55 protein-coding genes, 9 tRNA genes, 1 rRNA gene, 3 pseudogenes and 3 riboswitches (1 of these 71 running past the window's edge) are annotated in these 57,671 nt (G+C 35.6%); of the genes and pseudogenes, 24 read left to right on the top strand and 44 right to left on the bottom strand.

Translation table 11 applies throughout. The features are described from left to right. Together abc-f and ACFVQC_RS25295 are read right to left on the bottom strand one after the other, a co-directional pair. On the bottom strand, window positions 1–601 hold the 5' end (the start) of the coding sequence (gene abc-f, locus ACFVQC_RS25300; protein WP_377899555.1) for a ribosomal protection-like ABC-F family protein. The gene continues 1,286 nt to the left of window position 1, outside the view; only the first 601 of its 1,887 coding nucleotides appear in the window; the start codon lies at window positions 599–601; the stop codon falls past the left edge of the window. A gap of 124 nt (window positions 602–725) precedes the next feature. After that, entirely contained in the window at window positions 726–860 is a 135-nt protein-coding gene (locus tag ACFVQC_RS25295) for an RAxF-45 family protein (protein WP_002139888.1), read from the bottom strand. A gap of 420 nt (window positions 861–1,280) precedes the next feature. Here ACFVQC_RS25295 and ACFVQC_RS25290 point away from each other — a divergent pair, with 420 nt between their 5' ends. Further along, window positions 1,281–1,409 (top strand): hypothetical protein, encoded by a 129-nt coding sequence (locus tag ACFVQC_RS25290; protein ID WP_002029408.1) that lies wholly within the window; start codon window positions 1,281–1,283, stop codon window positions 1,407–1,409. 133 nt (window positions 1,410–1,542) lie between these two features. Then, window positions 1,543–2,337, top strand: a complete 795-nt coding sequence (locus ACFVQC_RS25285; RefSeq protein ID WP_002063487.1) for a DUF4931 domain-containing protein — start codon at window positions 1,543–1,545, stop codon at window positions 2,335–2,337. Window positions 2,338–2,348: 11 nt separating this feature from the next. On the opposite strand, the gene ACFVQC_RS25280 is transcribed toward ACFVQC_RS25285, so the two are convergent. Beyond that, window positions 2,349–2,882 carry a transglycosylase SLT domain-containing protein gene (locus tag ACFVQC_RS25280; protein WP_000713256.1) on the bottom strand — a complete coding sequence of 178 codons (534 nt, stop codon included), beginning with the start codon at window positions 2,880–2,882 and terminating at the stop codon, window positions 2,349–2,351. 279 nt (window positions 2,883–3,161) lie between these two features. Between ACFVQC_RS25280 and ACFVQC_RS25275 the strand changes: the two genes are divergently transcribed. Further along, on the top strand, window positions 3,162–4,811 hold the full coding sequence (locus ACFVQC_RS25275) for a DUF2334 domain-containing protein (protein WP_377899554.1): 1,650 nt from the start codon (window positions 3,162–3,164) through the stop codon (window positions 4,809–4,811). A 727-nt stretch (window positions 4,812–5,538) separates the two neighbouring features. On the opposite strand, the gene ACFVQC_RS25270 is transcribed toward ACFVQC_RS25275, so the two are convergent. The 4 genes from ACFVQC_RS25270 to ACFVQC_RS25255 form a co-directional block, all read right to left on the bottom strand. Next, entirely contained in the window at window positions 5,539–5,895 is a 357-nt protein-coding gene (locus tag ACFVQC_RS25270) for a YxeA family protein (RefSeq protein ID WP_377891789.1), read from the bottom strand. A 144-nt stretch (window positions 5,896–6,039) separates the two neighbouring features. Next, window positions 6,040–6,876, bottom strand: coding sequence for a YitT family protein (locus tag ACFVQC_RS25265; protein WP_377899553.1), 837 nt, complete (start codon window positions 6,874–6,876; stop codon window positions 6,040–6,042). Between the two features lie 117 nt (window positions 6,877–6,993). Further along, on the bottom strand, window positions 6,994–7,323 hold the full coding sequence (locus ACFVQC_RS25260; protein ID WP_377891785.1) for a PH domain-containing protein: 330 nt from the start codon (window positions 7,321–7,323) through the stop codon (window positions 6,994–6,996). Window positions 7,324–7,484: 161 nt separating this feature from the next. Then, complete coding sequence (locus tag ACFVQC_RS25255) at window positions 7,485–8,462, bottom strand: LacI family DNA-binding transcriptional regulator (RefSeq protein ID WP_377891782.1); 978 nt, start codon at window positions 8,460–8,462, stop codon at window positions 7,485–7,487. A 305-nt stretch (window positions 8,463–8,767) separates the two neighbouring features. Here ACFVQC_RS25255 and ACFVQC_RS25250 point away from each other — a divergent pair, with 305 nt between their 5' ends. Further along, window positions 8,768–8,860 carry a DUF3948 family protein gene (locus ACFVQC_RS25250; protein WP_012260201.1) on the top strand — a complete coding sequence of 31 codons (93 nt, stop codon included), beginning with the start codon at window positions 8,768–8,770 and terminating at the stop codon, window positions 8,858–8,860. A 71-nt stretch (window positions 8,861–8,931) separates the two neighbouring features. On the opposite strand, the gene ACFVQC_RS25245 is transcribed toward ACFVQC_RS25250, so the two are convergent. Beyond that, window positions 8,932–9,537, bottom strand: a complete 606-nt coding sequence (locus ACFVQC_RS25245) for a lysophospholipid acyltransferase family protein (RefSeq protein ID WP_377891779.1) — start codon at window positions 9,535–9,537, stop codon at window positions 8,932–8,934. A 336-nt stretch (window positions 9,538–9,873) separates the two neighbouring features. Here ACFVQC_RS25245 and ACFVQC_RS25240 point away from each other — a divergent pair, with 336 nt between their 5' ends. Further along, window positions 9,874–9,969: a DUF3948 family protein gene (locus ACFVQC_RS25240; protein WP_070127837.1), complete on the top strand. Its 96-nt coding sequence runs from the start codon at window positions 9,874–9,876 to the stop codon at window positions 9,967–9,969. A 61-nt stretch (window positions 9,970–10,030) separates the two neighbouring features. On the opposite strand, the gene ACFVQC_RS25235 is transcribed toward ACFVQC_RS25240, so the two are convergent. Beyond that, window positions 10,031–10,171 carry a YrzO family protein gene (locus ACFVQC_RS25235; protein WP_377899552.1) on the bottom strand — a complete coding sequence of 47 codons (141 nt, stop codon included), beginning with the start codon at window positions 10,169–10,171 and terminating at the stop codon, window positions 10,031–10,033. Between the two features lie 22 nt (window positions 10,172–10,193). Further along, complete coding sequence (locus tag ACFVQC_RS25230; RefSeq protein WP_377891774.1) at window positions 10,194–11,162, bottom strand: DMT family transporter; 969 nt, start codon at window positions 11,160–11,162, stop codon at window positions 10,194–10,196. A gap of 127 nt (window positions 11,163–11,289) precedes the next feature. Here ACFVQC_RS25230 and ACFVQC_RS25225 point away from each other — a divergent pair, with 127 nt between their 5' ends. Continuing rightward, on the top strand, window positions 11,290–12,156 hold the full coding sequence (locus ACFVQC_RS25225) for a LysR family transcriptional regulator (protein WP_377891771.1): 867 nt from the start codon (window positions 11,290–11,292) through the stop codon (window positions 12,154–12,156). Window positions 12,157–12,411: 255 nt separating this feature from the next. Continuing rightward, on the top strand, window positions 12,412–12,513 hold the full coding sequence (locus tag ACFVQC_RS25220; RefSeq protein ID WP_001060020.1) for a DUF3948 family protein: 102 nt from the start codon (window positions 12,412–12,414) through the stop codon (window positions 12,511–12,513). A 65-nt stretch (window positions 12,514–12,578) separates the two neighbouring features. Here ACFVQC_RS25220 and ACFVQC_RS25215 read toward each other — a convergent pair whose 3' ends face one another. Further along, window positions 12,579–13,526 (bottom strand): substrate-binding domain-containing protein, encoded by a 948-nt coding sequence (locus ACFVQC_RS25215; RefSeq protein ID WP_377899574.1) that lies wholly within the window; start codon window positions 13,524–13,526, stop codon window positions 12,579–12,581. Window positions 13,527–13,660: 134 nt separating this feature from the next. On the opposite strand from ACFVQC_RS25215, the gene modA reads away from it, so the two are divergent. From modA to ACFVQC_RS25200, 3 genes are all read left to right on the top strand, one after another. Next, window positions 13,661–14,467, top strand: coding sequence for a molybdate ABC transporter substrate-binding protein (gene modA / locus ACFVQC_RS25210; protein WP_377899551.1), 807 nt, complete (start codon window positions 13,661–13,663; stop codon window positions 14,465–14,467). Between the two features lie 5 nt (window positions 14,468–14,472). Next, window positions 14,473–15,147: a molybdate ABC transporter permease subunit gene (gene modB, locus ACFVQC_RS25205; protein ID WP_377899550.1), complete on the top strand. Its 675-nt coding sequence runs from the start codon at window positions 14,473–14,475 to the stop codon at window positions 15,145–15,147. A gap of 297 nt (window positions 15,148–15,444) precedes the next feature. Next, on the top strand, window positions 15,445–16,296 hold the full coding sequence (locus ACFVQC_RS25200) for a GRP family sugar transporter (protein WP_377899549.1): 852 nt from the start codon (window positions 15,445–15,447) through the stop codon (window positions 16,294–16,296). A 67-nt stretch (window positions 16,297–16,363) separates the two neighbouring features. Here ACFVQC_RS25200 and pnuC read toward each other — a convergent pair whose 3' ends face one another. Continuing rightward, on the bottom strand, window positions 16,364–17,014 hold the full coding sequence (gene pnuC / locus ACFVQC_RS25195) for a nicotinamide riboside transporter PnuC (protein ID WP_377899548.1): 651 nt from the start codon (window positions 17,012–17,014) through the stop codon (window positions 16,364–16,366). A gap of 188 nt (window positions 17,015–17,202) precedes the next feature. Here pnuC and proC point away from each other — a divergent pair, with 188 nt between their 5' ends. The 4 genes and pseudogenes from proC to ACFVQC_RS25175 form a co-directional block, all read left to right on the top strand. Further along, window positions 17,203–18,006 carry a pyrroline-5-carboxylate reductase gene (gene proC / locus ACFVQC_RS25190; protein ID WP_377899547.1) on the top strand — a complete coding sequence of 268 codons (804 nt, stop codon included), beginning with the start codon at window positions 17,203–17,205 and terminating at the stop codon, window positions 18,004–18,006. 1 nt (window position 18,007) lies between these two features. Continuing rightward, window positions 18,008–18,841: an aldo/keto reductase gene (locus ACFVQC_RS25185; protein ID WP_377899545.1), complete on the top strand. Its 834-nt coding sequence runs from the start codon at window positions 18,008–18,010 to the stop codon at window positions 18,839–18,841. Between the two features lie 153 nt (window positions 18,842–18,994). Further along, a riboswitch (SAM riboswitch) is annotated at window positions 18,995–19,099 on the top strand. Between the two features lie 135 nt (window positions 19,100–19,234). Further along, window positions 19,235–20,875 (top strand): peptide ABC transporter substrate-binding protein, encoded by a 1,641-nt coding sequence (locus tag ACFVQC_RS25180; RefSeq protein ID WP_377899544.1) that lies wholly within the window; start codon window positions 19,235–19,237, stop codon window positions 20,873–20,875. Between the two features lie 383 nt (window positions 20,876–21,258). Continuing rightward, window positions 21,259–22,896 (top strand): annotated as a pseudogene (locus ACFVQC_RS25175) (peptide ABC transporter substrate-binding protein); the annotation flags it as partial. Window positions 22,897–22,942: 46 nt separating this feature from the next. On the opposite strand, the gene ACFVQC_RS25170 reads toward ACFVQC_RS25175, so the two are convergent. After that, window positions 22,943–24,082: a YhgE/Pip domain-containing protein gene (locus ACFVQC_RS25170; protein ID WP_377899543.1), complete on the bottom strand. Its 1,140-nt coding sequence runs from the start codon at window positions 24,080–24,082 to the stop codon at window positions 22,943–22,945. Between the two features lie 58 nt (window positions 24,083–24,140). Then, entirely contained in the window at window positions 24,141–24,722 is a 582-nt protein-coding gene (locus tag ACFVQC_RS25165; RefSeq protein ID WP_377899542.1) for a TetR/AcrR family transcriptional regulator, read from the bottom strand. 267 nt (window positions 24,723–24,989) lie between these two features. On the opposite strand from ACFVQC_RS25165, the gene ACFVQC_RS25160 reads away from it, so the two are divergent. Then, window positions 24,990–25,457 (top strand): YusW family protein, encoded by a 468-nt coding sequence (locus ACFVQC_RS25160; protein ID WP_377899541.1) that lies wholly within the window; start codon window positions 24,990–24,992, stop codon window positions 25,455–25,457. A 24-nt stretch (window positions 25,458–25,481) separates the two neighbouring features. Here the strand turns inward: ACFVQC_RS25160 and ACFVQC_RS25155 are convergent, their stop codons facing one another. Genes ACFVQC_RS25155 through ACFVQC_RS25135 form a run of 5 tightly spaced genes read right to left on the bottom strand, consistent with a single transcriptional unit; the run spans window position 25,482 to window position 30,781 of the window. After that, complete coding sequence (locus ACFVQC_RS25155) at window positions 25,482–27,092, bottom strand: peptide ABC transporter substrate-binding protein (protein WP_377899540.1); 1,611 nt, start codon at window positions 27,090–27,092, stop codon at window positions 25,482–25,484. Window positions 27,093–27,105: 13 nt separating this feature from the next. Next, window positions 27,106–27,879: an ABC transporter ATP-binding protein gene (locus ACFVQC_RS25150; protein WP_002159574.1), complete on the bottom strand. Its 774-nt coding sequence runs from the start codon at window positions 27,877–27,879 to the stop codon at window positions 27,106–27,108. Further along, complete coding sequence (locus tag ACFVQC_RS25145) at window positions 27,876–28,886, bottom strand: ABC transporter ATP-binding protein (RefSeq protein WP_002151284.1); 1,011 nt, start codon at window positions 28,884–28,886, stop codon at window positions 27,876–27,878. The genes ACFVQC_RS25150 and ACFVQC_RS25145 overlap by 4 nt, the downstream gene beginning before the upstream one ends. Beyond that, window positions 28,843–29,847, bottom strand: coding sequence for an ABC transporter permease (locus ACFVQC_RS25140; protein WP_377891748.1), 1,005 nt, complete (start codon window positions 29,845–29,847; stop codon window positions 28,843–28,845). Before ACFVQC_RS25140 ends, ACFVQC_RS25145 begins: the two co-directional genes overlap by 44 nt. Window positions 29,848–29,863: 16 nt before the next feature. Next, window positions 29,864–30,781 (bottom strand): ABC transporter permease, encoded by a 918-nt coding sequence (locus tag ACFVQC_RS25135; protein WP_016095104.1) that lies wholly within the window; start codon window positions 30,779–30,781, stop codon window positions 29,864–29,866. Between the two features lie 137 nt (window positions 30,782–30,918). After that, window positions 30,919–31,023, bottom strand: a riboswitch (SAM riboswitch). A gap of 187 nt (window positions 31,024–31,210) precedes the next feature. Here ACFVQC_RS25135 and ACFVQC_RS25130 point away from each other — a divergent pair. Next, window positions 31,211–31,410, top strand: a pseudogene (locus tag ACFVQC_RS25130) (DUF3951 domain-containing protein). A 16-nt stretch (window positions 31,411–31,426) separates the two neighbouring features. Here ACFVQC_RS25130 and ACFVQC_RS25125 read toward each other — a convergent pair. Then, window positions 31,427–31,930 carry a hypothetical protein gene (locus ACFVQC_RS25125; RefSeq protein WP_377891744.1) on the bottom strand — a complete coding sequence of 168 codons (504 nt, stop codon included), beginning with the start codon at window positions 31,928–31,930 and terminating at the stop codon, window positions 31,427–31,429. Window positions 31,931–32,195: 265 nt separating this feature from the next. Here ACFVQC_RS25125 and ACFVQC_RS25120 point away from each other — a divergent pair, with 265 nt between their 5' ends. Then, on the top strand, window positions 32,196–32,642 hold the full coding sequence (locus ACFVQC_RS25120; protein ID WP_002151280.1) for a hypothetical protein: 447 nt from the start codon (window positions 32,196–32,198) through the stop codon (window positions 32,640–32,642). A gap of 32 nt (window positions 32,643–32,674) precedes the next feature. Here ACFVQC_RS25120 and ACFVQC_RS25115 read toward each other — a convergent pair whose 3' ends face one another. The 4 genes from ACFVQC_RS25115 to ACFVQC_RS25100 form a co-directional block, all read right to left on the bottom strand. Then, entirely contained in the window at window positions 32,675–33,934 is a 1,260-nt protein-coding gene (locus ACFVQC_RS25115; protein WP_377891740.1) for a multidrug effflux MFS transporter, read from the bottom strand. A gap of 118 nt (window positions 33,935–34,052) precedes the next feature. Further along, window positions 34,053–35,771 (bottom strand): DUF3981 domain-containing protein, encoded by a 1,719-nt coding sequence (locus ACFVQC_RS25110; RefSeq protein ID WP_002159579.1) that lies wholly within the window; start codon window positions 35,769–35,771, stop codon window positions 34,053–34,055. A gap of 78 nt (window positions 35,772–35,849) precedes the next feature. Continuing rightward, window positions 35,850–36,383 (bottom strand): MFS transporter, encoded by a 534-nt coding sequence (locus tag ACFVQC_RS25105; protein ID WP_377899539.1) that lies wholly within the window; start codon window positions 36,381–36,383, stop codon window positions 35,850–35,852. After that, window positions 36,380–37,816: an FAD-binding protein gene (locus ACFVQC_RS25100; RefSeq protein WP_377899538.1), complete on the bottom strand. Its 1,437-nt coding sequence runs from the start codon at window positions 37,814–37,816 to the stop codon at window positions 36,380–36,382. Before ACFVQC_RS25100 ends, ACFVQC_RS25105 begins: the two co-directional genes overlap by 4 nt. A 200-nt stretch (window positions 37,817–38,016) precedes the next feature. Between ACFVQC_RS25100 and ACFVQC_RS25095 the strand changes: the two genes are divergently transcribed. The 4 genes from ACFVQC_RS25095 to ACFVQC_RS25080 all read left to right on the top strand — a co-directional run bounded on the left by ACFVQC_RS25095 (window position 38,017) and on the right by ACFVQC_RS25080 (window position 41,713). Then, a complete protein-coding gene (locus ACFVQC_RS25095) occupies window positions 38,017–38,925 on the top strand; it encodes an NAD(P)-dependent alcohol dehydrogenase (protein ID WP_377899537.1) in 909 nt (302 codons plus the stop codon). Window positions 38,926–39,005: 80 nt separating this feature from the next. After that, window positions 39,006–39,119, top strand: a riboswitch (SAM riboswitch). 85 nt (window positions 39,120–39,204) lie between these two features. Next, on the top strand, window positions 39,205–40,017 hold the full coding sequence (locus ACFVQC_RS25090; RefSeq protein WP_377891731.1) for a MetQ/NlpA family ABC transporter substrate-binding protein: 813 nt from the start codon (window positions 39,205–39,207) through the stop codon (window positions 40,015–40,017). A 12-nt stretch (window positions 40,018–40,029) separates the two neighbouring features. Further along, the gene (locus ACFVQC_RS25085; protein WP_377899536.1) at window positions 40,030–41,070 is read left to right on the top strand and encodes a methionine ABC transporter ATP-binding protein; all 1,041 of its coding nucleotides are present in this window, start codon (window positions 40,030–40,032) and stop codon (window positions 41,068–41,070) included. Beyond that, window positions 41,045–41,713, top strand: a complete 669-nt coding sequence (locus tag ACFVQC_RS25080; protein WP_377891726.1) for a methionine ABC transporter permease — start codon at window positions 41,045–41,047, stop codon at window positions 41,711–41,713. Before ACFVQC_RS25085 ends, ACFVQC_RS25080 begins: the two co-directional genes overlap by 26 nt. A 36-nt stretch (window positions 41,714–41,749) precedes the next feature. On the opposite strand, the gene ACFVQC_RS25075 is transcribed toward ACFVQC_RS25080, so the two are convergent. Continuing rightward, window positions 41,750–42,553: an SDR family oxidoreductase gene (locus tag ACFVQC_RS25075; protein WP_377899535.1), complete on the bottom strand. Its 804-nt coding sequence runs from the start codon at window positions 42,551–42,553 to the stop codon at window positions 41,750–41,752. 385 nt (window positions 42,554–42,938) lie between these two features. On the opposite strand from ACFVQC_RS25075, the gene ACFVQC_RS25070 reads away from it, so the two are divergent. The 3 genes from ACFVQC_RS25070 to ACFVQC_RS25060 all read left to right on the top strand — a co-directional run bounded on the left by ACFVQC_RS25070 (window position 42,939) and on the right by ACFVQC_RS25060 (window position 45,090). Beyond that, entirely contained in the window at window positions 42,939–43,430 is a 492-nt protein-coding gene (locus ACFVQC_RS25070; protein ID WP_377899534.1) for an RNA polymerase sigma factor, read from the top strand. Then, a complete protein-coding gene (locus ACFVQC_RS25065) occupies window positions 43,430–44,341 on the top strand; it encodes a sigma factor regulator N-terminal domain-containing protein (protein WP_377899532.1) in 912 nt (303 codons plus the stop codon). The genes ACFVQC_RS25070 and ACFVQC_RS25065 overlap by 1 nt, the downstream gene beginning before the upstream one ends. A gap of 242 nt (window positions 44,342–44,583) precedes the next feature. Next, window positions 44,584–45,090, top strand: a complete 507-nt coding sequence (locus ACFVQC_RS25060) for a DoxX family membrane protein (RefSeq protein WP_002202045.1) — start codon at window positions 44,584–44,586, stop codon at window positions 45,088–45,090. 72 nt (window positions 45,091–45,162) lie between these two features. Here ACFVQC_RS25060 and ACFVQC_RS25055 read toward each other — a convergent pair whose 3' ends face one another. The 19 genes and pseudogenes from ACFVQC_RS25055 to rrf form a co-directional block, all read right to left on the bottom strand. Next, window positions 45,163–45,729 carry a DUF4256 domain-containing protein gene (locus ACFVQC_RS25055; protein ID WP_377899531.1) on the bottom strand — a complete coding sequence of 189 codons (567 nt, stop codon included), beginning with the start codon at window positions 45,727–45,729 and terminating at the stop codon, window positions 45,163–45,165. 151 nt (window positions 45,730–45,880) lie between these two features. After that, window positions 45,881–47,839, bottom strand: a complete 1,959-nt coding sequence (locus tag ACFVQC_RS25050) for a S9 family peptidase (protein WP_377899530.1) — start codon at window positions 47,837–47,839, stop codon at window positions 45,881–45,883. Window positions 47,840–48,145: 306 nt separating this feature from the next. After that, entirely contained in the window at window positions 48,146–49,948 is a 1,803-nt protein-coding gene (gene glmS, locus ACFVQC_RS25045) for a glutamine--fructose-6-phosphate transaminase (isomerizing) (RefSeq protein WP_377899529.1), read from the bottom strand. Window positions 49,949–49,960: 12 nt separating this feature from the next. Continuing rightward, window positions 49,961–50,146: pseudogene (locus ACFVQC_RS25040) on the bottom strand (hypothetical protein). Window positions 50,147–50,432: 286 nt separating this feature from the next. Beyond that, window positions 50,433–51,779, bottom strand: a complete 1,347-nt coding sequence (gene glmM / locus ACFVQC_RS25035; RefSeq protein WP_002151225.1) for a phosphoglucosamine mutase — start codon at window positions 51,777–51,779, stop codon at window positions 50,433–50,435. Continuing rightward, a complete protein-coding gene (locus ACFVQC_RS25030) occupies window positions 51,772–53,253 on the bottom strand; it encodes a CdaR family protein (RefSeq protein WP_377899527.1) in 1,482 nt (493 codons plus the stop codon). The genes glmM and ACFVQC_RS25030 overlap by 8 nt, the downstream gene beginning before the upstream one ends. Further along, window positions 53,246–54,067, bottom strand: coding sequence for a diadenylate cyclase CdaA (cdaA, locus tag ACFVQC_RS25025; protein WP_377891706.1), 822 nt, complete (start codon window positions 54,065–54,067; stop codon window positions 53,246–53,248). The genes ACFVQC_RS25030 and cdaA overlap by 8 nt, the downstream gene beginning before the upstream one ends. A gap of 253 nt (window positions 54,068–54,320) precedes the next feature. Further along, complete coding sequence (rocF, locus tag ACFVQC_RS25020; protein WP_002151217.1) at window positions 54,321–55,214, bottom strand: arginase; 894 nt, start codon at window positions 55,212–55,214, stop codon at window positions 54,321–54,323. Between the two features lie 269 nt (window positions 55,215–55,483). Further along, window positions 55,484–56,629, bottom strand: a complete 1,146-nt coding sequence (locus tag ACFVQC_RS25015; RefSeq protein ID WP_002151211.1) for a glycerate kinase — start codon at window positions 56,627–56,629, stop codon at window positions 55,484–55,486. Between the two features lie 126 nt (window positions 56,630–56,755). Further along, window positions 56,756–56,828 (bottom strand) — tRNA-Ala (locus ACFVQC_RS25010). Window positions 56,829–56,838: 10 nt separating this feature from the next. After that, window positions 56,839–56,910 (bottom strand) — tRNA-Gly (locus ACFVQC_RS25005). Between the two features lie 5 nt (window positions 56,911–56,915). After that, a tRNA-Lys gene (locus ACFVQC_RS25000) sits at window positions 56,916–56,991 on the bottom strand. Window positions 56,992–56,996: 5 nt separating this feature from the next. Then, a tRNA-Gln gene (locus ACFVQC_RS24995) sits at window positions 56,997–57,071 on the bottom strand. Between the two features lie 65 nt (window positions 57,072–57,136). Continuing rightward, a tRNA-Tyr gene (locus ACFVQC_RS24990) sits at window positions 57,137–57,220 on the bottom strand. A 16-nt stretch (window positions 57,221–57,236) separates the two neighbouring features. Beyond that, window positions 57,237–57,312, bottom strand: a tRNA-Val gene (locus tag ACFVQC_RS24985). 8 nt (window positions 57,313–57,320) lie between these two features. After that, window positions 57,321–57,392: transfer RNA gene (locus tag ACFVQC_RS24980), tRNA-Glu, on the bottom strand. Window positions 57,393–57,415: 23 nt separating this feature from the next. After that, window positions 57,416–57,488: transfer RNA gene (locus ACFVQC_RS24975), tRNA-Thr, on the bottom strand. A 4-nt stretch (window positions 57,489–57,492) separates the two neighbouring features. Then, window positions 57,493–57,567, bottom strand: a tRNA-Asn gene (locus ACFVQC_RS24970). Window positions 57,568–57,576: 9 nt separating this feature from the next. After that, window positions 57,577–57,671, bottom strand: a 5S ribosomal RNA gene (rrf, locus tag ACFVQC_RS24965); the annotation flags it as partial.

Here is a 57,671-nt window from a genome sequence, read left to right as displayed (position 1 = left end):
ACCACTCGACTGCAAATAAGTCCAGATGATTTGTTGGTTCATCTAATAAAAGTAAATCTGGTTTCTGCAATAGCATATACGCAAGGCTTACTTTTGTTTGTTCTCCACCACTTAACTCCATAAATGATCTTGGAAATAGTTCCGTCACCTGTAGACCATTTGCTACCTTCATAATATTCGCTTCTATTTCATAACCACCGAGAAACGCGTACCTTTCTTGAATTACTCCGTATCTCTCCATCAATTTTTGTAAAGCAGATGATTCCTGTTCTTCCGCCATATTTTTTTCTAAAGCATGCATTTCTATCTCCAACTCTTTTTCCTTTTTAAAAGCGGAGCTTAATACATCATATACATTCATTTCATTATTGAATTTTGGAATTTGTGCTACATGACCGATGCATGTACCTTTCTTCATATGAATGGCTCCTGCATCCAAACTCTCCATTCCTGTTAGAAGCTGAAAGATAGTTGTCTTCCCACTACCGTTACGACCAACTAATCCAATACGTTCTCCATTCTTTATTTCAAGCGATATATTTTCAAATATGATGTTTCCACCAAAAGATTTCTTTACATTATTTACACTACAAATTGTCATTTTCCGTACTCCTTTCAATATAAAAAACCATGGGAAAGAAACATTCCCCATGGTTTTTGTCATAGAAAAAGGAAGCCAAATAGCTCCCTTTTCACACGTTTATCAAAAATGGGTGAAGAGACTTCTATCGTTCAATAGCTACTATGCAATTGTTAAAAAAGGGCATACGTATCCCGTTAACAACTACATCATGAAAAATCGCACGACAAATATAGATATAATCTAAAAATTTTGCGCGCGTAGCTAAAGAACATTTCATCTCATTCACTCCTTTCGTACGGAATTTAATACTTACTTCTTTATTATACTTCCCCGATTTATGTTTGAATAGTCATTTTTCTGAAAATAATGAAGATAGACTAAACATTTCAATAAGTGACATCAAATCTTACAAAACTGTTATGTTCACGTAATGGAAAGCGATAGTACGAAAAGATACCTCCCTATACAATAAAGATGTAAACAAGAGAGACAAAAACAAGGAGGAAACAATCATGATGAAAGAAATCGTAAAAGCAATCTTTGAGGTATTAGTGAACGGACAAGCAGTTGTAAAAGAACTAAACGAACTATAAAAGGGAGGAAAGAACTATGATGAACATGGTAAAAATGATCTTACATGCTTTAGTTGATGCGAAAGCAGTTAGCCATGAATTAAACCAACAATAAAAAGGGGTATATGAATATGAAGAAAGCCATTATTGTAATCGCAAGTACAGCAATTGCCTTATACACAATAAAAAATAGAAAAAAGAAACAAAATGAAAATGCTCTATATTATCCATACACACTATTAAAGAAAAAATAAAAGACAAGGTACCCTATTGCAATGAGGATATCTTGTCTTTTATTTTTCCCTATTCCCTTTAAAGGATTTCCTTCTCCTTTTCCCGAATGTATTAAGCGGGATTTTTACATATATTTTAAAGGGGCATATACAAATGGATACACAACAACTATATTTTTTAAACGATATCGGTAAACAAAAACCAGAAAGCATTCGGAACAGAAGCGCTGCATGTCCTTTTTGTGACAGAGAAAATTTAACGGATATTTTAGCAACTGAGGGCTCTATTATTTGGTTAAAAAATAAATTTCCTACATTAAAGGATACCTTTCAAACCGTGCTAATCGAAACAGATAATTGCGAAGACCATATCGCAACATATACAGAAGAACATATGAGAAAACTAATTCGCTTCTCTATTCTCCATTGGTTAAACTTACAGGAAAATGAAGAATTCACTTCTGTGATTTTATACAAAAATCATGGTCCATTTTCAGGCGGAAGTTTGCATCATGCACATATGCAAATTATCGGAATGAAACATGTAGACTATCTTGAAAATATTGAGGAAGCAAATTTCCAAGGGGTAATTGTTCAAAAAAATGAACGCATTGAACTCAATATTTCAGAGCGTCCTATTATCGGCTTTACTGAATTTAATATCATCATTGAAGATATTGCATTTATAGATGAAATGGCCAATTATATTCAGCAAACTGTACGTTACATACTGACAGATTTCCATAAAGGATGTAGTAGTTATAACTTATTCTTCTATCACTTAAACAGGAAAATCATTTGTAAAGTTGTTCCTAGGTTTGTCGTTTCACCGTTGTATGTAGGATATAAAATACCGCAAGTTTCTACAAAACTAGAAGATGTGAAAATACAACTAGCGCAGTATTTCACGAAAGAAAAGGATGAAATTATTCATAAAAAAACAGAGTAGGTATAGAAAACCTACTCTTTGATTACACCTTTATTTCGATAGTATACATCCTCTAATCCGATGTTATACTTCATATTGTTATCCGTCCACTCTGGTCCTAAATTCCCTGGCCATCCAGATGTATTCGCTATATATTTCAGTAATGCAAAATCAGTCAAACCTTTTTGCACCCCGCGCTTATAGCCTTTCATTAAATGTGGCATTGCAATTTGCGCATTTGTACGTGGATCTTTCAGCTCTTCATCAGTTAAATGATCTGGCGCAAGCCCACCACCGCGGTGTAATTGAAACAATCCGAATGAAGTTCCGTTATCTCCAACACTTCTTGGATTTAACCTACTTTCATGTTCGGCAATTGTAAGAGGTATCCATTCCGGAAGGTTTACTTTCTTTGCTTCCTCTATAATGATTTGTTTCATCTGTTTTGCTTCTTCTGAATCAACATAGCTTGTTTCATTCATTAGCTTACCCATTCCTTCAGACTTTCCTTGGAAATATAAATACACTCCAAGAACAACTAAAAATCCTACAAAGAATTTCTTCACTACCTCTACCTCTTTCTCCGCTGAAATTTGTCCCCTTTCAGCCTTCCCTTTACAATTACCACACTCTATCACTCTCTTACTCTCTTACTCTCTTACTCTCTTACTCTCTTACTCTTTAATCATAGCAAATAACTATACATATTATCATCATGCTTTAGACCGATTTTGTGAAAAAACATATGGTAAATACGTGCAAAAATGTAACTTACATAGACTATAACTTATTTTTTGTATATAATTGTAAATTGAATTCCATATATAGAATAGGAGAATACATAAATGAAAAGAACTCTACTAATCTTTTTCGGCATTTTACTACTCATTCCTATACATACCTCTGCGCAAACATCATCAAAACCAAAAGTACTCGTTTTGTATAGTACAGAAGACGATAAAATTACAAACAATGTACAAATCCTTAATACTCAGTTAGGACACTTTACAAATAATATAACAGTAAAAAATTTGAAAGAAATAAGTAAAATTACTGATTCAACTTCTTATACACATATTGTTTATATCGGAGAGAAAAAAGAAGATCTTTCTACTAAAGCAAAACAATTTCTAGAAAACTTCTCGGGTCCAGTATTAGTTTTAGGACAAAATGTTGAACAATTATCTAATCGTTTTTCTTTCATTACCTCGAAAGAAACCGATATACGAATTCACACTATAGAATATCCGACTAACCAGTTAAAAAATGAATTACATGAAGAACGCTTAATGAAGAAAGTTGAAACAAAAGGAACAACTCTTGCTTACGCCTTGAGTGCTGATGGAACTCATCCGTTAATCGTTCAGCAAGGACCATCCTATTATGTCGCGACTCCAAACCTTTTTGATTGGATGTCTCATTACGTCGGTGAAATGCTATTTTCTTACTTTGAACAAAAGCCTATGACAAATAAAACTTTAGCTTATTTACGTCTTGAAGACGTTCACCCAGCTGTAGATGTAATGCAATTAAAAGAAATCGCTGAATTACTAAAAGAGAAAAAGCTCCCTTATATGATTACCGTTATCCCTGTTTACAAAGATCCAGACACAGGAAAAACAGTACATCTAAAGGATAATTCTGAATTAATCGATGTTTTACGCTTTATGCAAGATAATGGTGGCTCTATCGTTATGCATGGTTACACCCATCAATTTTATGATAGTGAAACTGGCGAAGGTTTTGAATTTTGGGATGTAAAAACTGATCAACCAATTCGTCAACCGAACCATGAAAAGCCAAAAACAAAAGACGATTTCCAATCTACAGAGGACTATAATAAATACGTTGAAAACGGAAAAGCCTTTGAAGAAAAGTATATTAAAGAGCATATTGAAAAAGGGATTACAGAGCTTGTAGAAGCTAAATTATATCCAGTTGCTTTTGAAGCTCCGCACTATACAATGTCTCAAAAAGGATATGAAATACTATCACAATATTTTTCAACTTATGTAGGACAAATACAACTAAACGATACAACTTGGAAATCGATGCACTCACCGGCTTATATAAGTACACCTTCATTTTTACATGGGATGAAATTAATTCCTGAAACGGTTGGCTTTATTGAAGAAGATAAGCCACAAGCTATAGCAAAAATGAAAGAACGTGCTTTATCTGTCGAAAAATTATCCGATGGAATTATCGGTGCATTTTATCATCCTTACTTGGGCGCTAAACCATTAAAAGAAGTATTAAAAGAACTAGAAAGTATTCCAAACATAGAGTGGGTTGATTTACAAAAAGAGACGAATGAAGTAAAAATGAAAGATATTCATATTACTACTAATAAAGACGGCATTCATGCTGAACAGCCAACAAGTGCGAAGGACATAATTGATTATATAAAACAATATGGGTTCTTCCTTATAATTGGGTTCATTATAATTGTCTTTCTTTTATTATTAAGACGCGCGAAAAAATTAGAGTCATAATAAAAACACCAAGCGAGATGCTTGGTGTTTTTTCATCTATATTATTTAACAATTAAGTTTGTTATTATATCAAATAATCCAATACACACTACGGCAACAGTAAAGTAGCTACAGAAATCTTTAATTGGAAACTTCACTACTTCTTCTTTACGCATCCCAGTTTTCTCCCTTCTTAATATATCCCTAATTATTTTTTATCTATTTGTATCTATTATGCAAAAAATATGACAAATTTACTATCGAATTAACTTACTTAAACCTTACAATGTTGTAAGGTTTAAAAAAGAACCCCATCTAAATAAAGATGAGGTCTATTAAAAATCAGTTGGTTTTTCATTCTTCATTAACATTACAAACAGAAAGTAATACAGTGAGACTTTCTAGTTACACTATATGAAATTCACTATATTTTAACCATCGAATTACATTACAGAAGGCTTACAGATTTGTAAGCTATGTGTAATGTAATTCGATAGTTTCCCTTACCTATATTTCGTACAATAAGGTTAGAAAGTAAGCCAAATAAGAAGAACACTCACATAACCAAATTACATTGATAGTGACCCAATCTTCTTATACTTTCATTTTTGTTACTACAATGTGTCCCCTTCCCCTTTATATAAAAAATGCCCTAGTTTATATGAACTAGGGCATTTTTATGCACCAAACAAATACCCCTATCTAGTATTTTTCCTTTCGACAAAAAATAGATGGGGGTATATTTTTGCTATCTCATCGCCAAAAGTTTACTCTTCGCATTTATAGGAATACTTGTAGTCTCAATCTCTTCAATTGACTCACCGTAACGCCCTTTTGCGAACACCTTTAACGCTTCGTCTCTCTTTAACATATGTTTAACAGTTTTCTTTATTTTTTGTTCTCTTCCACGTTCATCAAATGCAATAAATTCATATTCATACCATTCATCACCGACATGCTGACCAATCGTATCCACGATTGTATAGTATTCTTTCGTCGTATAAAGTGGATTATATTTATCAATAACTGGTCCAAGTTTCGTAGGTAATAACACTACTACTATCGCTATCATCGCTATTACAGTAGCAATCATTTTTTTCTTCATAATACGTAATCGCCCTCCTCTATTGGATACTTATTCATCCATTCTAAATAGAACGAATGAAATCTACCATTCAATCCCATTACATTCCCCTTACATTTTTGTAAGAATAACAAAAAAAGATGAACGAATTTTCTCGTTCATCTTTTAGCTTGCTTTAAAACCACCGCCAAGTACATCACGTACATCGTGAATGACAACGAAGGCATCTTCATCAACTTGGCTAATAACTTGCTTTAACTTAACAAGCTCTTGTTTATTAATAACAACATATAATACTTCTTTATTTTTACCAGTATATCCGCCGCGACCTTCTAGTACAGTAACACCGCGTGTCATGTTTTTCGTAATGGTCTCACGAATTAAGTCTGGCTGATTTGAAATAATCGTAACAGCCTTTTTTGTATCCATTCCTTCTACAATGAAATCAATCACTTTCGCTCCGATGAATACAGCAACAAGCGTATACATTGCCTTTTCTTGTCCTATTATAAATACAGAACCAGCAATTACAATAATATCAATAATAAGTACGCCTTTTCCAACACTCCACCCTAAATATTGATTTGCTAACTGTGCTAAAATGGCTGATCCTCCTGATGTACCTCCAGCTTTGAACATACACCCTAATCCGATACCTACAAATACACCCGCGAATAAAGCGGCTAATAGCGTATCGCTGTTTACTTGATACTGAATATGTTCTGTAACATATAAAAACAAAGATGTTTCTACAATCCCTAAAATTGTATAAACCATCGTTTTCTTATCAAAAAATTTATAACCAATAGCTAATAAAATTGCATTCAAAACAAGATTCGTAATTCCTGGTGACCATCCAAATAAATAATAAGTAACAACCGTTAGACCGATGATTCCACCTTCTGATAAACGGTTTGGAATTGCGAAGTAATTAATACCAATTGCAAATAGTAATGAACCGATTGTAATTAATGCGATTTCCTTCATACGTTGATTAACCATAGTTCATCCCTCCCCCCATTTGACATTGTATCACTATCTCCTAGAGGTTTAGAAGTGGTTTTTATTACGCATTTTTTCTCATAATGACTGAGACATTATGTTTAAACAAAGGGGTGATTAATTATTCATATTTTCTCTAACTGTACGAACAAATCGCTCCACATTCCCTTTCTGAATATACTTAGCTCTAACCATTTCATGATTACAAGTAAATTCAAAATACGGATGAAAATCTATGCTATCTATATGTAAATATGAATACTCTCTAAATGTTGAAGGATAGTACGGAAATTCCCCGTAAAACAGGAGACGTCTAGTAGTGGCAACAAAAATTCCATGTTGATAACATAGCGTAAAATTATCCTTCTCAAATATTCCTACCACAAAGGCTAAAATCTTTTCGTCATCCTCTACATATTTTTTTATACTCGATAAAAGTTCATTCATGTATATCCCTCCAAATTCTATTCATCGCTTTAACACTTGAAAAGACTCCATGGATTGTTATAAACCGGTGTAACTCCTTTATAAAGTATGAAACGCGTTTCCTGTCAAAGATATTTCAAAAAAATAATCCGTTATGTGATTATACACATAACGGATTCCAGCTAAACTGTAGAGCGTTCCACAAGTTTATAAGGCATTTCCACCTTTTCTTGTTTAGAACTCTCATCATTTACTTGCCTGTAAAACATTTCAAAAGCCGTCTTACCTATTCCCTTTAAATTTTGGTCAATGGTTGTAAGTTGTAAAACTTGAGAAATCGGTTGATTATCAAAACCAATAATCGCTAAATCCTCAGGAACTTTAATACCTAATTTTTCAACTTCTGTCATGATTCCAATCGCAACTTCATCTCCTGCTACTATTAAAGCTTCCGGGAGATTCTGCATCTCCTTTAACTTATGAGCCACTCTCACACCATCTTCTAATGTAAAACATTCTGTAAAAATCCATTCTTCATTCACTTCTTCATCTATAGATTGCAGTTGCTGTTTATAAGCATCAAAACGTTTTTGACTACTCGGCCCTAATCTTCTTCCCGTACAATAACCGATTTTTTTATAATTTTTTTCAATCAAATAATTCATCCCTAATTGAAAAGCAGCTGAATGATTTGTATATACACTCGAGATATTTGAAATATCGTTATCCTCACAAGCAATTATTGTGCCGTAAGAAGCATACGGTTCTATCACTTCCCAATCATTTGCACGTGAACAAATAATAAGCCCATCCAACTGTTTTGTCTTTAACATATGTAAACTCTTCATTTCTTCCTTCTTATTGTAATTCGTTTGGCAAAGTAGCACTCTGTAATTATGAGCTAACGCTCCCTCCATCATTCCTCCTACCATTGCATCGAAGCTCGGATGATTAATATAAGGCAGAATTACACCAACAATATTCGTCTTTCCTTTCGATAAATGAACCGCATTTGCATTTTGTGAGTAATTCAATTTCTCAACTATTTCTAAAACAACTTTCCTTTTTTCTTCACTTACATACGGATGATCATTTAATACCCTCGAAACAGTCGTAACTGAAACCCCAGCCATCTTTGCAATATCTTTAATATTAGCCATACACTCACCTCTACTTTTAACTTAATGAATCACATGAACATATGTCAAATCTTCTCATCATGACACTTTCATTCGTTTTTCTTACAAAAGTGTAATTTTCCTGTAAGCTAATTCGATAGTGACTCTCCGCAACATTTCATATAATTAAGTCAGAAACAGGGCAACAACCATTTGAAAAGGAGCGGATCTATATGATGAACAAAATGAAAACGAACAATTCCTTAAATACAATGAGCTTGGTATTTTCCGCTCTTATCGATGCAAAAGCTGTTGCTTCTACATTAAACAAGTAAGGAAAATGCATTATGAACAACATCACTTTTAATAAATTAGATTTTTTAGGACTAGCTAGCGGCACGGTTCTTCTTACTGCTTTCATTTACGCTGCTACACTATAACTTTGTGTCCCCTTTCCCCTTTATATAAATAGTAATAGAAAAGACGACCGTCTATGCTCGGTCGTCTTTTCTTATTTTTGATTTGGCTGCAAAACTTCCTTTAGTTCGTCAAACTTTGCATTTAATTCATCTGTCATCATTTTCATAGCCGTTTTTCGATCTATTTGTTCTTCAGCATCGATTTGAATTGGGTCTCCAAAAACTAATCGCGCTTTTTTTCCTTTTATCAATTCTTTTACGCTTGATGGACCAACATAAGCTGCCGGTATTAACGGAACATTAGAACGCATTGCAATTGTAACAGCCCCAGCTTTTAGTGAAACGTCTTCTGATGATCTCGTCCCACTTGGGAAAATCCCTACTACTTTCCCTTCTTTTAATAAACGCGATGGAATTTTCAATGTGCTTGGCCCTGGATTCGCACGATCTACAGGGAATGCATTTACATTTTTAAAAAACCAGTTTTTAAATTTCCCTTCAAACAATTCTTTTTTTGCCATGTAATGAATTTGGGTTGGGTACATTCCTGCTGCTAACATTAAAACGTCCATAAAGCTTGTATGTGTGCAAGCAACAACGTAAGGGCCACCTTCTGGTAATTTCTCTCTCCCTTGTACTTCTACTTTCCCGGCCATTTTAAATATATATTTCAACGAAAATGTAATTGGTTTATACATTCATTTCGTTCCTTTCTAAACATCCGAATTGGAATCATATTCTTACAACGATTATAACACTAAGTTTTAGGAGTTGGTAATAAAAATAAGTATTTATTGTTAAATTTCAATTCTTACAAAAGTGTAATTTCCTTGTAAGCTAATTCGATAGTGACTTCCCCCAATCTCTTATACAATTAAGTCAGAAAGTAACAACAACCATTTGAAAAGGAGCGGATATATATGATGAACAAATTTAAAACGAACAATTTCTTAAATACAATGGGCATGGTATTATCCGCTCTTGTCGATGCAAAAAATGTTACTACTACATTAAACAAGTAAGGAGAATTTATAATGAATAACATCACTTTTAACAAATTAGATTTTTTAGGATTAGCTAGCGGCTCGGTTCTTCTTACTGCTTTTATTTACGCTGCTACGCTTATATGAACTTTGCGTCCCCTTTCCCCTTTATATAGAAGAAGACGACCGTCTATGCCCGGTCGTCTTCTTAAATTTTTCTTTCCTGTAACTCTTTTAAAAGCTCTATCAGCTCAGCCTGCTGTTCTATCTTCTTACGACCATTCCGATTAATTGCTGCAAGTTCGCAGGCAACTCCAGCAGCAAAGAAAAACAATAAACTTTCTAACATGTAAAAATCCTCCAGTTACCTATTAAACAGCTTGACGCAATTGATCTTCTTGTAAAACTTGTTTATTTATATTTTCTTCTTTTCTCTGACAAACATTATTACGAATAAGCGCTGCAATAACGAGTAATGTTCCTACAATATCAAACATTGTTATTTTATATCCTTGCATCATCATAATAACTAAAGTAGTAATTGGTACAAAGTTAATAAATAAAATGCCATTAATTGATGATAAGATTTTCACACCATAGTTCCAAGCAAGTAGTGCTACGATACCTGGTAATGTCATCATAAATAACAAGTCATATTTCACAATAGAGATCGTTTCCATACTTGGAATTGATACATATCCAAACGCCGTAATGATTACAGTTATAATCCCTGTGACAGTCGTACCAAATACACACGTCAACGTAGAATAACGTAATGTTGACCAATCGCTACACGTTTGACCACCCATCGTATAAATAACCCAGCCTACAACACCAACAAATATAAATGCTAGTGAAAACATATTATCTTTCAATGTTAAAAAGAAACTCATATCACCTTTCGTGATAACAAATACAGCCCCTACAAACGCGATAATCATGCTCGTTATCATATACTTCTTCGGCTTTATATTTTTATATCCCCATAAAATACAAATTGAAATCATAGGCATAAGCGCCTCCATAACAGAAGCTACCATTACACCTGATCTTCCCATTAACATTTGTCCTAGAAAAATTAATACATTGTATACGGTAAACGCCATTGTTCCAAAAAAGACGAGTAACTTTCCTCTTCCTTCTAAGCGAAATGCTTTCTTTCCTTCTTTCATTAGCAATAATACAATCAGTACAATTGCTACCGCCCCATAACGAATTAACGAAAAATAAAACGGATCTATGTATTCTAGCGCATGATCAGCAACCGGAAACATCGCTCCCCATGACATACTTGCAATTAAACACGCTAAAGCACCTATTATCATTTGACCTTTTCTCACCACAATCCCCCACTTCTTTCTATTTGCACAAGGAGAATTGTAAAAGAAAAAATATATCACGTAAAATGATTCAAAATGATGCTAACTATCATTTATAATGATAGTTAACATCAAGGGGGAGCATAAAATGGAATTACGAGACTTACAAATCTTCCAGAGCGTTGCTGACCGAGGTAGTGTAAGTAGCGCAGCAAAAGAGTTAAATTACGTACAATCAAATGTAACCGCGCGTATTAAGCAATTAGAAAACGAGCTAAAAACACCTCTCTTTTATCGTCATAAACGAGGCATGACTTTAACAGCTGAAGGCAGAAAAATGCTCGTTTATGTTAATAAAATTTTGCAAGATGTTGAAGAGCTAAAACAAGTGTTTTTAGATAGTGAAACACCATCTGGTATATTAAAAATTGGTACAGTCGAAACAGTCAGTACATTACCTACCATCTTGTCTTCTTACTATAAAAGCTATCCAAATGTCGATTTATCATTACAAGCCGGTCTAACGGAAGAACTTATTAGAGAAGTACTCGATCATCAATTAGATGGTGCTTTTATATCAGGTCCTATTAAACATCCACTAATTGAACAATACGATGTTAGTACTGAGAAATTAATGCTTGTTACACAAAGTAAAGCTTTTCATATAGAAGAATTTACTACGACGCCCCTACTCGTTTTTAATCAAGGATGTGGATACCGTTCCAAGCTAGAACGATGGCTTAAAGATGAAGGTTTGCTACCAAAAAGAATTATGGAATTTAACATATTAGAAACAATATTAAACAGTGTTGCACTTGGCCTTGGAATTACACTCGTACCACAGTCTGCCGTCCAGCATCTTTCCAAGGCAGGTAAAGTACATTGTCATGCCATCCCTGAAAAATATGGTAGTATTTCAACAGTTTTCATACGTCGCAAAGATAGCTACATGACTAATTCAATGCGTAGCTTTTTAAAAACAATTGAAGAGCATCATCATATCAATATGCTCTAAAAGACATTCTTACACGAATGTCTTTTTTTCTTACAAAAGTGTAAGTCTTACGTAAGCTAATTCGATAGTTGCAGGCGGCTATATTTCATATAATTAAGACATAAAGCAGGGCAACAACAATTCGAAAAGGAGCGGATACGCATGATGAACAAAATGAAATCAAACAACTTTTTTAACACAATGGGCATGGTGCTATCCGCACTTGTCGATGCAAAAGCAGTTGCAACTACATTAAACAAATAAGGAGAGATTATAATGAACAACATTACTTTCAACAAATCAGACTTTATCGGGCTTGCAAGTGGAGCGACTCTTCTTACAGCTTTCATTTACACACTCGCTCAAAGTCTTGTTTAACAATTCGTTTCCCCAAACCCCTTTATATATAGAAAAAGCTGCTCGTCTTATAGACAAGCAGCTTTTTAGTTTGTTTCATATATAATTTGGCCTGTTTTCTTAATATCGTATCCGCCAATCGCTTTTAACTCATTATGAAATTCTTCCGATTGCAGAATGTCTTTCATAACTTCAATAAGCTCTTCGTTTTCTTTATTCTTCAAAATTACTAAATCATACTGTTCTTTCATTATTGGAATAAAGTCTACGTTCACAATTTGGGAAAACTTTTCTGATCCTACCCCAACATCAGCTTTTCCATTCGCGACTTGCGAGGCAACACCAAGGTGATTCGATTCTTCCCATTCATACCCGTTAATATCTTCTTTACTTAATTTTTGAATTCGCAATTGCTCATCCACTAACACCCTAATACCAGAACCTTTTTCTCGATTTACAAATCGTATAGATGACTGAGATAAATTAGCCCATGTTTTTATATTTTGTGGATTCCCTTTTTGCACATAAAACCCAACATTTCTTGCTAATAAATTAATCATAATATATGGTTGTCCAACTAAAATACGCTTTACGTACGGAACATTATATGTACCTGTTTCGCCATCAAACAAATGCAAACTAACGACGCTTCCTTCTCCTTGGTACATCTTCACTAAACTCGTTAAACTGCCCTGATATGCTCTTAATATATTAGAGTTTGGCAGACGATTTTCTATATGCTTTGCCAACATATCTAACGTTAGTTCTTGACCACTAATGATGCGTGTATTCGAACTACTAATTTCGTCCTTCTTTACAGGAGTAAATTGTACCTTCCCTGTTTTCATTTGCTTTATATATTGTTCTAAATCCACTGCATCAATGCGCATCTGTCTACCAACTCTATAAGAAGGCAGTTCTCCTTTTTTAATTAAGTCGTATACAGTTAGTTTTGATACTTTTAATCGCTTTGCTACTTCTTCCGTTGTGTAGGAATGATGATCCATAGACGATTCCTCACTTTCTTCCTTCATTGTAACAAAGAAAAGAATATTTCTCCTAGTTTTAAAAAACAACTATACCGTTCAAATTATATTCAATTATAACTAGTTATAATTAGTTATAATTAGTTATAATTGAATATATCAAAACAAAAGGGGATTTTTTTATGAATAAGTTTACATTACGATCCATTGGGGCACTTATACTTTCTTTTCTTCTTATATTTAGTGCTGCATGTACAAGCGGAGAAAAGAAAGAGAAATCAACTGCTAAAGAAGGAAAAACAGTAGAACTTACTATATCCGCTGCTGCAAGCTTACAAGATGCACTAAAAGAAATTGAAACAAAATATAAAGAAAAAGAACCTAATATTAAACTTTCTTTTAACTTCGGTGCTTCTGGTGCACTTCAACAACAAATTGAACAAGGTGCGCCCGCTGATTTATTCTTCTCAGCAGCAGAAGATAAATTCCAAACTCTTGTTAAAAAAGGATTCATTGATGAAAAAGAAGGGAAAAATCTTCTTGGAAATGAACTAGTTCTAGTTGTCCCAAAAGATAGTTCTCTTACAAAATTCCAAGATTTAAAAGATGAAAAAATCAAGAAAATTGCACTTGGTACACCTGAATCCGTACCTGCGGGAAAATATGCAAAGGCTTCTCTCACACATGAAAATCTTTGGAATGACATTCAAAATAAAGTCGTATTTACAAAAGACGTTCGCCAAGTGTTAACATATGTAGAAACAGGCAATGTCGATGCTGGTATCGTATACAAAACAGATGCTCTTATTTCAGACAAAGTAAAGATTGGTGAGCCAGCAGCAGCTACTTCTCATGAGCCAATCCACTATCCTTTAGGTGTTATAAAAGAATCTAAGCACAAGAAAGAGGCGACTTCATTTTATGAGTATTTGCAGTCAAAAGATGCACAATCTATCTTTAAAAAATATGGATTTACAGTCCTATCATAATTGCCATGAGCTTTGATGCTATTTTGTCACCTGTCTTTCTATCCTTGCGAGTAGCTGCGTGCGCCACAATAATCGTTACGATCTTAGGAACGATTATTGGACGAGCATTAGCGCGCTCCTCGTGGCGATATAAAGTACTACTAGAAACTATTTTCTTATTACCAATGGTGCTTCCACCAACTGTTATCGGCTTTTTTCTAATTATCATTTTCGGAAATAACAGTCCCATTGGAAAGTGGATTGAATCATTATTTCAGCAGTCCATTATGTTTACATCTACTGCTGCTATCATTGCTTCTACAGTCGTTGCATTTCCGCTCATGTACCAATCAGCAAAAACAGGATTTTCTATCGCAAATGTACAAATTGAAGATGGCGCGCGCGATCTTGGTGCAAGTGAATATCAAGTTTTTTTACATGTCACACTCCCGCTTGCATTTCCTGCGTTACTAAGTGGTATGATTTTAAGCTTTGTTCGCGCACTTGGTGAATTTGGTGCAACTTTAATGTTTGCAGGAAATATACCTGGCAAAACTCAGACGATTCCAACGGCGATTTATATGGCTATTGATGCAAGTAATATGCAACTAGCTTGGACACTTGTAATCATAACGATTAGTATGTCCCTTCTATTCTTACTATGTATTCAACTCATTAATAGCAGAATTACTACTTCTTAAAGCAACTTTCGACAAAAGTTGCTTTTTATTTCCCGAAAAATAAAATGATTTGATTATTGACTGAATTTTACCTCTTATTTAAATATACATTTTATTCAAATTCACTTTCTAAAATAGGTAATTTCCTGTTATTATATGAAAGTGTTTCAAAAAATGAAGAAATGAAAACGCATTTATATCGTGAATTCTTCATCCTGTTTTAGCGATCGGTAATCTTCTACTCTATTAGTGGGACATTACCGATCGTTAGAACGATATGTAATTATATTGGTATAGAAAACCGAAGGGAGTCTTGTAATGGACATTTTATTAGCGCTTCTTCCTGCAATCGCATGGGGAAACATCTTATTAGTAAGCGTAAAAATGGGCGGTGGTGCATATAGCCAAACGGTAGGTATGACAATCGGTGCTCTATTCTTCGCAACAATTATGTATGTATTTACTCAACCAACTTTAACAATGACAGTCTTGATTGTTGGCTTTATTTCAGGTTTATTCTGGGCTTTAGGACAAGTAAACCAATTAAAAACAGTTGAAAAACTAGGTGTTTCAACTACTGTAACTATTTCTACTGGTATGCAACTTGTTGCAACTTCTATCTTTGGAGTTATCGCTTTCCGCGAGTGGACTACTACAACAACGATCGTTATGGGAACGATTGCAATCCTATTAATCGTAGTTGGTGTAGTATTCACATCATTAGATGATAAAGAAAATGCACAGCCACCAGGACAATTGAAAAAGGGACTTCTTACTTTAATTGTTTCTACTTTCGGCTATCTTGTATATGTAATTATTATTCGTTGGTTTAACATCGATGGTTGGTCTGCTATTTTACCACAGGCAGTTGGTATGTTCGTTGGTGCGGTTGTACTGACGTCTAAACATAAACCATTTAACAAATATGCCATCCGTAATGCTGTATCTGGTTTACTTTGGGGAACAGGAAACTTATTCTTACTTCTTTCATTACCACGTGTCGGAGTAGCGACAAGCTTCCCATTATCTCAAACTGGAATCGTTATCTCAACATTCGGTGCGATTGTCTTCTTAGGTGAAAAGAAAACAAAACGTCAATTGATCTTTATTGCACTAGGTAGTGTTTTAATTATCGGCGGCGCTGTATTGCTTGGTTTAACAAAAGCATAAACTTATATTCTATTAATAAACCCCTGAGGCGTATATGCTCCAGGGGTTTTTCGATTCCAATTGTTTTCTAAATATAATTATTTGTATGTTCTTGTCCCTTATAATTGTTCTTCCACTCTAGCAAACCAGCTACACATATAAAGAGATTAATAACAGCTAATATTAGCATAACGTATAAACCAGTGGAAATATAAATCACAATGCTAACTACGTTATATAAAATCCATAAATGCCAGTTTTCTAATATTTTTCGACTGAGCATAAATTGAGCTACTAATCCTAATACAGCATTTAAAGCGTCTAAATATGGACTTGTTGATTCTAAATAACGGACTTGATAATAACCCCAACCAATCCAAGCAACTAAAATAAAAATTATATAAAAAGCCCACTCTTTCAAATCTAAACGAACTGTTGCTTTTACCTCTCCCTCCCCACTACGTGCAATCCAATAATACCAACCATATACATTAAAGATAAATTGAAAAGCTGCCAATACCGCCATTGCATATAAACCTTGTGCAATAAAAATATACAGAAATACCGCAACAGTAATCATGCCAAATAAAAAGTTGGATACTTTTTCTCTTGCTAATAACCAAACATTAATAATCCCCATAATCGATGCAAAAATTTCAATATAACTCGATTGAATATACAATCCAACCAATACGCAAATTATACTAGAACTGAGTAAAAAAAGTGGACTTCTAACCATGATTATCTCTCCCCAGATGTGTAATAAATTCCCTATCACCAGTATAAGGAATAGCTCTCCCCTTTACCATGAATTTCCTGACCCTCGTTATCCATTCCACCTACGGTAAGTCTTTTCTTTTTACAAAATTCTCTTAAAGATGATATCGTTTTTTTATAACATATCTCTACTAGAAAGGAATAAAGGATATGCCTAATAAACATCGAATTTTATTTATTGGTGCCGGTCGTATGGCAGAAGCTATATTTGCTGGACTACTTACAACAAGTAAAGAATATATCGAAGAAATTATTGTTTCCAACCGAAGCAACATAGAAAAACTAACGCAATTACAAGCTCAATATGATCTATCGATTACAACTGATTGGAAGCAGCATATTAAATCTGTAGATACAATCGTTTTAGCAATGCCACCTGTCGCACATGAACAGCTATTAGCTGATCTATCCCCTCTTCTAACTGATCAATTTGTCGTGACAGTTGCTGCCGGAATCGGACCATCTTATCTAGAAGAAAGACTTCCCCAAGGGACACCCGTTGCTTGGATTATGCCAAATACAGCTGCTGGAATTGGAAAGTCTATCTCCTTATATACGACGGGACATTCTGTAGATGAAACACATCAAGAAACGTTACAACTTCTTTTAAAAGGTATCGGTACCTCACAGTTTTGTACCGAAGAAGAAGTTCACCAACTTACCGCAGTTACTGGTAGTGCACCTGCTTTTCTCTATCACTTTGCTGAAGGTTTAATTGAAGCAACGAAAAGCTATGGTATTGATGAGGAAACAGCAAAATACCTTGTCATTCAAATGATTGCTGGCTCTGCCGCTATGCTCCAGCAAAATCAGGATCCAGCTATGCTCCGCGAACAAGTAACAACACCAGGAGGTTCAACGGCTGAAGGCTTAAAAGTTTTATATGAAAATAATTTTTCAGAAGTCATTCAACAAGCAGTTGAAGCGACCAATAAAAAAGCTAGGGGGAATTAATATGACTTTAACAAGTTTAAACGACTATACAACATTACATAACGGCGTGAAAATGCCTTGGTTCGGCTTGGGTGTTTTTAAAGTTGAAGATGGTACAGAAGTAATTGATTCTGTAAAAGCAGCTATAAAAAATGGATACCGTAGTATCGATACTGCTGCGATATATAAAAACGAAGAAGGCGTTGGACAGGCAATTCAAGAATCTGGTATTCCTCGTGAAGAGTTATTCATCACTTCAAAAGTGTGGAATAGTGATCAAGGTTACGAGTCAACATTACAAGCATTTGAAACTACATTAGAAAAATTAGGTCTAGAATATTTAGATCTATACTTAGTACATTGGCCTGTAAAAGGAAAATACACTGAATCATGGAAAGCTTTAGAGAAACTTTATAAAGACGGTCGTGTGCGCGCTATTGGTGTGAGTAATTTCAACATTCACCACTTGCAAGACGTATTTGAAATTGCTGAAATCAAGCCAATGGTCAACCAAGTGGAATACCACCCTCGCTTAGCACAAGAAGAATTACATGCTTTCTGTAGAGAACATAACATCCAGCTTGAAGCTTGGTCACCATTAATGCAAGGGCAACTACTGGATAATCCAACATTACAAGAAATCGCTACAAAATATAATAAATCGACTGCACAAGTTATTTTACGCTGGGATTTACAAAACGAAGTTGTAACGATTCCTAAATCAATTAAAGAACACCGCATTATTGAAAATGCGAACATCTTCGACTTTGAATTAAGCTCGGATGATATGAAAGCAATTCAAGCTTTAAATGAAAATCATCGTGTCGGTCCAGATCCAGATAACTTTAACTTCTAGTAGGAAAACCACTGCTATATGCAGTGGTTTTTTCATTTTTAAAAAACTGAAAATTTAAACTATATTTCATTTGATTGACACTTCATTATCTAAGGTGTAAGATTTTGAATTATCAAAGAAACATAAAAATTAATAAAATTTATTCGTTTACTCATTGTATCAAGAGAGGTGGAGGGACTGGCCCTTTGAAACCTCGGCAGCAGGTTCATTTTGAATACTGTGCCACTTCCTGCAAGCTTTATGCTTGAAAGATAGAATGAGGGACTTCGTTTATATACGGGTGCATAACTTGTACGTAAAAATCCCTCTTTCTCAATCCGAAAAGAGGGATTTTTTATTTTTCATTTCCCTCATCATCATCCAATCTTATTAATTATCTAGGAGGAAAATCAAATGAAAAAGAAGTTTGTACCCGGTATTGCATCAGTTGTAGGAGTAAGTATTTTATTAACTGGTTGTGGTAGTTATAAAAACGAAGCGAGTGGAGCAAATGCAAAAGATGAGGCACCTAGTAAGCAAGTTTTAAACTTATCTTCACCTACTGAGATTCGAACAATGGATACAGCTCGTGCTACAGATACTGATTCTGGTCAAGTAATGAGAAACGTATTTGAAGGTTTGTATAATCTTGGTGAAGGTAATAAACCTGTTCCTGGTGTTGCAAAATCTCATGAAGTAAGTGGTGATAAAACGAAATACACATTCCATTTACGAGATTCAAAATGGTCAAACGGTACTCCTGTTACAGCGAAAGATTTTGTCTTCGCTTGGCAAAGAGCTGTCGACCCAGCAACAGCCTCTGAATATGCTTTTTTATTCTTTGATATTAAAAACGCTAAAAAAATTAATAGTAAAGAGCTTCCAGCCGATCAACTTGGTGTAAAAGCAGTTGATGACCATACGTTTGAAGTAGAATTAGAGCGTCCTGTTCCGTATTTTATTAGCTTAACGGCGTTCCCAACATTTCTACCAATCAACGAGGAATTCTTTAAAGCACAAGGTGATAAGTACGCTTTAGAAGATAACAAAATCTTGTACAACGGAGCTTTTACACTAAGCGATTGGAAGCATGAACAAAGCTTTAAATTTAAGAAAAACCCTACATATTGGGATAAAGATAATGTCAAACTCGAAGAAATCAATTTCAACGTTGTGAAAGAAAAATCAACAGAAGTAAATTTATTCGAATCCAAACAATTAGACCGTATAAAACTAACATCTGACTTCGTTGATAAATATAAAAAGGATGCTAACTTTAAAGAACGTCCGAACGTAGGCGTACAATTTTTACGTATGAATCAACAAAATAAAATACTTCAAAACGTTTCTGCGCGCCAAGCGATTGATCAAACTATTGATCGAAAATCCTTTGTAAATACGTTATTAAATGATGGCTCTACACCAACCTTTAGTCTCGTTCCAAAAAACTTTGCAAAAGGGCCTGATGGAAAAGACTTCCGTACTGCAAACGGCGATTTAACAAACGTTGATACAGCATCTGCACAAGAATTATGGAAGAAAGCAAAAAAAGAGCTTAGTTCTGAAAAGATAACATTAGAATTATTAACAAGTGATGGTGACCTTGAGAAGAAAACTGGTGAGTTCCTAAAAGGACAACTAGAAAAGAATTTAGATGGCTTAACGGTAAATATAAAACCGCAACCACGTAAACAACAAGTTTCACTCTTATTAAAAGGTGACTACGAGATTGGAATTGACGGTTGGAGCCCTGACTTTGCTGATCCAATTACATTCCTTGAACTATTTACGACGAATAACCCTTATAACTTAGATCATTACTCTAATAAAGAGTTTGATGACACAATTGAAAAAGTTAAAACTACCTTGGCTGGTGATGAAAAAGCTCGCTGGGAAGCGTTACTAGCATCAGAAAAAATATTATTTAAGGACTCTGTTATCGCTCCTCTTTACCAAAAAGGAGAATCTTATCTAGAGCGTTCTTATGTAAAAGGAATTGTACAAGTTGACTTTGCAGGCCAGTTAAACTTCAAGTGGGCAAAAATCGAAAATTAAATTGTAACTTTGATCAACGTTATCCCACCATACTAATTATTTTTTCATAAAATACATTAAAAGTAGATTCCTTAATACACGGGAATCTACTTTTTTAATATATTATTTCAAGAAATTAACATTCTATTTTTATTATTGACATATAGTTCTTTCCAGTGTTAATATTCTAAATAATCAAAGAGACGAAATATTTAACCATCAAAATGTAATGTCTACAAAGTTGAAACATATAACGTCAGATTATAGTTCAACATGTATATACATATAGAACACCTGATTACCTATATACACATATTTATAATAGGTTTTCTCTTCTGTAGCTACACTTCAAGACATGGACATTATGGCGTTACGAACAACACATTTAGGGAGGAAAGAACAATGAAAAAAAAGTTGTACCTGTTGTTGCATCTGTTTTAGGGGCAAGTCTATTACTAACTGCTTGCGGGGGAAATAAAGATAATGTAAGCGGAGCGAAAGCAAATGATAAAGCACCTGATAAACAGGCAATTAACTTATCATTCGCTTCAGAAATTCCAACAATGGATGTTGCAAAAGCAACGGATGGGGAATCCATGAACGTAATGCGAAATGTTTTTGAAGGTTTATATGCAGTGGGAGAAGATAATAAACCAATTCCTGGTGTTGCTGAGTCGGTTGACGTTAGTCCCGATAAAACAAAATATACATTCCACCTGCGTGATTCGAAATGGTCAAACGGTACTCCTGTTACAGCAAAGGACTTCGTCTTCGCTTGGCAACGTGCCGTAAATCCTGATACAGCAGCTGAATATGCATTCTTATTCTTCGATATACAGAATGCGAAACAAATAAATCAAAAACAATTGCCAATTGATCAACTAGGGGTCAAAGCTCTTGATGATAAAACTTTAGAAGTACAACTAGACCGTCCTGTTCCCTACTTCTTAAGCTTGACGACATTCTCAACATTCTTACCAATTAATGAAGATTACTTAAAATCCCAAGGTGATAAATATGGTTTAGAAACAAATCATTTAATTTACAACGGTGCCTTCACATTAGATAACTGGAAACATGAACAGAGCTTCCAATTGAAGAAGAACCCTAACTATTGGGATGCTAAAACTGTAAAATTAGAAGAAATCAACTTCAATGTCGTGAAAGATAAGTCTACAGAAGTTAACTTATATGATTCAGGACAAATTGATCGTGTTGCTTTAACTGCGGAGTTTGTTGATAAATATAAGGGCGATCCAAACTTCAAGGACCGCGCTGAAGTTGGTATTCAATTCTTACGACTCAATCAAAAAAATGAAACATTAAAAAATCAACATGCACGCCTTGCTATTAACGGCGCAATGAATAAAAAAGCATACGTAGAAACAATTTTAAATAACGGTGCTGTTCCAGCAGAAGGAATGGTTCCTGCGAAATTCGCAAAAAGTCCAGACGGTAATGACTTCCGTAAAGAGAATGGAAATCTAGTCAAAGATGATATGAAATCCGCAAAAGAAAACTGGAAAAAAGCGAAACAAGAACTTGGTACTGACAAAGTAACAATTGAACTATTAACAAGTGATAATGCTTTAGCTAAGAAAACTGGTGAATATTTAAAAGGTGAATTAGAAAAGAATCTAGATGGATTAACAGTGAATTTAAAACCTCAACCACGTAAACAACAGTTAAAACTACTATTAAGTGGTGATTACGAAATCGGAATCGATGGCTGGGGCCCTGACTTCGCGGATCCTATTACATTCTTAGATCTATTCACAACAGATAGTGCTTATAACTTCGATAAATACTCTAACAAAGAGTACGACGAGCTTATTCGTAAAGTAAAAACTGATTTAGCTGGTGATGAAAAAGGTCGCTGGGAAGCAATGAAGCAAGCTGAAAAAATCTTATTACAAGATGGTGCTGTTGCTCCTTTATACCAACAAGGGCGCTCTTACTTACAACGCGGATTTATTAAAGGACTTGTAACAACTGACTTCGGCGGTGAATTTAACTACAAGTGGACAGAAGTTGCAAAATAATAAGTACTAATAAAAAAGGTATCCTTCGTGGGATACCTTTTTTACTTTATACTTCTTTAACTACAGAGCTTCTTCTCTTTACCATTCCTTTTATAACTAGAGTAATTCCCGCTATCAATTGTGTAACTAGTATAATGAGTAATAATGAAATAACATTTACCTTTAAATTAACTCCACCAAATATTATTGTATAATAACCATTCGCTGCGTATGTTGCGGGAAATAACTCACCGATTATTTGATATGTTTTAGAAAGCATCTCGTGTGGTACTATTACACCCGAACTTACAAGTTGTAACGATAGAGAGATAATATTAAAAATCATACCTGCATTTCCGAAAACAGTTATAAACATTTGTGTTAATGAAAGAAATGCGAAGAAGACTATCGCTTGAAACACCCATATACCCCATACTGTTTCGTGCATTTCAATTTGGAATCCTTTCATTAAACCAATTGTAATACATGCAAGTAAAATTGATACTGTACCGTTAATGATTTGTCTTGATACGAAATTACTCCAACCGTTCTTTACTTCCTTTGCAACTTTTGATAGTTCCATACTCATGATCATTGCTCCTACAAATGAAGCTAATACCATCATTAATGGTACCATGTTAGCCGAAAATCCTTTGACATCATTTACTTTATGAACTGTAAAACCAATTGAATCTTCGGTTAACCCTTTTATCACTTCTACATTCTCAGGTCCTACAGCTTGTAATTTCCCAACAATCGCTTGTTCTTTATGACTTGCTATCTCTTTATTCACATTATCTCGAATTTGCTTTGCTGCTCCTTCCATCATTTGCTTTGCCATCATGGCATTCGCTTGATTAATGTGAAAGTTTAAATTTGCTTTTCCTGTTTCATTTATATCTTTTGAAAAAGAAGCTGGAATTTCAATAATCATATCGTACACATGATCATTCATTTCTTCGTTTGCTTTTTCCATAGACCGTTCTTTCTTCACTTGAAATGGTAAATTTCTCTGTAAGCCTTCTGCTATTTTACTCCCTATATTCCCATCCTCATTCACAATAGCAATACGCATTTGATCTGCTCTTTCGTTCACTCCATCATACGCCGTTAACCACACACAAAAGAAAATAAGTTGGAACGATAGAGCTACTACCATTCCCACATACGTACCTGGTCGTTTTAAAAACTGTTTTAATGTATCCATCTTCGCGCTCTCCTGTTCAGCAAGCAAGCACTTGCTTGCATTTTATTTTAAATAAATACTAGGGTCTTAAAGCCCTAGTATATAAAACTATATTATTCTCAATAAATTTCTCATCATCAATTTCCATAAGTCGGTTTTCAAAACGCAATTTAGATAGAAAGTAACCAAAATTAATCCATATAAAATTCATTACTTGCGCTTCAATATTTGTATGAATAATCTTTCCCTGTTCCTGCATCTTGGCAAAATAAATTATTAATTCCTCTTTTAATCCTTTTGGAATTTTCGAGATTTCCTCATCTAATTCAGGAAATTCTCTCGCCTCACGTATACCGATAGAAATAATATCTTTTATGCTATTTAAAAATTTATGATAATGCCTTGCTAAGTTCTTTAAATCAGTTTCTAATTCCCACACAATTTCTGTTTGCAAAAATTGTTTTAAATGCGGTATATATGAAAATTCAGCAACCGCCGCTTCAATAACGCCCTTCTTACTTTTAAAATTGCGGAATATCGTTACTTCATTAACACCAGCACGCATTGCAATTTCTTTCGTCGTTGCTGCCGTATATCCTTTTTCTTTCACTAATTCAATTGCCGCTTGAATGATTTTTTCTGCTGTCTTTGAGCGCGCCATAAAACCCTCTCTTCCTTATGCAAGTGATCACTTACATTTTGATTATATTACTTTTCTAATAATTGTCAATAATTCTCTTTCGCTTCTTTTTGCATTTCAGTACCTCCTCACAACTTAAATTTACCATATACATACAAATCCTTTTTGATTTAAATTGCGGACTAATCCTTGAAGCTATGAGAAAATAATTTATTTTCATCACATACATAATTACATGAAATTAGGAAAAACTTGTATAGAAAGAAGTTACATAAGGAGGAATTTATAATGAGAATTTTACTATCAATTTTATTAGCTCTTATGCTAGTACCTGCATTAACAGGATGTAAAGCTCCTGCAAAAGAAGACACAACTTCTAATAAAAAGACTACAGAAGAGGCAAAGAATGAAGCGCCTGCTGATTTAAAACTAAACTTTAATGAATTTGATTTAAAGGCAGACTATCAAGATACAAAGAAAGACTACGAAGCTGATTATAAAAATGTAGCAGCCGATAAAAAAATGGAAGCAAAAGTTGAAGACCATAAAGCAGATGTAAAATTAACAGGCGACGAGGCTATTACAAAATTAAGCCCACTTCTACAAGAGTTGAAATTTGATAAAGATACTCCTGACCAAGAAGTAATTGATCAAGTAGTAAATGTATTCAAACTTGATAAAGACTATCAAAAATTCGCTTTAGAAGTTGTCTTCTCTGATGGAACGAAAAAAGAATATAAGAAAGAAATAAAATAAAGAAGTAGGCGGTTGCCTACTTCTTTATTTTTTAATTTTTACGTATCTTAGTTCTGGACTAGAACCAATAATGAATTGGACGCCAGATACTGATGATTTTTGTAAATACGAAGAGCTTGGGAAAATAATTGGGATCAATGGTGTATCATCAAACATAATATCTTCTGCTTTATGCAATATATCAAAACGTTTATTTTCATCTTGTTCTGTTTTTGCTTGATTAATTAAATTATCAAATTCTTTATTGTACCACTTCGCATAGTTACTCGGACCATCACCTGCATATAATTCTAAACGGGCACTAGGGTCTAAGTTAGAACCTCCCCACCCCATATAAGCTAATTGGAAATCACTTTGCTTGTATGTGTCGATGTAACTCTTCCACTCTTTATTTTCTAATTTAATATCTACACCAAGGTTTTTCTTAAACATTTCTTGCATTGCTTCTGCTACTTTTTTATGTTGTGTATCTGTAGTGAATTTTAATGTTACTTCAGGTAATGTAGACCATCCTTGCTCTTTCATACCTTCTTCTAATAATTTTTTCGCTTCCGCTGGATCAAATTTTACGTAATCGCCTTTTTCTTTACGGAAATCACGACCACCTTGTGTTTTTGCCCCTTCTGGAACAAAAGCATATGCTGCTTGTGCATTATTTTTATACAATTTTTCAACGATAAATTTACGATCAACTGCTAATGAAAATGCTTTACGTACTTTTGCATTTGTAAATGGCTCTTTTTCTACGTTAAAGGAATAAATATAAGATGAAAATCCTGCAACACGTTTATATTCTTTATTTTCTTTTTCTTTCTCAATCATCTCTTGTGGTAAACCACTTAGTAAATCTAATTCTTTTGATTTAAATAATTGATACGCTGTTTTAGAGTCTGGAATAATACGAAACTCAATTTCTTTTAATGTTACCTTTTTATCATAGTATTCTTTATTTTTTTGTACTGTAATTGCTTGGTTATGCTTCCATTCTTTTAACGTGAATGGTCCGTTCGTAATTAACTCTTTTGGGTCTGTTTTTAATTTATTATTATCATCAATTGATTTTTTAGGTAATGGAATAAATAATGAACTTGCTAGCTTTTGTTTGAAAGAAGCAACTGGATATTCAAGTGTTACTTTTAACGTTTGAGGATTAACCACTTGAATCCCAACTTGTCCCTCTTCACCTTTTCCAGTATTATATGCCTCTGCACCTTTAATAAAGTACATTTCTGTCGCATTCATAGAACCCGTTTTCGGATTTAATAATCGCTTCCATGCAAACTCAAAATCATTTGCTGTAATAGGAGAACCATCTGACCATTTAATATCTTTCTTTAAATGAATTGTATATTCAGTCCCATCAGCATTTACTTCTTCTTTATCCGCTAACTCATTATGGATTTTCCCATTGTTATCCTCAGTATATAGACTTGAAAATAAATTCCCAATTACATATCTCGAAGTAGTATCTGTCGCAATAGCGGAATCAAGTGTATATGGATCACTACCGATATTCGTTACTAATCGATCTCCTTCACCCTTACCAGCACTTGCCTTTTGCGTCTCTTTCTTACCGCAAGCAACAGAAGTAATTGCTAAAACAGTCATAATGACAAACAGTAAAAACTTCTTCATCCTACATTCTCCTTTAACCTGAAATTTTTGGTGTTGATGCTAATAATGTTTTTGTATAAGAATGTTGTGGATTACGGAATACTTCATCCGTATTTCCAAATTCAACAAGTTCTCCTTTATATAGGACAGCCACTTTTTCACATAAATAGTGAACCATCGGTAAATCATGTGCGATAAATAAATATGTATAGCCTTGTTCCTTTTGAATCTTTTGCAGTAGATGTATAATTTGGATTTGCAGTGAAACATCTAATGCTGAAATTGGTTCATCAAGGATTAAAACTTCTGGCTCACATAATAACGCTCTTGCAATAGCAATACGTTGACGTTGTCCCCCGCTAAATTCATGCGGATAACGATCAATATATCTTCTATCTAATCCAACACGCTCTAGTGCATCACCTGCGACTTTATCTTTCAATCCTTTATCGCCTAAACCGAATGAAATATAGCCTTCTGTTACAATATCTCGTACTTTCCAACGCGGATTTAATGCAGCTGTGGAATCTTGAAAAATGAACTGTACTTTCTGCAAGAAATCCCGCTTATGAGCTGATTTCAGCTTGTGAACAACTTGACCGTTATAATCAATTTCACCAGACGTTGGACGCTCGATCCCAGCTATGAGCTTACCAAGTGTTGTCTTTCCAGAACCACTTTCTCCAATAATGCCAAGCGTTGTTCCTTTTGGGATAGAAAGTGATATACCTTTTAACGCTGCGATTTCTTTATTTTTACTTCCATACGTTTTCGTTACTTGCTTTACAGTAATCAAATCTGTCGTCATGAGGCATTCACCTTCTCTTTTGATTTCGCTTTATTATGCTCCAGAATATGTTGCCAGCAATGTGAGCTATGCTCCTCAGAATATGTCGTTCTCTCTGGGAAGCGATGAATACATTCTTTTATCGCTACAGGACAACGATTCACAAACGGGCATCCAAAACTATTTAACGTTTCAATTGAAGGCGTTGTTCCCTCAATTGCTCTAAGTACCTTTTCTGAATCATCCATATTCGGAATTGCTTGCAATAAACTTTTTGTGTAAGGGTGCTTAGGTGAGCCAATTACTTCTTGAATCGTTCCTTTTTCAACAACACGTCCCCCGTACATAACTACTACTCGGTCAGCTACTTCACGTACAAGTGCCAAATCATGTGTAATTAATAAAATACTCGTATTTTGTTTTTCCTTTCTTTCTTTTAACAACTCCATAATTTGCTTTTGAATCGTTACATCTAATGCTGTTGTAGGTTCATCTGCAATAACGAGCTTCGGGTGACAAGCAAATGCAATTGCTAAACAAATACGCTGCCTCATACCTCCGCTTAACTGATACGGGTATTGTTCAAAGCGTTTCTCTGCTTCATGTATCCCTAAATCATTTAGTAAGTTAATTGCAATTTCTTTTGCCTCTTTTTTCGATTTCTTTTCATGCTGCACAATTACTTCTGTAATTTGTCTTCCCACCTTCATCGTCGGATTTAAAGATGAAAGCGGGTCTTGAAAGATAAAGGAAATATCTTTCCCGCGAATTTGATTCCATTCTGATTCCTGTAAATTAGTTAATTCCTTTGATTTGAAAGATATATCTCCATCATCAATATGAATCGATTCTTGATTTAAGCCGATAATAGATTGTGCTGTAACACTTTTTCCTGAACCACTTTCTCCTACAAGTGCAACAATCTCACCTTCGTTAATAGAAAAGGAGACATGCTTCACAATTGCTTGCTTACTATTCTCTTTTTCAACGGCTAACGTTACGTTTTCTAAAGATAAGATTTGTGCCATGTTTTTTCTCCTTTCGATTACGTTTTACGATTTTCGGATCAATCGCATCTTGCAAACCATCACCAATCGCATTAAATGCGAACATGATTAGTGCAATCATGATTGCCGGGAAGAAAAGTTGCCACCACTCTCCGCTTAGTAATGTCCCGAGTGCATCGTTTGTCATCGTGCCCCAGCTCGCTGCTGGTGATTGTACTCCAAGTCCGATAAAACTTAAAAATGATTCTGAGAAAATAGCTGCTGGAATTGTAAATGATAAATTTACGATAATAATCCCTGTTAAGTTTGGAATTAAATGTCCGTATATAATTTTCATATGAGGTGTACCTAATCGCTCTGCTGCAATAACAAATTCTCTTTGTTTCAATGAAAGTACTTGCGCCCGAATGAGACGTGCCATGCCAATCCATCCCGTTAACGCAAGAGCTATAATAATTGTAAAAAGTCCTGGTTTCATAATGATTAATAGTAAAATAACAATTAATAAATATGGGATACCGTATAACACTTCAATCCCTCTTATAATCCACTCATCAATTAACGTTCCAAGACGATTACGCCCTCTCACATATCCACTAAAACCTCCGATAAGTACACCAAGCCCTATATCGAGAGCTGCTGCTACCAATCCAACTGTTAATGAAATTTTCCCACCAGCCCAAGTACGCGCCCAAATATCTCTCCCTAAATCGTCTGTTCCGAACCAATGCTCACTACTAGGCGGTAAATTAGTTGCTTCTTTTACTTGTTCACTCGCAGTAAATGACGTTAAACTTTCGCCAATAAGCGAGAAAACAATAATTAGTAATAACGTCACTGCCCCTAAAACTGCTATAGGATTTGATACAAACTTGCGAAACACTTCCTTTTTTCGGCTAATCGTTTGCTGATCTTTATTTATCGTTAATTCTTTTTTCTCTTCATTCGTTAATAACTGGTCATTAATTTCATAAGCCCCCATTTAAACATCACCCTCCTTACGTAATAGAACGAATGCGCGGATCAACAATACGATGAATGATATCTGTAATAAAAATACATACAATTAATAGCGCACTATAGAAAATGGTTGTTCCCATAATAACCGGATAATCTCGGTTAAAAATACTATCTACAAAATATTTTCCTAAACCAGGAATTGAAAAGATTTTTTCAATAACAAAAGTCCCTGTTAAAAGTCCAGCCATTAATGGGCCAACAAATGTAAGTACCGGAACAATCGCATTTCGAAGAGCATGTCTTATAATGATTTTCTTAATTGGTATACCTTTCGCTCTCGCTAGCTTAATATAATCACTCTGCAACACTTCAATCATATTAGAGCGAACAAATCTTGTAATAACTGCGATTGGCCCGAGCGCTAATGCGAAGGAAGGTAATACAGTATGCTCAAATGTTCCCCAAGACGCCACTGGTAATAATTCAAATTGTATGGCGAATACTTGTATAAATAGTGGCGCTAAAATAAAACTAGGAATAGAAATACCGAGAATCGCAAGCAAGCTCACACTATAATCAATCACTTTCCCATGATATAGCGCGGCAAATGTACCTGCTGCAATTCCAACTAACAATGAAATAATAAGTGCTTGTAAACCAATAATCGCTGATGGACCAAAGCCTGTCGTTATAATTTCTGATACACCTTGCCCCGTCGATTGAACGGATTCACCAAAATCAAAATGCACTACGCCATCTAAATAAGCAACATATTGATTCCATAACGGTTCATCAAGGTGATACTTCGCTCTCATGTTTTGTATTACTTCTTCAGGAAAGATTTTCGCATCTGATGAAAATGGATCCCCTGGAATAATATGCATAATCAAAAATGTTACTGTCGTAATAACCCATAGTGTAAATACCATAACCGATAGTTTTTTAATCACATACACTTCAATAACCCCCTAAACACATGAATTTACTTTGTTTTATTGACATATTTGTTCCCATTACTCCTTCTCCACTTCTTAAAACACAAAAAGCCTTGATCTTAAAAAATAAGATCAAGGCTTAATAAAACTATGCCCATCACTTATCTTTCAAGACTTGCTTGCTGGAATTAGCACGGTGTTCTATTACAGAACCCGCTGCTGAGGTGTCATAGGGCCAGTCCCTCTACCTCTCTGGATAAGTAAATTGCTATATTATTATTTGGTTCAAATTGTATATTTTGAATTATAATTCTGAAAAAATGAAAAGTCAATCTAATCGGATATTTTTAGAAAAATCAGTTTTTAATAACGTTAGTTATTGAAATTACAGTCTTTCGCTTATAATAAAAAAAATTATGTTAAAGGAGTTATAAGACGGCTCCCTTACTTCTGGATACTATAGGATTGCCATTAACAATCGTAATACTCGTCATCATTGGTTTTTATAAGCTCTTTATTAAAAAGAAAAGCATCACCTCTTTTTATCCCGCTATTTACGGGCAGTAAGACCCCCACCCAAAAATTTGGACGTGAAACAAAAAGTATTAGTATGCGAAGATGAAGATGGAGATGGTAAGAAGAAAAAATAACCTTGCATGCGCAAGGTTATTTTTCCGTTTCTGTTTGAAAACGTTTATAGTATGTCGATGCTGTTGAAAAATTAATTTCTATATCACGAATCAACGATGAATCTTCTTCTTTAGCTAACTTCTGTAATTTTTTCATCGCTTGTTCCGATTCATTTAAGAAACCAACATACATTTCATGCTCTTGTTCTTTCGACTTCGGTACATGAATTTCTTTACGCATATGATCTATATCTTCTAACATGCCCGTTGTTACATTTTGCACGTCTTCCTTAAATTTAGCATTCGTTATTTCCTTACCGCCCTTTTCTTTTGCCACTTCAAATAACTGTAACGCTTTATTAATTTCCTTGTTCATCTTCGCATCATACTTTTCATGTACCTCGCGATACACTTTCATATCTTCTGTCTGTTCAGTAGATTGCTCTACCTTTTCTTTCGGTTCTTTCGCTTCTTTATTCCCATTACATCCTGCTAGAAGGAGCATACCTCCCATTACAGCAATACCCAAAACCTTCTTCATCTTTAATTCTCCTTTTATCTACAGCTACTTCTAATTATAGTTTCTTTTATCTCCACTTGTTTTATTATACCGAGAACATCCTAAATTTTGCACTTAAGATGATCTCTTAATAAATATACACACATTTTTGTCACATTATCGTCACTTTATGCAAGTAACTTCACTACTCTACCTTACACAACTGTAAGCACACATAGAGAACAAACCATGCTAGACTTACATATGCATAACGCAAGCGTAGTTAAGTTTTTAAGGAGAATCATCTATGTACAATACAATACCTTTTATGGGAGAAGATATTCGTGTCCTTATTCGTGAAAGATCACTTCATATTGAAAACACAGAAAGCCTTCGCCGCGTATTAAAAAAGCAACATGCTCCATTTAAATTAGCCCAATATTTAAAACAACAACATACAAATCAATTTCATACTGTGCTAAATATATCGGATAAATCATTAACAATCGAGATTATCGGTCATGTCTACATTGGAAATTTTGCAGATGTCTTAAAAGAAATTCCACGCATACCGAAGATTGCTCCTATTATCGTTGAAAGGGCATATAGAATTACAGATCATACTGATATTATTGACTGCGGGGAGAAAGAGGTCGACAGTAACCGCTGGGTATGGGATAAACTTGCTTTCTTATATGATGCGATCATGAATAATATGTATGAGTTATTTCAAAGAAATGAAAAAAAGAGCTGATTCAGAGAAATGTTTGAATCAGCTCTTTTTTGTTAAGCCTCTAAATTTTGTTTTTGTTGCAGTTCAAACTGCTGTTCACTTCTTTTTGCCATGAATAAATAGCATAACACAGCACCAATTTCACAAAGAGCTATAACAACACCCATAGGAAGTGCTGTATTACTTCCACCAATACCTACTAGCGGTGCAACAAGTGCTCCTGAAATGAACTGTAATAAACCTAGTAAGGCTGATGCTGTTCCTGCTGCCTGTTTTTGATTTCTCATCGCTAACGAGAAGCCAGTTGTTGATACAACCCCAACACTTGATACAACGAGAAATAGCGAGCATAAAACACCGATTAGCCCTATTCCAAGTGCGATTGTAAGTAGTAACGATAGACCGCCAACAGCCGCAATAACAATACCGAAAACAAATAATGTCTTCTCATTCACTTTTCCTGCTAAGCGACCAGTAACTTGACTAGCAATAATAATGCCAATACCGTTAATCGCAAAGAACAAACTAAACTCTTGCGGTGATGCCCCGTATATATTTTGCAACACAAATGGTGAACCAGAAATATAAGCAAACATTGCAGCTGTTACTAATCCTTGCGACAATGCATAACCCATAAATAAACGATCTTTCAGAAGCTTTCCGTATGTCGCCAGCGTTCCCGACAAACCACCTGTCTCTCTTTCTTCAGGTGGTAATGTTTCACGTAATACGAAAGTAGCTGATATTAGCATGAATACACTAATTGCTCCAAGAACGATAAAAACGCCGCGCCATGATGTGAACTGTAATAATTGCCCTCCAATAATCGGTGCCAAAATAGGTGCTGCTCCGTTTACTAGCATAAGCAGTGAGAAAAACTTCGTCATTTCAGAACCTGAATACATATCACGTACCATTGCACGTGATATAACGATACCAGCAGATCCTGAAGCACCTTGTAAGAAACGTAAAAGCACTAAACTCCAAATCGATGGTGCAACAGCACAAAGTAAAGAAGAAGCAACATAAATAATAAGAGCGATAATAAGAGGTTTGCGCCTTCCGTAAATATCACTAATTGAACCAACAAATAACTGTCCTACTGAAAGTCCAAGCAAACAAGCTGTTAATGTAAGCTGCGCAAGGGATGCACCCGTTTGTAAATCATCTGTTAACTTCGGTAAAGAAGGCAAGTACATATCAATAGATAATGGCCCAATTGCCGTAAGTGTCCCTAATACAAGAATCATCCATAACCTGTTTGTCTTTACAGGTTTATATACTTCGTGATTAACTCCATTCACTTTTTTCATTCACCCTTTCATATAAAAAATCTAATCGTAACAATTATAGTTACAACATAAATATACGTCAAGTATACCGTATTTTCCTGTTTAATAATGTAAAAAAAGCGATAGAATCTCTATCGCTTTACTTTTTCAAATTACTATTTGTAAATTTAGATACAGATGCCATCATTTCTCCTGTGTCTAAATATGTGATTTGAATTGGATCTCCTACTTCTGTAAACATTGCATATGGGAATTTCTTCGCCGGTACCATGAATACTTTTTGCTCGTTTTCTAATAGTACGTACACAATCGTATTTTCACCTGATTTTTCTTTATACACACGTTGTACAGTACCTTCTTTTTGCGCTTCTTTCCCATTTGAAGTCGGCCTAAATGAATCACCACTTCCGCTCAGCGCATTTTTATAATTCTCAAGTGCTTCTTTTTGCGTTGAACCTGTTGCAAACACTTTTGCATTAGAAGCATATATAACAGTATGAGCACGTACTAATCCCCCGTCATCAATAACCGGTACAATCCAAGAAGGTTTACCATATACGTTATAAATAACCGGCATTGTTCCATGCCATTTCTCTCTCTTAAAGGAATTATCCACTACTTCTGTAGCAGCCGAACCGTCCATAATTCCCTTCACTTCTTTTCCGTTATAGTAATACAACTTTCCTGTACGTGCATCAACTAATGAGTAACCGAGGGCAGAATCTACTCCTTCTTTCGGAGAGGTAAAGTCTGTAAAGTAATACAGTTTACCATCCTTTCCGAAGATTGGCGTAACGCCTTCCTTCGTCCCCCACTCAGTCGGAATCTTCATGTCAGTTTGTGAGAATTTCGTATTCCAAAATCCGTGAATATATTTTCCGAAGTACGTATTTAACGTAGATGCTGTTTCATGATTTAATACACCATCAACGAATTTAGGTGCATTCCCTTTATCATATCGTTTCACATCACCTGTTTGTGCATCAACAACGACAACGCCTTCTACTTCAAACCCTGATCTTCCTGAAATAAACTCACCATATGTCATTGTATAATACGGTTTTCCTTTATCATCAACTTCAAATTTTGGTTTCCCTTTAAAAACTAAATCTGGCTCTGCTTTTCGAACGACACGTTCTAATTTATTACCGAAAAACATGCTTGGTACATACTTCATTTTATATCCAAGATGTAATTTTGCTTCCGCATCAGGATTTGTACCTGACATTGTTACGTAACCTGGAATTGTTTCCGCTTTACGTGCTTTAAAAAATCCCGAAACTTCTATTGGTGCTACATACAAGGCTTCACCATTTACCATTTGTGGCGTTAATTCCCCTAGCTCAAAATAAGCTACTTTCGGAATATCACCAAATACCTTTTTCATTTTATTTTCCGCTGTTTTAGGCGGAACTGTAAACGGTTGATCATTTTCAGTAAATGGCTCTGAAATATCTTTCTCTACCTTCACGACTGAATCATATTTCTTTTGCGAGATTACTATATCGTGCAAATAACCAAAATAGCCGTAACTTGCGAGTAAAACAAACATTAGAAGTCCTTTTAACGTACCTTCTAATTTCCCTACCTGCTCTTGTGAGAATAAAACAAGCCCAATTAAAATCGCTACTGCAACAGAATAATGAGTAAGAATAGAATCTGCTCGATCATCAATTAGCCAAAAATATTCATAGATTGCAATACCTATCCAAAATAAAACAGGAATAACTAAAATAGATGATTTCTTACCCTTTACAACTTTCTCATTTCCTCCTTTATCCACAGCGCGAATTTTATTACCGCTTCTAGTCCATGGAATCAAAAACAAAGTGAGAATAGCTAAAACTATAAATTTCATCAAAGGCAATGTCCCCTTTTCTTTTGTCTTCTCCATAAGTATAACAAATAAAGGGTAATCAGGTAAAAATGGGTATGATTATATTTTTTTGCTACTTAATACAATTCCACTCACTGCATATAAAATAGATGCAATATAAAAAATGGTGCCAATCGTAAAGAAATCTACTAAATACCCCGTTGCAATAATCGCTACTGCGCCTCCAATTGATGTCCACACATGATATTTTCCAATCTCATAACCAGCCCTTTCCTGAGCAACCTTTCGCGCTAACGACGTCTTCTCCGTATTACGCTGCACAGCACCTAAAACACCCATTAAAATTTGGAGAATATATACATACCAAACTTCTGTTACGATAGGAAAACAAAGCATTAATATAGCCATAGACCAGGCGTATACAATTAATAGCTTTCTATCTCCCACTCTGTCAGAAATTCTTCCAACTAACGGATATACTAGAGCTGAAGTTAAGGCAAATAAACCGTACGCCCAGCCAAATTGCGAGAAACTATTTCCAACATTTCGAAGCAATAGTATATAAAAAGGAAATACCATACTACCCGCCATCATAATAATGCTTTGTGAGGCCACAAATCTTCTATATGTCATTTGCTATACTCCTTATAAAATAAATTCACAAACCTTTCCTCTGGGTCTACTTCCTTTTTCTTCTGAAGGAATTCTTCTATGCGAGGATACGCTTTCTTTAGTTGCTCCTTTTCCGGATAAGAATAATACGGTAAATAATAACTTCCATTATGCTTTAAAGTAACATCAATCATCTTCTGAATGACCACTTTTGTTTTCTTTATTTCATCCTCAGAACGCCCTTGATTAATTAGAAGCACAAGCGCAAACATATCATCTTTCGCATAAGATAGCACCGCATTCTCATTCTTTTCTACATAGCGGATTGTAATGTTAAGAAGGTTTAATTCCTCTTCATTTAAAACAATTCGCAAATCATCTATATACTCTGCAAAACCATCTATCGGCACAAAGTACTCTTGTAAAACTTCGGTCAAGTTTGGATTATCGTATTCCATAAAAGCACTATCAGATCTCATTACGTTATTTCGAGTTTCGTACTTACCATCTGTACGTTCAAAATAACTTCTTTGTATATCCCAAAATGCGCCCTTTCCCCAGTCACTATAGCGTGATAACCCCAGTAAGAATTTCGGCGCAGCTATAATAGTTTCTTCTTTTAATTTGCTGTACCCTTTCAACTTCTGTTGATCTTCTGCCAGTACATAATCTGTCACATACATTTCTTTTAAAAATGAATTTGGGGCAACAGAAATACGTGCTAAATGCATACGTATATTCTCGTCCCTTCGCACTTTATTCTTAAAGTATGAAGAGTATTCTTTATAATCTAGTACCTTCGTATGCGTTTCATACAATTCATCGTTTGTTAACTGTAGCGTCACATCTAAAATCACACCAAACAATCCATATCCCCCAATTACATACGGAAACAAGTCAGCATTTTCTTCTCTACTTACATTACGCACCGTACCATCTGCCATTAGCAATCTGAACGACTCTACTGTATCAATCAGTGCTTCATGACGAATATCACGCCCATGTACGTTCACACTTAACGAACCACCAACAGTAAAAATATTTTGAGATTGCATCACCTGAACTGCAAGGCCGTATGGATTTATTTTCTTTTGAATGTCATTCCATGTCACACCACTTTGTACTCTAATCCTCTTCTTCTCCGGATCGAATTCTAATATTTCATTATAGCCCTTCATATCAAGCATCGTGCCGTTCGGATAGTACGTCTGTCCGCCTTGGCTATGTTGCATACCTGCAATCGAAATCTTCTCTCCAGAAACATTTGCATCTCGCACCAGCTTTTTTAATGAGCCCTCATCCTCAGCATCTTCAACACGCTTAATTTTTGTTGGAAGCAACTTCCCTACATCGCTCATAATAGGATGATCCAGTTGCCCTTTATATGTATGTATAGATGTCGCGAGCAACACTGTATACGCTACAATTACAACCGCTATTTTTCTTTTTTTCAAATGGCACTCTCCTCGTTTGAAATTCTAATCTCACTAGTACTTCTCTCTATGCTTATTGTACCTACTTTCTTAAAAGGAAAATACTACACTGTAAAAAAGAACTATCTTTCTTTTACTTATTATGAAGCGAAACTATACGCATGATTTAAAAAACATTTAAATATGATGTAGAGGAAAATAACTTAATTCAGGAGGTTGCTATGAAAGCAATTATTTGCACAAAATACGGGCCACCTAACGTTCTCAAGCTTCAAGACGTAAAGAAACCTACTCCTAAAAAGAATGAAGTATTAGTTAAGATTCACGCAACAAGTGTAACAACTGGCGATTGTAGAATGCGAAGCTTTACTAGTCCACTTTTATTTTGGATTCCTATGCGACTTGTATTAGGACTTAGAAAACCGAGAAAACCTATACTGGGAGTAGAATTAGCTGGAGAGGTTGAAGAAATAGGAACAGATGTGACTCAATTCAAAAAGGGAGATTCCATCTTTGCATTAACAGGACTTAACGTTGGTGGTTACGCTGAATACACATGTGTACATGAAAACGGATTGATAGCATTAAAACCTACCAATGTGACATATGAGGAAGCTGCCGTTATTCCTTTCGGCGGAACTTCAGCTTTACATTTTTTAAGAAAAGGACACATAAAAAAAGAACAGCAAGTACTTATATATGGCGCCTCCGGATCAGTAGGTACCGCCGCTGTGCAACTTGCTAAATATTTCGGTGCGACTGTTACAGCTGTTTGTAGTAATTCAAATTTTGAGCTAGTGAAATCTTTAGGGGCTGATAACGCAATTGATTATACGAAAGAAGATTTTACTGAACGAGGCGAGTGCTACGATATAATATTTGATGCAGTTGGAAAGTATAAAAAATCCCTTTGTGAAAAAGCATTAACGCCTAATGGAAAATACGTATCTGTTAATGGCACAATCGCAAAGGTCAGCAAAGACGATATGAGCCTATTAAAACAACTAGCTGAAACAGAAAAGCTAAAACCTGTTATTGATAGAACTTACCGATTGGAAAAAATTTCAGAAGCCCATACGTATGTAGAGGCAGGACATAAAAAAGGTAACGTTTCTATTACCTTAAAATAAAATATATTCAGAAAATAATATTGACAATTCTTTTTGTAAGATTTACTATTAGTACCATATTTAAAAACTACATACACATACTCTTATCAAGAGTGGCGGAGGGACTGGCCCGATGATGCCCGGCAACCGAGCTTATAACGTATAAGCTAAGGTGCTAATTCCTGCAGAACGATTTTCGTTTTGGAAGATGAGAGAGGAACCTATTTCGTCTATTCGGCACCTCTCTTATTTTTGAGAGGTGCTTTTTATTTTGGAACGCATATTAAGGAGGAACTATAAATGAAAAAGGTATTATTAAGTATTGTAAGTGGAGCTGTATTAGTGTTAGGCGCATGTGGTGCTAATTCTGATAAAGAGGTAAAAGTATTAGATGAGAAAAAGATTACCGTTGGTGTAACAGGCGGACCGCATGAACAAATTTTTGAAAAGGTGAAAGAAGTTGCAGCAAAAGATGGTCTCCAAATCGACGTAAAGGTATTTAATGATTATGTAGCACCAAACGTATCTTTAGATGAAAAAAGCCTCGATGTAAATAGCTACCAAACTAAATCTTATTTAGACGTATTTAAAGCTGAACGTAATATGAAATTAACTGAAGTATTTTCCACAGTAACATTCCCTATGGGTATATACTCGAAAAGCTTAAAAGATGTAAAAGAATTAAAAGAGGGCGACGCAATTGCTGTCCCAAATGACCCAACAAATGAGCTGCGTGCTTTAAAGCTATTTGAAAAAGCAGGAGTTTTAAAAGTTGATCCAAAGGCTACGGAAAAAGCGACTGCAAAAGATGTAATTGAAAATCCGAAAAATTTAAAGATTGTTGAATTAGAGGCATCTCAATTACCAACGCAGCTAAGTGAAGTGAAAGCGGCTGCGATTAATACAAACTTTGCATTAGGCGCAAAATTAAGTCCAGCGAAAGATTCTATTTTCCGCGAAGGAAAAGATTCACCCTATGTGAACTGGGTCGTTGTTCGTACTGAAAATAAAGATGATGCAGTTGTAAATAAATTGAAGAAAGCTTATCAATCTAAAGAAGTAAAAGATTTCATTGAGAAAAAATTCGATGGTTCTGTTTTACCGTCTTGGTAGGAGCTGACTATAATGATTGAATTAAAAAACGTCTCCAAGGTATTTACAACAAAAAAAGGGAATGTTGAGGCCCTTAAATCAACTTCCCTTAAAGTAAAAAAGGGCGAGGTATTTGGAATCATTGGATATAGCGGCGCTGGTAAAAGTACATTAATTCGCTGTGTAAATTTATTAGAAAAACCAACGACAGGAAATATCATTATAAACGAACAAGATTTAACAACCTTATCGACAAAAGAACTCGCAAAAGCGAGACAAAAGATCGGCATGATTTTTCAAGGATTCAATTTACTTAAAACCGTTACCGTTTATGAAAACATCGCACTACCCTTACGTCTATCTGGTCTTCCCAAAGATGAAATTGAAAAAAGGGTAGAAAAGTATTTACGCATTGTTGATCTCTTTAATAAAAAAGATGCCTATCCAAGTGAACTTTCTGGTGGTCAAAAACAGCGTGTAGCGATCGCTCGCGCACTATCTCATGAGCCTGAAGTGTTATTAAGTGATGAAGCAACGAGCGCATTAGATCCGGAAACGACCGATTCTATTCTTGATTTATTATTAAAGATCAACGAAGAAATCGGAATTACGATTTTGCTAATTACACACGAAATGAATGTCATCCAGCGTATATGTGACCAAGTTGCTGTAATGGAACATGGATCTGTCGTTGAAAGTGGAACCGTAAAAAATATTTTCACAAACCCACAACATGTAACAACGAAGAAATTTGTAAATAGCGCATTTGCAGCTAAAATTCCAGAAGACGTACAGAAAGAACTACAAAGTACTGGAGAAATCGTAACACTTTCATTTATTGGAACCTCTTCAGGAGAGCCAGCGTTAGCTGTCGCTACAAAACGTTTCCACGTATACCCTAATATTTTATCAGGCAATATTACGCAGCTAAAACATGAGGCATATGGGAGACTGATCGTTCATATGCAAGGTGAAAAAAGTGAAGTACACCGTGCCTTATCATTTTTACAAGAAAAAGGGATCATCGTAGAAGGAGGTAGAACAGATTATGGGAAACAAGTCCTTTTTGGATGAGTGGGGTAACGTAATATGGGAAGCAACGATTCAAACCTTTCAAATGACATCTATTTCACTACTTATCTCTATTCTAATTGCGTTACCACTCGGTGTAACACTCGTTTTAACAAGACCTGGTGGCCAACTAGAGAATAAAATCGTATATCCGATTCTTAATACAATTATTAATGTCATTCGCTCTCTACCATTTATCATTCTATTATTCTTTATTTTACCTTTTACAAAATTTCTAATGGGGACATCTATTGGTGTGCAAGGTGTTATCGTACCACTTGTCGTATTCACAGCTCCCTATATTGCTCGTTTAATGGAAACGGCTTTACTAGAAGTGGACCGTGGTGTTATTGAAGCATATCAAGCAATGGGAATTTCTACTTTAAAAATCATTTGGCACGTCATGGTTAAAGAAGCTCGTCCATCTCTCGTACTCGGATTAACAATCGCAACGATCGGCTTAATCGGTGCAACAGCAATGGCTGGACTTGTAGGTGCTGGCGGGCTAGGGGACTTAGCATATCGCTTTGGGCATTTACGCTATGAACCTGAAGTAATGTATGCAACCGTCTTTATTTTAATCATTCTCGTTCAAGGATTACAGTCATTAGGGAATGGTATAGCACGAAGATTGAAGAAAGATTAAAAAGAGGGTATCTCACTAAAGTGAGATACCCTCTTTTTATCTTTTAAATCCACCTTCTGAATGAATAACTTGCCCTGTAATCCACCCTGCTTCTTCACTTACTAAAAACTTGATTAGTCTTGCTGCATCCTTCGGCTCACCAATTCTGCCAAAAGGAAACATCGGTTTTAACCCTTGCTTTATCTCTTCAGTCATCCATCCTGTATTAGTTGGACCTGGATTAATCGCATTCACTGTTATACCTAAATGGGCTACCTCCGCTGACAACGTACTAGTAAGAGCGTCAATAGCTCCCTTCGTTGTCGCATACGCTAACTCTCCGGCCATAGGTCCTTTAAATTGCCCCGAAGTAATATTAACAATTCTACCACCGGACTTCTTCTTGAATCCACGTGCAAATTCACTACTCAACAGTGTAGTCGCACGAACATTTACCATGTAATGATTATCTAGTACTTCGGCAGTCAAATTAGAGAAATCATTATTCGTAGAATACGCTGCATTATTAATTAATATATGAGGGTACCCTAGTTGTTCAGTGACTTTATTTATAAGCTGCTTTTGTGCATCATTCCGAGTTAAATCTAACTCCATGCTTGATGCTTTCACACCGTTTTGTAACAGCTCTTCTTTTAATTGTATTTGTTCATTTTTCTCAACGCCCCAAGGCATGTCTTTATCGTAATTCGTCCAGTACGTAAAAAATACATCGTATCCTGCTTCAGCTAATTCTTTACAAATCGCTGCTCCAATACCATCTAGACGACTAACACCTGTAACAACAGCTACTTTATTTTTCAATTGATTCATACTATACTCCTCCAAGTTTAAAGGACGCATATTTTATATAAGAGATATAAATTTCCCCGCAAAAAAAGACAGATACATAAAATAGGCATCTATCCTTACAAAAGGGATGTACAAGCCAAATATGCAGTCCTTGCATGATTTACAGATAGCTAAATAAACCCTCACTTATGAGAGAAAAATTCATCTATCCAATTTCTAATCATTACAAGTTCATCCACATATTGAGTCTTTGTCCCCTCTCCATATATCTCCAAATTTTATTTTATCATTAAAGATTTAATATTTCAAAAAATAAAATAACCACTCCTATTTATGAAGTATCATGTACTATAAACCATAGCTAATAACTAATTTAAATTTAAGTGTATACATTTATCATTACCTATTCGTTGTATAAGTGTAGGGAGGAAAAATGATGGAAAAAGAAAATATATTGACCTCCTATCTTATCAGTTTAGGAGAGGAAGTGTTCAAACTATTACTAGCGAAAGGGGCTATAAAAGAAGATGCAGAAGACATCATCCAAAATACTTTCTATAAAGTATACACGCTGCTAGATGATCTAACCGAGAGTAACATACGGCCATGGTTTTTTAGAGTCGCACTAAACGAATACATTGACTTGAAGAGAAAAAAAGAACAGCAAAACATCTATTTAACTGAAGAGATTTATTCAAAACTACAATATACAGATCGAGAATTAGATGCTGTTTTAAATAAAGATGAGATTTTCTATCTATTAAAAGATATAAAACTAGAATATAAAGAAGCCTTCTTTTTAAAGTACTACTACAACTTTTCATATGAAGAAATCGCCCTAATACTAGATATTAAAGTGAACAGCGTCAAACAAAAGTTACATCGCGCGCGTAAAACAATTCATTCTACAGTAGGAGGAAAAACTTAATGGATACTTCTTTAAAAGATGCATTAAAAAAAGCGAAAAGGAAACAGTTACTTAAAATCATCATTACTTCTATTATCGTTGTAATCATGCTTATCCCTATAATTTATAAGATTGGCAATTACTTCGCAGCGAAAAGTTCTACGAAACTTCACGAACATCTCTTTTTACATAACGCAATTGCAGAACCGAATGTACAAATTGATTCTCAAGTAACGAGTAATTCATCCATGTTTGGCGGCAATATTATATCAAATCGTTCCAAAAACATTAACGGTTATGTAGTCCCCTGGAATACATTAACAAGCTCCTATGGTTGGCTCCGTATCAATATCGATTCCAATGAATTAACGCCTGGTTTTTATTGGTCCAATACAGAGTTCTATGAGTACGATAAACAAACAAAGAAAAAATTTGCAACATTTTATAATCCCTCTATTAAGGAATATTTTGATGGTGTCCAAAATGAATTAGGGGAAGTTTCACAAATGAACAACTATGTTGCCGAAGTCGCTATCTCTTTCAATCAACCCTATACATTAAAAGAAGTTCAAACAAAAATACCAGATAACTTAAATATCGTATGGCTATATATGACCTCACCTATTGGAGATGAAAGTAAAGGGCCTGCTGGTATGCCAGTTTACGGATTCAATCCAGACAAGTCTCCTGAGGAAGCGTACAAAGAGTTCGTTGATTCACTTAAACAATACGATGACGATGGATATGACAAATATATTCAGGATTTTTTAAAATCAAACAAAAACAAACCATTCGATCAAGTAAAAATTTTAGGTGTTATGCTAACAGGAAAAACGGAAAACTTTAAGGCATTAGAAAACCAAGGCTTTATTCGCGGTGCTTCTGTAGGAGTGACTGCGCAAGTTGTTCCTTACATAAAACCGGAGAAATAATAAGGAACGCCCAGATAAACTTAAAGAACGTACATGAATCTGTTTACTACGGGAGCTATCCGCTAAAATAGATAGCTCCCATCCCTCATTTATTGCTCAACTTTCAAAAATAAACTTCACAATATTTTATGTGCAATTTTACAAATAAAAAATCATAAATTTGTTCACATTATATCCATTGTGAATTTATTCACAATGGATATATAATAAACATGTAAATACAATACATTGGAGGGATTTCAATGGTTATCAACTTTTTAAGAACTGATAAACGCGCTACTTTCATATTATTATTTTTACGACTTTACATAGGATATGCATGGCTCGCTGCTGGAATAGGCAAAGTTTTTGGACAGTCTTTTGATGCAAGTGGTTTTCTAAAAGGAGCTATCGCTCAAGCATCAGGTAGTCACCCTGCAGTACAAGGTTGGTGGGCAGATTTCCTTCAACATTTTGTTCTTCCAAACGCAGACCTATTTAGCTTTTTAGTTCAATGGGGAGAAATTTTAGTAGGTCTAGGTTTGATTTTAGGTGGATTAACAAAAACAGCTGCATTTTTCGGAATCATAATGAACCTTTCATTTTTATTAAGCGGAACTGTTAGTGTAAACCCAAACCTGCTTATTTTAACTATGTTCATTTTAGTTGCAGGACAGAATGCTGGACGTATTGGATTAGATGGTTATGTTTTCCCAAAACTTTTCAAAAAAAATAACCGTGAAGCATATAAATTAAGTAAAACTGCATAGTAATAGTTCATCTTTAAAATATAAATAAGAAGAGAGCCTGAATGTAGGCTCTTTTTCTTATTTACACCAAATTTAAACCTTTAGCGAACCACGAAAACCTCTGGCAGCATAATAGGAATCTGCTCCATTGTGGTACACAAAAACGTGTCCAAAGCGATAATCGCAAAATAGAGCTCCACCGAGTTCTCTAATATCAGAAGGTGTTTGCACCCAACTCGATGATTTCATGTCAAACTCTCCAAGTTGTTGCAACTCTCGATATTGTTCTTCAGTTAATAGTTCAATACCCATAGCAGTTGCCACATCAATAGCGTTATTTTCTGGTTTATGTTTTTTTCTTGATTCTAACGCTTCAAGATCATAACAAAGGCTTCTGCGGCCTTTAGGACTCTCCTTTGAACAATCATAGAAAGTATACTCATCCTTCTCTTTGTCATAACCAACAACATCCGGCTCACCGCCAGTTACTTCCATTTCGTTAAGCGACCCTAATTTTTCATTATTAGTAGTCAGCTTCGCTTCAACTTTAGCCCATTCAAGTCCTTCATGGCGGTTCATGTTTTTCTCAAAACGAGCTTTTAATACTTTTAATAGTTCTTCACGCTGTTCTACTGGTAACACATTTTTATTCTCTGTCATATTAGTCCTCCGAATTACGTTTCCTTATAATCACTTAAATCTTCTCAATAATGGTTTAAATGCAGTTTACAACAAATTATATAATTTGTTGTATCTCTTTTTCAACAATCTAACCCGATTGCACAACGGAAAATCCCTGTGCGGATATCCATTATATAGTACTAAAATCCTCCATACTTTCTCTTAGAATATAGTGTGAAAACCACATCAAATTCTGCTTCATAATAGCTACATGAATTCCTGGCTGGTCAGAACTATACGCCATTCCTTTAAATATAATTAATTCTGTATCAACTTCCATATCCCTTAACCCTTGATATAGCTCATATGCATTGGAAGTTGGAATTCTTGCATCCTTTTCGCCATGTTGGATTAAAGTGGGAGTACAGGCTGATTTAATATACGTCATTGGTGATGTTTTAGTATAAATCTCTGGATCATTCCATGGAGTATTCCCTAAATACATTCTAATAAAATAAGGTATATCCGTATTTGCATAATGGGTACTCCAATTAGTAATTCCGCCTCCAACTGAAATAGCTTTAAATCTACTACTAAATGTAGAACAGAAAGCTGATATATATCCCCCGTTGCTCCATCCCATAACCCCTACTCTATTTTTATCTGCCATCCCTTTTTCAACTAATTTATCCACTCCAGATATAACATCATCATAGTCAGCAATTCCCTGTTTTCTATAGTTTGCTTTTAAGAATTCATTACCATAACCAGAACTTCCTCTGTAGTTTGGCTCTAAAACGATAAAGCCTTTTTCGATGAACTGTTCAATAGGGTATTTCTCATTAAAACAGTCTGAGAATATGGAAAAGGATGCCCAAGCCGGACCGCCATGGATTACTACTAATAAAGGATATTCTTTATTGGAATCAAACTCTACTGGGGTTGATAAAACACCCTCTATTTCAAGACCATCACTATTTTGCCATGAGATTATTTCCCTGTTACTTTTAAGCTTACCTTTAAAAAAGCTATTTTCATCCGTTATTTTTTTATCGTCTAAATAGATTTCAAAGGTTTCATTTGTTATAGCTTTATTATAGGATATATGATTCCCATCCTTTGTTATAGAAGCATCCATTATAAAGCCATCTACTTTTAAGCTTAACATTTCCACAGTGCCATCCTCACGTAGCAATCCAATACGATAGTTAGTTTTATCCTGCCATCTAATTAAAATCCCCTTAGCTGTCCACTGTAATGGCATAACCGTACTATCAAAATTTATTAAAGGTTGAATTACCTCTCCAGTATTCATATCATATATCTCTAATGTACTGTCTTGTATATGGGTCTTATAGTGCTCCTTCTCTCTTATACTTGCTGCGTAACATATTTTGCTGCCCTCAGGAGAAAAGCAAACGCTCCCGCCCAACAACTTATCTACATTCATCTTTTGTAGTTCCTCAGCTTCAACATCTAATATGTATAGATCACCATTCATATGATCGTTTAGGCTTGGTGTAGCCATAAATACAACCTTTGTCCCATCATTTGAAATATCAAAGTTATGTATATAAAAATCCTTATCCTCCGTTAATTGATAAACACCGCTAATTTCTCGTTCCCCTTTATCATTTTGTATCACTTTTTCTATTTCAATGTAGTATAAACAATTATTCTGGTGTTCCTTACCTATATGTTGAAAATCTCCATATAGTTCCTTACGTTTCTTTATCTCCTCGCATTCTTTTGACTGCGCAACATAATAAAAACCCTTGCCAGTAGGCTCCCATTTAAAATTACTGACCCCTTCTTTCTCATCAGTAATTTGAACCGCGCCATAACCATCTATCGACTTAACAAAGATCTGATTTTTCCCATTACCAACAGGGCTAAGGTATGCGATGTTCCTAGGATTTGGAGACCATAATGGACATGCACTATCTATATCCCCATTTGTTAATGGGTAACTCTGCCCCTTATCTTTTTCATATACCCATACATGATTCCTATATGTATTGTCTTTCCAGTTAGTCATCTTCTTAACAAATGCTACGTTTTTTCCATCATCACTTATATTTGTACTTGATAAGGTTGGTAACGAAATAATCTCTTCTATACTTAAATAGGTTTTTTCTTTCATTTTCATTAATAAACCCCCTCGTAATATCTATTAATCTATCGTCTCTTCTTTTCGTAATAAAGGAAATTGTTCACGAATACTTAAAATGATAGCGGAAGATTCAGATAAATGAAAGCGATTCTGTTTCAAATCCGATAAAGTTAAACTTTAATCAGTGGGGTTCTGTCCATCCCCCACTGCTAGTTCCTCGCCCCTCTTTAATCCACTTATCGATTTTAAATGTTCTCTTTCTTTTGGACACAAAAACACCCCTTTAGATAAAAATATCCAAAGGGGTGAAGCTTCACAAATTTATTTCAAATCTACCAACCTCTACTCAACCGTAACAGACTTAGCTAAGTTACGTGGCTTATCAACGTCACACTCGCGGTGAAGTGCTGCGTAGTATGAGATAAGTTGGAATGGAATGACTGCTACTAGCGGCGCTAGTGCTTCGTGTACAGCTGGTAATACAAAGCTGTCACCTTCCATTTCTAAGCCTTTCATTGAGATGATACATGGGTTAGCTCCGCGTGCTACTACTTCTTTCACATTACCACGAATTCCAAGGTTTACGTGCTCTTGTGTAGCAAGGGCGATAACTGGTGTACCATTTTCGATTAAGGCAATTGTACCGTGTTTTAATTCTCCTCCAGCAAATCCTTCTGCTTGGATGTAAGAGATTTCTTTTAGTTTTAACGCACCTTCTAAACCTACGAAGAAGTCTACGCTACGTCCGATGAAGAAGCAGTTACGCGTTGTTGCTAAAAATTGTTTTGCTAATGCATCCATTTCTTCTTTTTGATCACAAAGTACTACCATTGCGTTTGCTACAAGCCCTAGTTCGTGAGTTAAATCGAAATCAAGAATTTCACCTTTAGCTTTAGCAATGTCAGCTGCTAAGATTGAAAGTACTGCAAGTTGTGCTGTGTAAGCTTTCGTTGATGCAACTGCAATTTCTGGTCCTGCGTATAGCGGAAGTGTATAATCAGCTTCACGAGAAAGCGTAGAACCAGGTACATTTGTAATTGTTAATGCTTTATGGCCCATTTCATTTGTTTGCACAAGTACTGCACGGCTATCAGCTGTTTCACCACTTTGTGAAATATAAATGAAGAATGGTCTTTCTGTTAATAATGGCATGTTGTAAGAGAATTCACTTGCTACGTGTACTTCAACTGGTAATTTCGCGAACTTCTCAATGAATTGCTTTCCAACAAGACCTGCATGATAACTTGTTCCGCATGCAATGATATAAATACGATCGCTATCTAAAATTGCGTTACGGATATCTTCATCCAGTTCAATCTCGCCATTTTCACCTTGGTACTTTTGAATAATATTACGGATTACAAGTGGTTGCTCATCGATTTCTTTAAGCATGAAATGAGGATACGTTCCTTTTTCAATATCACTTGCGTCTAATTCCGCTGTAAACGGTGCACGTTCAATCGTTTCACCTTGTAAGTTTTTAATTGTAATACTTTCTTTCGTTACAATTACGATTTCTTTATCCATTAATTCGATAAATTGATCTGTAACTTGTAACATCGCCATAGCGTCGCTCGCCACAACATTAAAGTTGTCACCAACACCTACTAATAGCGGGCTTTTGTTTTTAGCAACATAAATCATGTTTGGATTTTCAGCATCAAGTAATCCGATTGCATAAGAGCCATGTAAAAGAGATAGCGTATTACGGAACGCTTCTTCTACACTTAGTCCTGTGCTCACTTGTTGTTCCATAAGCTGTACGATAACTTCTGTATCTGTCTCACTTACGAACGTTACATCTTGTAAATATTCTTTTTTCACTAATTCATAGTTTTCAATTACACCGTTATGAACTAGCGTAAAGCGTTTTGATGTACTTTGATGCGGATGCGCGTTTACTTTGCTTGGAACACCGTGTGTAGCCCAGCGCGTGTGTCCGATTCCCACGCTTGCTGCTACATTCTCTTCTACGACTTCGCGAAGTTTTGCAATACGGCCTTTTTCTTTGTATACAACAACACCGTTCACTGCTTGTACTGCAATACCTGCTGAATCATATCCACGATATTCTAGCTTTTCTAAACCTTTTAATAAAATTTCCTTTGCATCTTGCTCTCCAATAAATCCTACGATTCCACACATGTTTAGTCGCCGTTACAAATGCTTACACTGCTCTGCGAACATGTAACGACATAGTCCGATACCATTTTTATTTGTACTAAAAAACGGATTACATATTGCTAGCCCTGTAAGCTTGTAACGGCTTTCACCTTCCTCTCGATTGGGTTAAAGTCCGTATATACTTATACAGCTAGTATTCATCCGTTCCTTTTCTCTCATCACACTTTCACCTTTGTCCACTAAGTCACCTTAATGTTTTAAGTAAAAGCTTGCGGTTGTGATGAACAACCGGGAGTTATCCGCCGAAATCTCGATAAAACTCCTCCTCGTCAACTACACTACTTGTAGTTCTGGCGCTTTTATAATTTACAATATTTCCTTTGAGAAAAAGAACAAGACAATCGTATAACAAACAATATAAATCGTCAATGAAATTTTTTTCATTGTCTATAAAACATATGAAAAAGGAGCACTTTTTGTGCTCCTTTTTCATAGAATCGGCGAATTATTCAACGCCAACTTCAGCTTTCACAACTTCTACAATACGATGTACATACCCATCACAAATTTCTTGTGTCGGTGCTTCTGCCATTACACGAATAAGTGGTTCTGTTCCAGATGGACGAACAAGAATACGACCGTCTCCGTTCATTTCTTCCTCTACAACACGAATAATTTCTTTAATTTTCTCATTTTCTAATGCTAGTTTTTTATCTGTTACACGAACGTTTACTAGTAATTGTGGGAATTTTGTCATCTCACCTGCAAGCTCAGATAATGGCTTTTTCGTCATTTTCATGATGTTTACAAGTTGAAGTGCACTTAACATTCCATCACCAGTTGTAATGTAATCAAGTAAGATAATGTGACCTGATTGTTCTCCGCCCAGGTTATATCCACCACGTTTCATCTCTTCCATTACGTAGCGGTCACCCACTGCTGTTTTATCACTTGTAATATTGTTCGCTTCAAGTGCTTTGTAGAAGCCTAAGTTACTCATAACTGTTGAAACAACTGTATTATGTTTCAATTGACCAGTTTCTTTCATATACTTCGCACAAATAAACATAATTTGATCGCCATCAACGATGTTTCCTTTTTCATCTACCGCGATTAAACGGTCGCCATCACCATCAAAAGCAAGTCCGATATCAGCACCTTTTTCTTTTACTAATTCAGCTAAGACTTCTGGATGTGTAGATCCTACGCCTTCGTTAATATTCATACCGTTTGGAGAAGTTCCCATCGTTGAAATATCAGCTTCTAAGTCTGCAAATAAGTATGGAGCTAAAGAAGAAGTTGCACCGTGTGCGCAATCTAAAGCAATATGTAAACCAGAGAAATCTTCCTCTACAGTTTGTTTAATGTATTGTAAATATTTTTGTCCACCTTCAAAGTAATCACTCACTTGGCCAAGGTTAGTACCTGTTGGACGTGGTAACTCGTCAACTTCTTTGTCTAATAATGCTTCAATTTCTGCTTCTTGCTCATCTGTTAATTTGAAACCATCTGAACCGAAGAACTTAATTCCGTTATCTTGTACTGGATTATGAGATGCAGAAATCATAACACCCGCTTGTGCATCTAAAGCTTTTGTTAAATAAGCCACACCTGGTGTAGAAATAACACCAAGACGCATTACTTCTGCTCCAGTTGATAATAGACCTGCTACTAAAGCTCCTTCTAACATATGTCCAGATACACGTGTATCACGGCCAATAATTACTTTTGGACGATCTGTATCTTTTGTTAATACATAGCCGCCAAAACGTCCAATTTTGAATGCTAATTCAGGTGTTAATTCCTTATTTGCAACCCCGCGTACTCCATCTGTACCAAAATATTTACCCATTATGATTCGCTCCTTTTTCTTGCTCTTTTTGATTATCTACTGTTGGTTCTTTACCCGGTTCTTGACCAGTTTCTTTGTCTTTTTCTTTATCTTTATTTTTTTCCTGATCCTTTTCTGGATCTGGTTCAGGATTTTTTGGCTTTTCAGTTTGATTTCCCTGATTGTTTGTTGAATCTGGGTGTTCAATATTACCCTGTACTTCTTTATCTGGCTTTTCTTTCTTCACAATTGCAACTTTAGCACTTTTTTGTTTTGGCTCTATCGAAATATTACCAGGACCGCTTACTTGAATAGAAATATCTTTTGTTCCCGGAGATGCATTTTGTAGATTCATCACCGCTGTTATTTGAGCAGCTGTTATTTTATCTACTATACTTGCTTCTCCTGAAATATCAACGCTTATCTTCCCATCCTGCGGCGAAAGTAGCTGAGCAGTAACATCATTCGGAATTCCATTTTTTTGAATCGGGATACCATCAATAGTTTTACTTTTCGTTTGCTTTACTTTTTGTACCCCTACTGAAACCTTCACTTGATTTGGTTTTGCACTTGTGACACCCTTTGGCAATAAAACAGAGGCATCGAATGTTGTAGAATCCGTCAATTGACTAAGATCTACCTCGACCCCCTCTATAGATTGTATATTATCCAAAATGTCTTTTGGACCGGCTATCGTTACTTCCTTCGGCTCAACACTGATATTTGTAACAGCCAATCCTTCTGGTAAACTACCCTTTTTTATATATGTTACAGGAACAGTTTTTTCAGTATTATTTGCTGTAGCTTGCGTTGCTACATTCAACGTTACACTTATTTTAGATGGATTCGTTTTTACATTTAAGCGTTTTCCTTCTTTATTGTACAATGTAACCTCTGCTGTTTTTGTAACAGTTTTATTAACATCTTTTAAATCTATATATGCCTTAGCAGATGAAATACTTTCTATTTCTTCTTTCGTCCCAACTACCTCAACAGTATCAGGCTTAATACCTGATTTTTCAAGAGTAGCACCCGCTGGCATCTGATCTTCATTTGATAATTTCAAGTCTACATGAACATACTTTTTCGCTTTTTCATGCAGAGTGACTTTAATTGTTGCTGGTTGGACTGTTCCTTTCACATCATCTGGAAGCCCATTCGCTTTTAAAGAAACTTCATAAGTTCCTTTTGGACTATCTCGCAAATCAACTGATATATCAAATTGTTTTTTTGCTTTTGCTGTAGCAACTGCTGATTTTGGGCCTTCCAACTTCACCTTGACTCCACCTGCTGGAATACCACTTACAATATATTTCTCTTCATCATACTTAAGGGTAATAGGGTAATCAGTTAATGTTTCTTTCGTTTCATTTACGAAAGGTAATATACTCGATGTCGTATTTTTTTCAGTTAAAGTTGCTGACATAAAAAGCATACAAGACAATAGTAATGAGATTCCTTTTAAAAACCAATGATTCTCCATTAACTTATCCATGACGCTTTCTCCTCCAATTCCATAAAGACGAAGAAGTCGTTTTTTCGTTCCCACTAAATTCTGCTAACAACATATCCTTTAGCTGTTCTTTCTTCAAATCACGATGTAACTTACCGTTTTTTGTTAAAGAAATTTGACCTGTTTCTTCCGACACAACTACTGTAATACTATCCGTTACTTCACTAACTCCCATTGCAGCACGATGCCTAGTTCCTAACTCCTTAGAAATAAACGGGCTTTCTGATAAAGGAAGATAACATGCTGCTGCTTTAATTGTACTTCCTTGCATAATTACTGCTCCGTCATGAAGAGGCGTATTTGGGATGAAAATATTTATTAGTAATTCCGATGATACGTTTGCATTTAGCGGAATACCCGTTTCCACATAATCACCCATCCCGGTCTCTTTTGATAAGGTAATTAATGCACCAATTCTACGTTTCCCCATATATTCCGTTGCTTTCGCTATCGCTGTAGCAACAATTTCAGGTTCCTCATCCTCTTGAGTCCCCACACGCGAAAATAAGCTACCCCGGCCTAGTTGCTCAAGTGCTCTTCGTAATTCTGGCTGGAAGATAATAATAACGGCTAAAAATCCCCACGTTAATACTTGTTCCGTTAGCCAATATAGCGTATGCAATTCAAGTAACATACTAATCATCCGGACGACAATAATAACTGTAATACCTTTTAAAAGTTGCACAGCTTTCGTGCCCCGGATTATAAGAATTAGCTTATATATAATAAACCATACAACAGCAATATCTAATGCCGTACTAAGATATTTCAAAATGGTCGTATCTTCAAAAGGCATGCTAACCCTTCCTCCTACTTACGAGCAATTCTATCCGTATATTGAAATATTGTTTTATGCTCTATCTGTATGTATTTCCAACAACTAGTTAATTATACCATACATGAAACAAACGACAATTACAAACGACCCCTTTCGGCCTAAATTGGTAAGATGTCAAACTTTCTTATCCTACAGTACAGTATAATATAAGTCATTATTATACGCCTATTTTCAAATAAAAAAAGCAACTTCTCAGTTGCTTTTCTTACATTTATTTTAGTTTTTCACCGAACAAAGAACCCATTAAAGCAACCGCTGTTGTTGCTGTTCTGTTTCTCTCATCTAAAATCGTATTTACTTCAACAAATTCAGCAGATGTAACAATATCAGCTTCTGCTAACATTTCCATCGCTAAGTGGCTTTCACGATACGATAGACCACCAATTACAGGCGTCCCAACTCCTGGTGCATCATGAGGATCAAGACCATCTAAATCTAATGATAAATGAACACCGTCAGTATGAGATAAGTAAGCAATTGTTTCTTCCATAACAGCCGTCATACCCATACGATCAATTTCATGCATTGAAAATACTTTAATGCCTTCATTACGAATAAAGTCTTTTTCCCCTTCATCTAATGCACGTGCACCGATAATTACAACGTTCTCTTTTTTCACTTTCGGGTATGACCCGTATAAGTCTACAAGTGAAGAATGTCCATAACCTAAACTTGCAGCAAGTGACATACCGTGAATATTTCCCGATGGTGAAGTTTCTTCTGTATTTAAATCACCGTGTGCATCATACCAAATAACACCTAAATTTTTATAATGTTTCGCTACACCAGCTAGCGTACCGATAGCAATACTATGATCACCGCCTAATACAAGTGGAAAACGACCTTCTTCTATAATATGATCAACCTTAGTCGCTAGTTCATTACATACAGTTGCAACTTGAGTAAGGTTTCGTAATTTTGTATTTTCATCTACTTCTTTTTCTCTCTCTATACATATATCTCCCATATCTTTTACGTCATATCCAATTTGTTCAATTCTTTCAACTACCCCTGCATAACGGATCGCGCTTGGTCCCATATCAACCCCACGACGCATCTGTCCTAAATCCATTGGAACTCCAATAACTGAGATTTCTTTTTTCATAGATAGTATCCCCCTTTTATGCCTTCGCTAAATATTTTAAATCTTTTATATAGTCTGACTCAACTCGACATTTTTCTGCATGGATATACATTTTATTCACTTATATTTACGTTAGAATCCCAATTTTTAAACTATTCGATGTATAAAGTTAACTTAATAAACCAACTAACTTTTCTATCAGCTAATATTTTTGTCAGTGCTTTTCTCCATCACCACCTAGAATTACACAAAATATCCTCAAATAACTGAACAAAAAAACACTTCTACATTTAGAAGCGTTTTTCTGATGCTAGTTTCCACACTGCTGCAATATTTTTTGCTGTCATTTCGATATTCTCTTCTGCCGCTTTATATGCTTCTTCTAATGTCATTGGACTAGCTGTAATACTAAACACTGCATCAATTCCCTTTTCATAAACAATTGCATAGTTCGGAGATACAGATCCACCAATAGCAATTACAGGGATATGACGACATTTCGCCCGCTTCGCGACACCAACAGGAGCTTTTCCATAAGCTGTTTGTTCATCTATTCTTCCCTCACCAGTTACAATAAGATCGGCACCCTCTATACACTTATCAAAATTTGTATAATCTAATACAATTTCAATCCCTTTTCTTAGCTGTCCCTTTAGCACTGCAACGACAGCAGCTCCCATTCCTCCAGCTGCCCCCGCACCCGGTATTTCAGATACATCAAAAGACACATGTTGTTTAAGTATATTAGCATAATGTTTTAAATTCTCATCTAGCTCTTTCATCATCTCTACATTCGCACCTTTTTGTCTCGCAAATACAAAAGACGCCCCGCTCAGTCCAACTAAAGGGTTATCTACATCACATGCTGCCTCTAACTTTATATCCTCCAGGCGTGAATCAATCCTAGAAAGGTCAACAGTGGTTATCCAATGCAATGTCCCTCCAGAGGGTTCTATTACCTCACCTTTCTTATTTATAAATCTTGCGCCTAAGGCAGATAGCATACCAGCCCCACCATCATTTGTAGCACTTCCTCCAAGCCCTAAAATAATGTGTTTGGCTCCTTGATCTAATGCATGTAATATAAGTTCGCCTGTCCCTTTTGTCGTTGTAATAAGTGGGTTTCTCTTTTCAGTTGGAACGTGTTGTAATCCTGATGCTGCCGCCATTTCAATAAATGCTGTCTTCTTATCCTTAGACATACCATAAAAGGCTTGCACGCTCTCTCCAAGCGGCCCTGTCACATTAAGTGATATAATTCTCCCCATTGTAGCGCCAACAAGAGATTCAACCGTTCCTTCGCCCCCATCTCCAATTGGTACTTTAACATACTCTGCTTTAGGAAAAATTGCTGCAAAGCCTCTTTCAATAGCTTCACATACCTCTATAGCTTTCAGGCTTTCTTTATATGAATCCGATGCAATGACAACTTTCATAGTTACCTCCCTCTTATTCAATCCCTTTTTTTCATTTTAAACGATATACGGAAAAGTTGCCTTTTGGAGTGGAATTTAAGCACAAAAAAAGCTTACATCATTTGATGTAAGCTTTCCCTATTTATATGGAGCCTAGCGGGATCGAACCGCTGACCTCCTGCGTGCAAGGCAGGCGCTCTCCCAGCTGAGCTAAGGCCCCTTAGTAATTAAGCGGAAGACGGGATTCGAACCCGCGACCCCAACCTTGGCAAGGTTGTATTCTACCACTGAACTACTTCCGCGAAAATGGTGAGCCATGAAGGATTCGAACCTTCGACCCTCTGATTAAAAGTCAGATGCTCTACCAACTGAGCTAATGGCTCGTAAATGGCTGGGCTAGCTGGATTCGAACCAGCGCATGACGGAGTCAAAGTCCGTTGCCTTACCGCTTGGCTATAGCCCATTAATATTTACTAGTATGGTTATCTTTTCAAAAAAATAAACCCTTTCAGGTTATTTTAAAGAAAATGGTGGAGGGGGGCAGATTCGAACTGCCGAACCCAAAGGAGCGGATTTACAGTCCGCCGCGTTTAGCCACTTCGCTACCCCTCCGACATTTAAAAATATATGGTGGAGGATGACGGGATCGAACCGCCGACCCCCTGCTTGTAAGGCAGGTGCTCTCCCAGCTGAGCTAATCCTCCAAAAGTGATGACCCGTACGGGATTCGAACCCGTGTTACCGCCGTGAAAGGGCGGTGTCTTAACCACTTGACCAACGGGCCAAAAAAAATAAAAACTTTTCCCAAGCTTCCAACCGGGCTTGAACCGGTGACCTCTTCCTTACCATGGAAGTACTCTACCAGCTGAGCTATGGAAGCATAATGGCTCCGCAGGTAGGAATCGAACCTACGACCGATCGGTTAACAGCCGATAGCTCTACCGCTGAGCTACTGCGGAATAATATAAGCCTGGCAACGTCCTACTCTCACAGGGACAAGGTCCCAACTACCATCGGCGCTAGAGAGCTTAACTTCCGTGTTCGGTATGGGAACGGGTGTGAC

This window comes from Bacillus sp. NPDC057893 (genome assembly GCF_042796455.1).
Taxonomy (GTDB): domain Bacteria; phylum Bacillota; class Bacilli; order Bacillales; family Bacillaceae_G; genus Bacillus_A.
The sequence above is the reverse complement of the archived record's forward strand: the minus strand, read 5'-3'. Positions and strand labels throughout refer to the sequence as shown.

What these genes read in the sequence shown, in the direction of transcription:
- ACFVQC_RS25235 (WP_377899552.1), bottom strand. Translation starts at nt 10,171, where the DNA reads ATGTTAGAAAGTTTATTGTTTTTCTTTGCTGCTGGAGTTGCCTGCGAA.
- ACFVQC_RS25125 (WP_377891744.1), bottom strand. Translation starts at nt 31,930, where the DNA reads ATGAAGAAGGTTTTGGGTATTGCTGTAATGGGAGGTATGCTCCTTCTA.
- ACFVQC_RS25275 (WP_377899554.1), top strand. Translation starts at nt 3,162, where the DNA reads ATGAAAAGAACTCTACTAATCTTTTTCGGCATTTTACTACTCATTCCT.
- ACFVQC_RS25185 (WP_377899545.1), top strand. Translation starts at nt 18,008, where the DNA reads ATGACTTTAACAAGTTTAAACGACTATACAACATTACATAACGGCGTG.
- ACFVQC_RS25090 (WP_377891731.1), top strand. Translation starts at nt 39,205, where the DNA reads ATGAAAAAGGTATTATTAAGTATTGTAAGTGGAGCTGTATTAGTGTTA.
- ACFVQC_RS25250 (WP_012260201.1), top strand. Translation starts at nt 8,768, where the DNA reads ATGAACAACATCACTTTTAATAAATTAGATTTTTTAGGACTAGCTAGC.
- ACFVQC_RS25070 (WP_377899534.1), top strand. Translation starts at nt 42,939, where the DNA reads ATGGAAAAAGAAAATATATTGACCTCCTATCTTATCAGTTTAGGAGAG.
- ACFVQC_RS25220 (WP_001060020.1), top strand. Translation starts at nt 12,412, where the DNA reads ATGAACAACATTACTTTCAACAAATCAGACTTTATCGGGCTTGCAAGT.
- ACFVQC_RS25150 (WP_002159574.1), bottom strand. Translation starts at nt 27,879, where the DNA reads ATGACGACAGATTTGATTACTGTAAAGCAAGTAACGAAAACGTATGGA.
- ACFVQC_RS25165 (WP_377899542.1), bottom strand. Translation starts at nt 24,722, where the DNA reads ATGGCGCGCTCAAAGACAGCAGAAAAAATCATTCAAGCGGCAATTGAA.
- ACFVQC_RS25065 (WP_377899532.1), top strand. Translation starts at nt 43,430, where the DNA reads ATGGATACTTCTTTAAAAGATGCATTAAAAAAAGCGAAAAGGAAACAG.
- modB (WP_377899550.1), top strand. Translation starts at nt 14,473, where the DNA reads ATGAGCTTTGATGCTATTTTGTCACCTGTCTTTCTATCCTTGCGAGTA.
- ACFVQC_RS25270 (WP_377891789.1), bottom strand. Translation starts at nt 5,895, where the DNA reads ATGAAGAAAAAAATGATTGCTACTGTAATAGCGATGATAGCGATAGTA.
- ACFVQC_RS25170 (WP_377899543.1), bottom strand. Translation starts at nt 24,082, where the DNA reads ATGGATACATTAAAACAGTTTTTAAAACGACCAGGTACGTATGTGGGA.
- ACFVQC_RS25055 (WP_377899531.1), bottom strand. Translation starts at nt 45,729, where the DNA reads ATGACAGAGAATAAAAATGTGTTACCAGTAGAACAGCGTGAAGAACTA.
- ACFVQC_RS25255 (WP_377891782.1), bottom strand. Translation starts at nt 8,462, where the DNA reads ATGGCTAATATTAAAGATATTGCAAAGATGGCTGGGGTTTCAGTTACG.
- ACFVQC_RS25120 (WP_002151280.1), top strand. Translation starts at nt 32,196, where the DNA reads ATGTACAATACAATACCTTTTATGGGAGAAGATATTCGTGTCCTTATT.
- ACFVQC_RS25110 (WP_002159579.1), bottom strand. Translation starts at nt 35,771, where the DNA reads ATGAAATTTATAGTTTTAGCTATTCTCACTTTGTTTTTGATTCCATGG.
- glmM (WP_002151225.1), bottom strand. Translation starts at nt 51,779, where the DNA reads ATGGGTAAATATTTTGGTACAGATGGAGTACGCGGGGTTGCAAATAAG.
- cdaA (WP_377891706.1), bottom strand. Translation starts at nt 54,067, where the DNA reads ATGCCTTTTGAAGATACGACCATTTTGAAATATCTTAGTACGGCATTA.
- ACFVQC_RS25060 (WP_002202045.1), top strand. Translation starts at nt 44,584, where the DNA reads ATGGTTATCAACTTTTTAAGAACTGATAAACGCGCTACTTTCATATTA.
- ACFVQC_RS25155 (WP_377899540.1), bottom strand. Translation starts at nt 27,092, where the DNA reads ATGAAGAAGTTTTTACTGTTTGTCATTATGACTGTTTTAGCAATTACT.
- ACFVQC_RS25240 (WP_070127837.1), top strand. Translation starts at nt 9,874, where the DNA reads ATGAATAACATCACTTTTAACAAATTAGATTTTTTAGGATTAGCTAGC.
- ACFVQC_RS25285 (WP_002063487.1), top strand. Translation starts at nt 1,543, where the DNA reads ATGGATACACAACAACTATATTTTTTAAACGATATCGGTAAACAAAAA.
- modA (WP_377899551.1), top strand. Translation starts at nt 13,661, where the DNA reads ATGAATAAGTTTACATTACGATCCATTGGGGCACTTATACTTTCTTTT.
- ACFVQC_RS25225 (WP_377891771.1), top strand. Translation starts at nt 11,290, where the DNA reads ATGGAATTACGAGACTTACAAATCTTCCAGAGCGTTGCTGACCGAGGT.
- rocF (WP_002151217.1), bottom strand. Translation starts at nt 55,214, where the DNA reads ATGAAAAAAGAAATCTCAGTTATTGGAGTTCCAATGGATTTAGGACAG.
- proC (WP_377899547.1), top strand. Translation starts at nt 17,203, where the DNA reads ATGCCTAATAAACATCGAATTTTATTTATTGGTGCCGGTCGTATGGCA.
- ACFVQC_RS25080 (WP_377891726.1), top strand. Translation starts at nt 41,045, where the DNA reads ATGGGAAACAAGTCCTTTTTGGATGAGTGGGGTAACGTAATATGGGAA.
- ACFVQC_RS25030 (WP_377899527.1), bottom strand. Translation starts at nt 53,253, where the DNA reads ATGGATAAGTTAATGGAGAATCATTGGTTTTTAAAAGGAATCTCATTA.
- pnuC (WP_377899548.1), bottom strand. Translation starts at nt 17,014, where the DNA reads ATGGTTAGAAGTCCACTTTTTTTACTCAGTTCTAGTATAATTTGCGTA.
- ACFVQC_RS25015 (WP_002151211.1), bottom strand. Translation starts at nt 56,629, where the DNA reads ATGAAAGTTGTCATTGCATCGGATTCATATAAAGAAAGCCTGAAAGCT.
- ACFVQC_RS25085 (WP_377899536.1), top strand. Translation starts at nt 40,030, where the DNA reads ATGATTGAATTAAAAAACGTCTCCAAGGTATTTACAACAAAAAAAGGG.
- ACFVQC_RS25180 (WP_377899544.1), top strand. Translation starts at nt 19,235, where the DNA reads ATGAAAAAGAAGTTTGTACCCGGTATTGCATCAGTTGTAGGAGTAAGT.
- ACFVQC_RS25075 (WP_377899535.1), bottom strand. Translation starts at nt 42,553, where the DNA reads ATGCGTCCTTTAAACTTGGAGGAGTATAGTATGAATCAATTGAAAAAT.
- ACFVQC_RS25160 (WP_377899541.1), top strand. Translation starts at nt 24,990, where the DNA reads ATGAGAATTTTACTATCAATTTTATTAGCTCTTATGCTAGTACCTGCA.
- ACFVQC_RS25260 (WP_377891785.1), bottom strand. Translation starts at nt 7,323, where the DNA reads ATGAATGAACTTTTATCGAGTATAAAAAAATATGTAGAGGATGACGAA.
- ACFVQC_RS25265 (WP_377899553.1), bottom strand. Translation starts at nt 6,876, where the DNA reads ATGGTTAATCAACGTATGAAGGAAATCGCATTAATTACAATCGGTTCA.
- ACFVQC_RS25095 (WP_377899537.1), top strand. Translation starts at nt 38,017, where the DNA reads ATGAAAGCAATTATTTGCACAAAATACGGGCCACCTAACGTTCTCAAG.
- ACFVQC_RS25105 (WP_377899539.1), bottom strand. Translation starts at nt 36,383, where the DNA reads ATGACATATAGAAGATTTGTGGCCTCACAAAGCATTATTATGATGGCG.
- ACFVQC_RS25140 (WP_377891748.1), bottom strand. Translation starts at nt 29,847, where the DNA reads ATGGGGGCTTATGAAATTAATGACCAGTTATTAACGAATGAAGAGAAA.
- ACFVQC_RS25290 (WP_002029408.1), top strand. Translation starts at nt 1,281, where the DNA reads ATGAATATGAAGAAAGCCATTATTGTAATCGCAAGTACAGCAATTGCC.
- ACFVQC_RS25145 (WP_002151284.1), bottom strand. Translation starts at nt 28,886, where the DNA reads ATGGCACAAATCTTATCTTTAGAAAACGTAACGTTAGCCGTTGAAAAA.
- ACFVQC_RS25115 (WP_377891740.1), bottom strand. Translation starts at nt 33,934, where the DNA reads ATGAAAAAAGTGAATGGAGTTAATCACGAAGTATATAAACCTGTAAAG.
- ACFVQC_RS25295 (WP_002139888.1), bottom strand. Translation starts at nt 860, where the DNA reads ATGAAATGTTCTTTAGCTACGCGCGCAAAATTTTTAGATTATATCTAT.
- ACFVQC_RS25215 (WP_377899574.1), bottom strand. Translation starts at nt 13,526, where the DNA reads ATGAAGGAAGAAAGTGAGGAATCGTCTATGGATCATCATTCCTACACA.
- ACFVQC_RS25245 (WP_377891779.1), bottom strand. Translation starts at nt 9,537, where the DNA reads ATGTATAAACCAATTACATTTTCGTTGAAATATATATTTAAAATGGCC.
- glmS (WP_377899529.1), bottom strand. Translation starts at nt 49,948, where the DNA reads ATGTGTGGAATCGTAGGATTTATTGGAGAGCAAGATGCAAAGGAAATT.
- ACFVQC_RS25200 (WP_377899549.1), top strand. Translation starts at nt 15,445, where the DNA reads ATGGACATTTTATTAGCGCTTCTTCCTGCAATCGCATGGGGAAACATC.
- ACFVQC_RS25050 (WP_377899530.1), bottom strand. Translation starts at nt 47,839, where the DNA reads ATGAAAATGAAAGAAAAAACCTATTTAAGTATAGAAGAGATTATTTCG.